The sequence below is a fragment of the Lentzea xinjiangensis genome, assembly GCF_900110955.1.
Lineage (GTDB): Bacteria > Actinomycetota > Actinomycetes > Mycobacteriales > Pseudonocardiaceae > Lentzea > Lentzea xinjiangensis.
On sequence record NZ_FOFR01000002.1, the window covers coordinates 452627 to 508238 of the forward strand.

A 55612-nucleotide genomic window follows, 5' to 3' on the forward strand; every position below is an offset into this window, starting at 1 on the left:
TGCTGCCCTACCTCACCGACCGCCTCGGCAGCACGCAGCGGCTGGTCGAGCAGTTCCTCGTGGGGCAGATCGAGGCCGGGCACCTCGACGGGTCCATCCGGTTCGGCGACGCCAAGACGCAGGCGCGCGTGGTGCTGCTGAGCACGCAGTCGATGGTCCTCTCCACGAGGCCCGCCACTTCCGGGCTCGACTTCGGCTCGTTGCTCGACGAGCTCGCCAAGCAGCTGGACGGAGCGCTCAAGCCGTGAACACCTCCCTGAACGCCGGCAGGCGCCAGCACGACCTCGAAGCAGCGCAACGGGAAGTCGCCGACGTGCTCGTCGTCGGCGGCGGGGTCACCGGCACGGGCGTCGCGCTCGACGCCGCGTCGCGCGGCCTCAGGACCGTGCTGCTGGAGGCGCACGACCTGGCGTTCGGGACGTCGCGGTGGTCCAGCAAGCTCGTCCACGGCGGCCTGCGCTACCTCGCCAAGGGCGACGTGAAGCTCGCGCACGAGAGCGCGGTCGAGCGCGGCGTCCTGATGACCAGGACGGCGCCGCACCTCACCCGCACGCTGCCGATGCTCTTCCCCCTGCACGCCGGCGCGAACCACTTCGTGATGGCCGGGCTCAAGGCGGGCAACGCCCTGCGCATCGCCGCCGGCACGTCCGCCCACGTGCTGCCGCGGCCGCGCCGGGTGCCAGGGCACGAGGCGCTGGCGCTGGTGCCCGGCCTGGACCCCGTGAACCTCACCGGCGGGCTGCTCAGCTACGACGGCCAGCTCGTCGACGACGCCCGGCTGGTCGTGGCGCTCGCCCGCACCGCGGCCGGGTTCGGCGCCCGCGTCATCACGCGCGCGAAAGTCGTGGCACTGCAAGGTGATGGCGCCGAGGCGCGGGACACCCTCACCGGCACCGCGTTCACCATCAGGGCCAGGGCGGTGATCAACGCGACGGGCGTGTGGGCCGGCACCCTGGCGCCGGTCGCGCTCACGCCGTCCCGCGGCTCGCACCTGGTCGTGGACGCGGGAGCCGTCGGTCTCACCTCGACGGCGCTGACGATCCCGGTTCCCGGCGAGCGCAACCGCTACGCGTTCCTGCTGCCCCAGGCGGGCGGCCGCGCGTACCTCGGGCTCACCGACGAGCCGGTCGACGAGATCCCGGACGTGCCCGCCGTTCCGGAGTCCGATGTGGACTTCCTGCTGGCGACCGCGTCCGGCGTCCTGCGGCGGAACCTCACCAGGGACGACGTGATCGGCAGCTACGCGGGCCTGCGCCCACTGCTGCGGGCCGAGGGCACGACGGCCGACCTGTCCCGCCACCACGCCGTGCTGAAGGCGCCCAACGGCGTCATCACGATCGTCGGCGGCAAGCTCACGACGTACCGAAAGATGGCGGCGGACGCGGTCAACGCGACGAACTTGACGCAACTCCCCTGCCGCACCAAGGACATCCGCCTGGTCGACGACCGGCCCGCACCGACGACGCCCATCGCGCCGGGGGTGACGGAAGCCGACGTCGTCCACGCGATCAGGCACGAGGGCGCGCTGGACGCCGACGACGTGCTCGACCGGCGCACCCGCATCGGCCTGGTGCCGCGGGACCGGGAGAAGGCCGCCCCGGAGATCGCGAAGCTCCTGGCCGCGGTGTGAGAAACGGGGCGCCCCGTGAGGGACGCCCCGTTCTCGGCGCAAGAACACCGGTGCAAGGACTCCAGCGCGGGAACTCCAGTGCGGGAACCCCGGTGCAGGAACCTCAGCGCGGGAACCCCGGTGCAGGAACCTCAGCGCGGGAACCTCAGCGCAGGAACCTCAGCGAGGGGTCACTCGCCGATGACCGGCTTCGCGGCCTTGGGCGGGTCGACGAGGGCCTCGCCCTCGATCCGCACCTTCCGCTTGTGCTCGCCGCCGCCCTGCTGGCCGCCCGCGGCGGGGGCCATCGGCATGCCGCCCATCATCCCGCCGGCCATGCCGCCACCCGGACCGCGCGGCGCACCACCGGCGGGAGCGGCGGCAGCGGCGCCGGCCGCGGCGCCGGGGTTCATGACACCGGCCGCGCCACCGAACTGCGTCGCCGCGGTGCCACCGGCACCACCGCCACCGGCAGGACCACCGAGGCCGGCTGGCATGCCGCCGCCACCGCCACCGCCCATGCCCTTCGGGATGCCACCCCCGGCACCACCACCGCCAGCGCCACCGCCACCGCCGGCGCCGCCACCCGCGGACGCGGCGGACGCGCTGTGCTCGGGGGTCGTCGCCGGGCGGTACCAGTCGGTGTTCGTCGTGGGCGTCGGAGTGGTGCCGATCGTCGGCGGCTTGGTCACGCTGCCGCCGGCCGCCGTCGTCGTGTCCGGCTCCCAGTGGCCGGGCACCCAGCGACCGGGACCCGTTCCGGTGCCGGAACCCGAGCCGGAGCCGACGCCGGGCGGGGTGCGGATCGGGCTGACCTGGCCGCCGGAGCCCGAACCGGCGCCGCCACCGGGCGGACGGCCGCCGTGGCTCACGCCGGGCGGCGGGTAGATGGGCCGGACCGGGGCTCCCGCGCCCCCGCCGGGTCCCTGGCCGGGGGAGCCCTGCCAGCCGCCCGCGTCGCCGCCCTGCCAGCCGGGCCGGACGTTGCCCAGGCCGTCGCCCGCGGTGTTGCGGCCGGAGCCGCTGCCGCTGACCCCGCTCGTGAACGTGCCGCCCGCGCCGGCCGCGGCCCGGTCCTGCTCGGCGCGGCTCAGGCCGTCGAAGCCGCCCGCGGTCGGCCGGCTGATGCCGCCGCCACCACCGGCGCCCCCGTGCGCCATCGAGGAGATCGCGTCGATGACCTGCTCCGCGACCTTGGCGATCTGCGAGACCTGCTTGATCAGGTTCATCAGCTTCTGCACGGAGCCGACGAGCTTCTGCAGGAAGTCGGCCAGCTTCTTCGCGTAGTTCACCGCGGTGGTCACGATGTCCGCGATCGCACCGGCGATGGCCGCGCCGAAGGTGAGGAACGAGGCCGCCAGCCACTGGATGATCTTCATGACCATGTCGGAGACGGCCTGGCTGATCATGTCCATGATCATCTTGCGGACCGTGCCGACGAGCTGGCCCGCGCCCTCGACCGCTCCGGCGATGCCCTCGACCGACCTGGCGAGCGTCTCGAGGCCGCCCGCGTGCTTCTTGGCCGCGGCGCGGTAGCCGTCGGCCGCCCTGCCCTGCCACTCGCGGGTCTGCGTGACGCAGATCTTCTGGTACTCGGTCGCGATGCCGTGCACCTGCTTGCCCGCGGACCGGAAGGACTCGGCCATCCTGGAGATGGACTCGGGGCTGCCGAGCAGGACGTCGAACGGCTCGCGCAGGAAGTCGACGTGCTGGATGGCCCAGCTGAACCCGGCGGAGAGGAAGCCGCTCAGCGGGTTCGCGGCCATGCCGACGATGCCCATGGCCGTGTTCGCGATGCCGAGGCCCGCGTTGACCCAGTCACCGCGCTCGATGGCGGAGTAGGTGGTGGAGATGCTGGTGATCAGCTGCTGGGGGTCGGTGCCCTTGGCCTGCGACGCGGGGGCGTTCATCCACGGCCTCCCTGGAAGCCGAACATGGTGTCGAGGTCGACCTGCTCGTACTGCTCGATGGTCTCCTTGAGCCCGTAGGCCATGTCCATCAGCGAGTTGGCGGCCTTGCCGAGCCCGTCCTGCGACAGGCCCGCCTGCTGGAGGACGTTCTGGGCCAGGAAACCGAGGAAGACGCCGAACGCCTCCGTGGTGAGCGCGCCCGGATCGCACGTCTCGGTGGCCTTGCGCATCCGTTCCATGAGCCGGTCCACGTTCGCGGCGTGGGATCTCAGCTCGTCGAGATCGATGTTGAAGTGCTGCTGCATCGCCTACCCCCTCCTGCACTCAGGCCATGACGTCGGGCGGGTTGGTGAAGTACTCGTCGTCGGGCCGCGTGTCCTTGCGCTCCAACTCCGACTTCGGTTCTTCCTCGTCGGTTCCGTCGCCCGCGTACCCGTTCGGCATCTGCGCCTTGACGAACTCGAGCGCGAGGCTGTCGCCGACGAAGTCGGTCATGATCTGCACGACCCGGCCGGAGGCGTCCCGCTGCGCCTTGGCCGAGGCCGCCAGCACGGCGGAGGCGATCTCGCTGGGGTCCATGCCGCGGGCCTCCGGCTTGATCTGGAGGCCGGTCAGCACACCCGTCGCGTTGACCGTCACCGTGATCAGGCCGTCCGGGGAGCTGGCGCTCCCGCCCACCCCGCCGAGCTGGTCGCGGGCCTGCTCAGCCTGCTGCTTGGCCTGCTCGATCCTGGCCCCGTACTGCGCGAGCCACTGATCCGGGTTGATGGGCTGCACGGTCACCCCCGTTGAGTGAATTGGTCGTTCGTTCGATTCGCCGTAGACGCCCGTATCGTTTCACCCGTTCCCTGCTCATCGATACTTTGAGCCCGATTACGGCCATCCGGACCAACGAAGGGGTGCACCGTGCCTGAACGAGTGCTGGAGATCGACGGGATCTCCAAGCGCTACGGGGAGGTCGTCGCCCTGCGGGACATGTCGTTCGACGTGCGCGCGGGCGAGCTCTTCGGGTTCGTCGGCAGCAACGGCGCCGGGAAGACCACGACGATGCGCATCGCGCTGGGCGTGCTCGCGGCCGACTCCGGCGAGGTGCGGTGGAACGGCAGAACCGTCGACCTCGACACGCGCCGCCGGATCGGCTACATGCCGGAGGAACGCGGGCTCTACCCGCGGATGAGGGTGCTCGACCAGCTCGTGTACCTGGCCGAGCTGCACGGCATGGGCACCAACGAGGCCCACAAGAGCGCGGAGAACTGGATCGCGCGCCTCGGTCTGCGGGACCGCCGCACGGAGGAGGTGCAGCGCCTGAGCCTCGGCAACCAGCAGCGCGTCCAGCTCGCCGCCGCGCTGGTGCACGAGCCGGACGTGCTGGTGCTCGACGAGCCGTTCTCCGGCCTCGACCCGGTCGCCGTCGACGTGATGAGCCAGGTGCTGCGCGAGAAGGCGTCGGCCGGGGTGCCCGTGGTGTTCTCGAGCCACCAGCTCGACCTGGTGGAACGGCTGTGCGACCGGGTCGGCATCGTGAGCGCCGGCTCGATGGTCGCGAGCGGCACGGTGGACGAGCTGAGGTCCGGCGGGCAGTCCCGGCTCGTCGTCGAGTCGCCGGCGACCGGCTGGGCTGCCACCCTCCGCGGGGTGCGGGTGGTCGAGCAGGACGGGACGCGCTGCGTGCTGGAGCTCGCCGACGGCACCGACGACCAGGCGGTGCTGCACGCCGCGCTCGCCGCGGGGCCCGTGCACGAGTTCTCCCGCCAGCGGCCGTCGCTCACCGAGCTCTTCCGCAACGTCGTCACCACCGAGGGCAGGAGCACATGACACCGGCCCGAGCCGTCTCCCTGGTGGCCAAGCGCGAGTTCGTGGCGAAGGTGCGCACCAGGTCGTTCCTCATCGGCACCGCGGTGATCATCGCGGTGCTCGCCGGGTACGTGGTGCTGCAGTCGCTGCTGTTCGACGACCAGCAGCGCAGCGTCGTGGGCCTGAGCGGGCAGGCGACGCAGCTCGCCCAACCGCTGAAGGACAAGGCGGGGTCGTTCGGCATCGAGGTCGAGACGCGGGACGTCACGACGATGACCGACGCCGAGCAGCAGGTCCGCGACGGTTCGCTGGACGCGCTGGTCACCGGTGCGCCCCCGGCGCTGAAGATGATCGTCAAGGGCTCCGGCGACCAGGTGCTGACGACGGCGCTGAACGACGTGCTGCGCCAGCAGGTGCTCGTCGCGCAGCTCGCCGAGGCGGGCATCACCCCGCAGCAGGTCGCGCAGAACCTGGCGAACGTCAGCGTCGCCGTCACCGCATTGGAACCGGTCGACCCGCAACAGGGCCAGCGCCTCGCGATCGGGCTGGTCGTGGCCGCGCTGCTGTACTACTCGCTGCTGGTCTACGGCACGATGGTCGCGCAGGGCGTGGTCGAGGAGAAGTCCAGCAGGGTCGTGGAGATCCTGCTCGCGACCGTGCGGCCGTGGCAGTTGTTGCTGGGCAAGGTGATCGGGCTCGGCGCGGTGGGTCTGCTGCAACTGCTGGTGATCTCCACCATCGGGCTCGCGCTCTCGTCGGCGTTCGACGTGGTCGACGTGGGAGCGCTGGGCGGCACGGCGCTGCTGACCGGCGTGCTCTGGTACCTGCTCGGCTTCTTCCTGTACGCCACGGTGTTCGCGGCCGCCGCGTCGCTCGTGTCGCGGCAGGAGGAGCTCCAGTCGGTGCTGACGCCGATCAGCATGACGATCATCATCGCGTTCGTCGCCGGCATCAACCTGATGATCGGCAGCCCCTCCGGCCCCACCGTCACGGTGCTGTCGCTGCTGCCGCCGTTCGCGCCGATCCTCATGCCGGGGCGGATGGCGATGGGCGTCGCACCGGCGTGGCAGGTGCTGCTGTCGGTCGTGCTCGCGCTGGCGGCCATCGCGGCGATCACCTGGCTCGGCGGGAAGGTCTACGCGAACGCCGTGCTGAGGACCGGCGCCCGCGTCAAGCTCCGCGAGGCCCTCAGGCTTTGACGGCCTGGTAGCGGTCGAGCGCGACGAGGCGCTCGACCGCGTGGTCGACGATCGGCGGGATGTCCGGGGAGTCCGGCGCGTACCTGCGCACGTACGCGCCGTCCGGGTCGAACTTCCTGGCCTGCGTCACCGGGTTGAAGACGCGGAAGAACGGCGCCGCGTCCGTGCCGCAGCCCGCGACCCACTGCCAGTTGTGCTGGTTCGACGCGAGGTCGCCGTCGATCAGGTGCTCCATGAAGTGCCGCGCACCCCACCACCACGGCAGGTGCAGGTCCTTGACCAGGAAGCTGGCCGTGATCATGCGCACCCGGTTGTGCATGAAGCCCTCCCGCAGGAGCTGGCGCATGCCGGCGTCGACGATCGGGAAGCCGGTGCGCCCCTGCTTCCAGGCCTCGAACAGCTCTTGGTCCTCGTCGTGCCTCATCCGGTCGAACTTGCGGTCGTAGTTCTGGCGCGCGGTCTCCGGCCTGTGCCACAACACGTCCGCGTAGAACTCGCGCCACGCGAGCTCGCTGCGGTACATGCCGTCGCAGTCCTGGAGCAGGGTTCGCGGGTGCAGCACGCCCCACCTGAGGAACGCCGACATCCTGCTGGTCGCGTCGAGGTCCGGCCGGTCGCGGGTCCTGTCGTAGTCCCCGAGCCGTTCGTCGCGGAACTTCTCCCACAACGCGAGCGCGTCCGGCAGCTTCTCCCGCACGGCCGGGATCTCCACACCGCCGTCCGGCTCGATCCAGTCCAGAGTGGACGCGTCGGTGCCGGCGGGCTCGCGCCAGCCGTGGTTCAGCCAGGCGTTGCGGAACGGCGTGAAGACCTTGAACGGCGTGCCGTCCTGTTTGAACACCCGGCCGGGCGCCACGGCGTAGGGCGAGCCGGAGCGGACGAGTTCGATGTCCCCCAACGCTTCTTCGACCGCCTCGTCCCTGCGGCGCCCGTACGGCGCGTAGTCCGCGGAGATGTGGACGCTGTGCGCCCCGATCCCCGCCGCGACGCGCGGAACGACCTCCACCGGGTCGCCGTGCACCACCATCAGGCGACCGCCCAGTTCGTCGTTCAACGCGTGCAGGCAGCGGTGCAGGAAATCGATTCGCGGCTGCCCGGAAGGTTTCAGCAACCTGTCGTCCAGAACGAACAACGCGAGTGCGCGGGGCGACCTTTCTGCGGCCGCGAGAATGGCCGGATGATCGGATGTCCGCAAATCGCGGCGGAACCAGACGAGCGACGGTTCGGAACTCACCGGTCGACGCTAAAGCGAACGGGGCGCACCCGCACAACGGGCGGCGAGCGCCGGTAACCCGATCGCGCGGGCGAACTCGATCGGGTCGTCGGGCGGCACGAGCCAGGCCCCGGTCACGTCCACCGAGCGCACCCCGGCGGGAACGACCGCTCCGTGCGAGCCGCGTACGGCAAAAGGCGCGCCGCCCGAGGCGACGCGCCTTCACCTTGCCGAAAACCTAGCCCGTGATCAGCGGTTCTCCATCGCGACGAAGTCGCGCTCGGTCGGACCGGTGTAGATCTGCCGCGGGCGGCCGATCTTGGTGGCCGGGTCGTTGATCATCTCGCGCCAGTGCGCGATCCAGCCGGGGAGCCGGCCGAGCGCGAACAGCACGGTGAAGAACTTGGTCGGGAAGCCCATCGCCCGGTAGATCAGACCCGTGTAGAAGTCCACGTTCGGGTACAGCTTGCGGGAGATGAAGTACTCGTCGCTCAGGGCGGCCTCTTCGAGCTGCTTCGCGATGTCGAGCAGCTGGTCGTCGGCGCCGAGCTTGCCGAGGATCTCGTCGGCGGTCTTCTTGATGATCGCGGCGCGCGGGTCGTAGTTCTTGTAGACCCGGTGGCCGAAGCCCATCAGGCGGACGCCGTCCTCCTTGTTCTTGACCTTGTTCACGAACGACTTCACGTCGCCGCCGTCGGCCTTGATCTTCTCGAGCATCTCCAGCACCGCGCTGTTCGCACCGCCGTGCAGCGGGCCGAACAGGGCGTTGATGCCCGCGGAGATGGACGCGAAGAGGTTCGCCTCGGACGAGCCGACCAGGCGCACGGTCGACGTGGAGCAGTTCTGCTCGTGGTCGGCGTGCAGGATGAACAGCAGGTCGAGCGCGCGGACCAGGTCCGGGTCGAGGTCGTAGGCCTCTGCCGGGAAGCCGAAGGTCATCCGCAGGAAGTTCTCCACCAGGCCCAGCGAGTTGTCCGGGTAGAGGAACGGCTGGCCGACCGACTTCTTGTACGCGTAGGCCGCGATGGTCGGCAGCTTGGCGAGCAGGCGGATGGTGGAGATCTCCACCTGGTTCGCGTCGAAGGGCGACAGCGAGTCCTGGTAGAAGGTCGACAGGGCCGACACCGCGGAGGACAGCACCGGCATCGGGTGCGCGTCGCGCGGGAAGCCGTCGAAGAAGCGCTTGAGGTCCTCGTGCAGCAGGGTGTGCCTGCTGATCTTCTGCGAGAAGTCCTCGAGCTGGGCGGCGGTCGGCAGCTCGCCGTAGATCAGGAGGTAGCTGACCTCGATGAAGTTCGAACGCGCGGCCAACTGCTCGATCGGGTACCCGCGGTAACGCAGAATTCCGGCGTCACCGTCGATGTAGGTGATCTCGGAGGAGCAGGAGGCCGTGTTGACGAAGCCGGTGTCCAGGGTTACCAGACCGGTGGTCGACAGCAGCTTGCCGAGATCGATGCCGGACGCGCCTTCGGACGCCCGCACCACCTTCATCTCGAGCTCTCCGCCCTCGTGGCGCAGCGCGACGGTCTGTGGGTCGTTCGGCGCAGTCGTCGCGTCGGGCATTCAAGTCCCTCTCAACGCTCGGACGGGGTGGCGGCAGACCGCACTCGGCCTGCCGTCGTCTCGGACCACCCCGTTGGGATCTGAGTCAACAAGTTCACCCACGCTAGTCGGCGGAAGGCCCGCCTCGCAGCAGCGGTGTGAACCGATTCTGAGAGATGGGACCGGCATCACATCCGTAATGCCAGTTTCTAGCGCGGCTCCACCACGGTAGTCCGATCCCGCGCTTTATCCACCCAGCGCGGTGGTGAGTTCGCTCGCAAAGGGGGGCTCGGCGCCCGCGCGTGAACATGTGATCGCGGCGGCCGTTCCGGCGTACGTCAATGCGGCGGTCCATTCATCGGGTGAGAGCGCACGCACCTTCTCGACGCTGAGCGCGTCGTGCTCGCGCAGCCACGCGAGCAGGGCGCCTTGCACCGTGTCGCCCGCCCCGATCGTGTCGACCACGTCCACCTCCACGGGCGGCACGTCGACCTGGTCCGTGGCGGTGATCACCGACAGCCCGTCACCGCCCTTGGTGAGCACCACGGCGGCCGGTCCCTGTGAAATCCACGTCCTTGCGATCTCGATCACGTCGCCGTCCTCGGCGAGCCAGCGGACGTCCTCGACGGAGGCCTTCAGCAGCCCGACGTCCGGCAGCCACGACCGGAACCGCTCGCGGTAGGCGCCCGGATCGTCGATCAGCACCGCCCGGATGTTGGGGTCGAGCGCCGTCAGCAAGCGCTTGCTCTCGCGCCGCAGCACCTTCTCGTAGACCGAGGCGCCGGGTTCGAGGACGAGCGACAGCGTGCCGAACGAGACCGCCTCGACCTCCTCCGGCAGCGGCCCGGGGTCCTCCACGAGCCGGTCGGCGGTGCCCTCGACGTAGAACGCGTAGCGCGCGCTCCCGTCCTCGGCGAGCCCGACGACCGCGAGCGTGGTGTTCTCCGGTCCTCGCTGGACCAGGTCCGTCGCCACGTTCGACGCGTGCAGCCGTTTGACGAGCTGCTCGCCGAAGTGGTCGGTCGACACCCTCGACAGGAAGGCCGCGGGCACGTCCAGGCGCCCGAGCGCCACGGCCACGTTGTACGGCCCACCGCCCAGCTTCGGCGCGAGCGGCGTCAGCTCGGCCTTGCCCATCGGCACCATGTCGACCAGTGCCTCGCCAGCAACCACGATCACCGCATCTACTCCTTCGGAGAAGCACCCGTCCTCTGGAGGCCATCCAACAGCAGTTCGCCCAGTGCGGTGAACGCCTCGGCGTCCGAAACACCTGCCCGCTTCGTGAGCAGTCCGGTCTGGATGCCCTCGATCAGCAGTCCCGCCATCTCGGCGAAGAGCTTCGCGTGCACCTCGCGGAAGACGTGGAGCTCGACGCCGTCCTGGATGAACGCCTTGATGCGCTCGGCGGCGGCACGGGCGTTGCGCTCGTAGGTGGCGCGGGTGGGCGGGAACGCGGAGACGTCGGCGATGAACGCCGCCGAGGCCTTGGTGAGCTCCTCCGCCGCGCCCGCGAGGTAGCTGCCGATGCGCTCGCGCACGTCACCGAGGCCCGCGATGCGCTTCTCGATGCGCTCCGCGGCCCCCTTGAAGTACCGGCCGACCACCCGCACGGCGAGCTGCTCCTTGCTGCCGGCGAGCGCGTAGAGCGTCGACTTCGAGCAGTGCAGCCGCGCCGCGACGTCGTCCAGGGTGAGGTGACCGAACCCCTCCGCGAGGAAGAGGGCCTCCAACCGGGTGAGCAGCTCGGCCTGCCGTTGAGTGAGAGCCCGCGCCATGTGACGACCCTGCCACATACACTGGCTGCTGTACTCGTAGACGTCCTACAGTACAGCCACCAGTACACACCGGAGGTCGACGATGCCCGCCGAGCGGCTGCTCCCCACGCAAGAGGCCGAGGACCTGATCGCGCTGGTCAAGGAGATCGCGCGGGACGAGCTGAAGCCCCACGCGGCGGACGCGGAGGAGAACGAGAAGTTCCCCCGCGAGGCGTTCCGCCTGCTGGGCCGCTCCGGTCTGCTGGGCCTGCCGTACCCCGAGGAGTTCGGTGGCGGCGAGCAGCCCTACGAGGTGTACCTCCAGGCGCTCGAGGAGGTCGCCTCCGCGTGGATGACGGTCGCGGTCGGCCTGTCGGTGCACGTGATGTCCTGCTACGGCCTCGCCACCTTCGGCACCCGCGAGCAGCAGGACCGCTGGCTGCCGGAGATGCTCGAGGGCGAGCTGCTGGGCGGCTACGCGCTGTCCGAGGTCCAGGCGGGCTCCGACCCGGCCGCCATGTCGACCCGCGCCGTCCGCAAGGGCGGCGAGTACGTCGTGACCGGCACCAAGGCGTGGATCACCCACGCCGGCGCCGCCGACTTCTACACCCTGATGGCCCGCACGTCCCCCGACGCGGGACGCGGCATCTCCTGCTTCCTCGCGCCGGGTGAGGCCCAGGGCCTCTCCGCCGCCACCCCCGAGCGCAAGATGGGCCTCACCGGCTCCACCACCGCGCAGCTCCAGTTCGACGACGTCCGCATCGGCACCGACCGCCTGATCGGCAAGGAGGGCGACGGGCTCAAGATCGCACTGTCCGCTTTGGACTCCGGCCGGTTGGGCATCGCCGCCTGCGCCGTGGGCCTGGCCCAGGCGGCCCTGGACGAAGCCGTGTCGTACGCGAAGACCCGCACCCAGTTCGGCCGCCCGATCATCGAGTTCCAGGGCCTCGAGTTCCTGCTCGCCGACATGGCCGCCGCCGTCGAGTCGGCCCGCGCCACCTACGTGCAGGCGGCCCGCCGCCGCGACCGCGGCCTCCCGTTCCGGCAGCAGGCGTCGATCGCCAAGCTCGTCGCCACCGACGCGGCGATGAAGGTGACGACCGACGCCGTGCAGGTCCTCGGCGGCGCGGGCTACACCCGCGACTTCCCGGTCGAGCGCTACATGCGCGAGGCGAAGGTCCTGCAGATCTTCGAGGGCACCAACCAGATCCAGCGCCTCGTGATCGGCAGGGGGCTGCGCTAGCGCCTCTCGCGGTAGAACGGGTCGGCCACGACCCCTTCGCCCCTGCTCTCGTCGAACCGGTAGACCTCACGCCCCTGCACGTACACGTGCAGGGCCCGGCTCATCACGTCCAACGGGTCGCCGGACCAGATGACGACGTCGCCGTCCAGCCCGGGCTTGAGCGCCCCCACCCGGTCGTCCAGGCCCATGATCCTGGCCGGGTTGACCGTGAGCGACCGGATCGCCACGTCGGGGTCGAGCCCCTCCTTGACCGCCAGCGTGGCCTGGTGCACCAGGAAGTGGATCGGCACGACCGGGTGGTCGGTGGTGATCGCCAGCTCCACCCCCGCCCGCGCCAGGATCCCGGGGTTGCGCAGCCCGCGGTTGCGTACCTCCACTTTGGACCGCGAGGTGAACAGCGGCCCGATGATCACCGGGATCCGCTTCTCCGCGATGAGGTCCGCGATCAGGTGCCCTTCGGTGCCGTGGTTGAGGATCAGCCGGTAGCCGAACTCCTCCGACAGCCTGATGGCCGTGGCGATGTCGTCCGCCCGGTGGGCGTGCTGGCACCACGGCAGCTCCCCGCCGAGGACCTTCGCCAGGACCTCCTGGGTGTTGTCGCGGTCGAAGGGCTTCCCGTCCTTCTCCGCCTCGGCCTTGCGGGCCACGTAGTCCTGCGCCCTGGTCAGCTCGTCCCGGATGACCGCGGCGACCCCCTGCCGGGTGGAGGGCAGCTTGCCCTTCTCCCCGTAGACCCGCTTGGGGTTCTCGCCGAGGGCGCTCTTGACGCTGACCGGCTCCTTGACGAGCATCTCGTCGACCGTGCGGCCCCAGCACTTCACGGCCACGGTCTGCCCGCCGATGGGGTTGCCCGACCCCGGCTTGATCACCGCGGTGGTGACCCCGCCGCTCAGCGCGTCGGCGAACCCGAGGTCGGCGGGGTTGATGGCGTCCAGCGCCCGCATCCGCGCCCCGACCGGATCGGTCATCTCGTTGGTGTCCTGCCCGGCCCACCCCTCGGCCTCCTCGTGGACACCGATGTGCGCGTGCGCCTCGACGAAGCCGGGCAGCACCCAGGCGCCGTCGGCGTCGACGACCTCGACCCCGTCGGGGATGTCGACGTCGGCGCCGACAGCGACGATCTTCCCGTCCTGGACGAGGACGGTGCCGCCGTCGACGGGCTCCCCGTCGACGGGGACGACGTAACCGCCGGTGATAGCGATGTTCATGGTTAGCAACGCTAACGGTTGTGACCGCGACCGGCCACCCCCGCCGGTCCGGGCGGAGGCCCTATGAACCCGGCGCCACCAGCGGCCGGATCCCCCACCGGGCTCCCCAGGACTCGCCGGGAGCGATCCGGATCAGGTCGGTCCCGGAGTTCAGGGCGTCCGGCGGGCAGGTCATCGGCTCGACGGCCACGACCCGGCCCCGCCCCGGGTAGGAGTCAGGCGTGAAGACCTGCACCCACCGGAACGCGGGATCGGCCCACACCTCGACCCCGGTACCGTCCCCGGCGACCAGCGAGTGGTGCACCAGGCCGTCCGCGGCGGGCTCACAGCCCCCGAACGGGGTGTCCAGCCGGACGCCGTCGAGCAGCCGCCCCGACCGGAAGTCGAACTCGGTCCCGTCGACGGGGACGGCCGGCCCGGACGGGACCATCCGCTCGACGTCCAGCGGCAGCACCGTGGTGGCGGCCAAGGTCAGCGTGCACGAGTCGGTCGAGGCACGACCGGCGCGCGGGTAGGGGTGCGTCCCCACCCCGAACGGCGTGGCGACGTCGCCGACGTTGTTGACCCCGTGCGTGACCGTGAGCCCGTGGTCGTCCAGGGCGTAGGACACGGTGACCCGCAAAGCGGCTGGCCACCCGGCCTGGGGCTCGATCAACGTCTGCAGGGACACCAGGGACCCGGTGTGCTCCACGACGGACCAGGGGCGGCGGCGCACCAGCCCGTGGATGGCGTTCCCCCGCGCCGGCTCGGTGACCTCCAGCCGCTGGCGGACCCCGTCGAGCACCCAGGACGCCCCTGCCGTCCGGTTGGGCCACGGCACCAGCACCGCACCGGCGCTCATCGGGGGTTTCTCGTCGGGACCGAACGTCTCCACGTACGGAACGCCGTCCACCTCGAATGACCGCAGGCCCGCCCCCACGGTCGTGATCACGGCGGTGGCACCCTCGTACGAGATCCCCAACATGAGGCTGAAGCCTACGGGGCCGACGGGAGGATTCGTCCATGAAGGTTCACCACCTCAACTGCGCGACGATGCGGCCGCCGCTGGTCGCGGGCGGCATCGTGGCGCACTGCCTGCTGATCGAGACCGACCGCGGTCTCGTCCTGGTCGACACCGGGTTCGGCACGCACGAGGTGAGCGACCCGGAGGCGACGATCGACGGGCTGAGCCGCCGGCTGCTCAAGCCCGTGCTCGACATCGAGGAGACGGCGGTCCACCAGGTGCGCAAGCGCGGGTACACCGCCGACGACGTGCGGCACGTCCTGCTCACCCACCTCGACATGGACCACGCGGGCGGGCTGCGGGACTTCCCGAAGGCCACCGTCCACGTGCTCGACACCGAGCTGGCGGCCGCCACCAACCCGAAGGGCGTCAAGGAGCGGGCGCGGTACCCCAAGGCCCAGCGCGAGGGCGTCACCTTCCGGACCCACACCGCGCAGGGCGAGGCGTGGTTCGGGTTCGAGGCCGTCAGGGACGTTCCGGGGCTGCCCGACGACATCCTGATGGTGCCGCTCATCGGCCACACCCGCGGTCACACGGGCATCGCGGTCAAGGGGGACGACGGCTGGCTGCTGCACGCCGGCGACGCCTACTTCTACCGCGGCGAGGTCGAGACGCCGCCCAGCACCATCCTCGCCCTCCGGATCACCGCCAGGCAGACCGAGACGATCCGCGAGCAGCGGCTGTCCAACGTCCAGCGGCTCAGGGAGCTCAAGGAGCGGGGCGAGGCCGAGGTCTTCTGCGCCCACGACCCGGTCGAGCTGGCCAGGCTGGCATGACCTTCATCCGGCAGGTCCGGCTCGACGAAGCCGCGGACACGCACCGGTACCCGTTCACGCTCCCGGTCGTGCGGCACCTGGCCGAGCACCCGCTCGACCTCACCGCACCCGTCACGTTCCTCGTCGGTGACAACGGTGCGGGCAAGTCCACCCTGGTCGAGGCGATCGCGGTGGCCGCCGGGTTCAACGCCGAGGGCGGCACCCAGTCCTTCCGGTTCGCGACGAGGGCGACCGAGTCGTCGCTGGGCGACCACCTCACCCTGAGCTGGGGCACCAGGAAACCCCGCACGGGGTTCTTCCTGCGCGCCGAGTCGTTCTACAACGTCGCCACCGAGATCGACCGCATCGGCGGGGGCATCCACGCCTCGTACGGCGGGAAGTCGTTGCACGAGCGGTCACACGGCGAAAGCTTCATCGACCTGATGACCCACCGGTTCGGCGGCCGAGGGCTCTACGTCCTCGACGAGCCGGAGGCCGCGTTGTCGGTCAAGGGATGCCTCACAGTCCTCAGGCGCATGCACGACCTCGTGCTCGAAGGTTCCCAGTTCATCATCGCCACGCACTCGCCGATCCTGCTCGCCGCGCCCGGCGCGACGATCCTGGAGATCACCGACACGATCGACGAAGTCTCCTACGACACAGCGGAACCGGTCGCGCTCACCCGCAACTTCCTGGACGGGCCCGACCGGTTCCTCAAGCACCTGCTGGACTGAGAACCCCTACTTCGCCAGCTTCTCCGGGTTGATCTCCACCCTGCCGTGCAGCACGCGGTTGATCAGCCACAGCACCAGGCCGGCGAGCAGCAGCCAGCCGGCGATCACGTAGTCGCCCCACGGCCGGCCGGACAGCACCGGCATCGCGAGGTACGCGCACGTGATCGCGCCGAGCACCGGGGCCCACGTCGGCGCGCGGAAGTGCCGGTGCTCGGCCTTCTCCCGGCGCAGCACGAGGCACGCGACGTTGACGATGGTGAAGACGATCAGCAGCAGCAACGAGGTGGTGCCGCCGAGCCTGCCGATGTCCGCGGTGGACACCAGGATCACCGCGACGCCGGTCGTGAAGACGATCGAGATCCACGGCGTGCGGCGGAACGGGTGCACGGTGCCGAAGAACTTCGGGATGATCTTCTCGTTCGCCATGCCGTACAGCAGGCGCGAGGCCATCAGCATGTTGATCAGCGCCGAGTTGATGACGGCCAGCAGGCCGATCAGCGCGAACACCCACAGCGGGAAGCCCGGCGCGCCCACCGTGACGACCCTCAGCAACGCGCCGCTGCCCGCCTTCGCGAGCTCGTCGGACGGGATCAGCAACGACGACGTGATGCCGACCAGCACGTAGATCAACGCCGCGATGGCCATGCCGACCAGCATCGCGCGCGGGAAGATCCGGACCGGGTCGCGGCACTCCTCCGCCATGTTCACCGAGTCCTCGAAGCCGACCATCGCGAAGAACGCGAGCGCCGTCGCCGAGGTGACCGCGAGCAGCACGCTGGAGCCGGACGGCACGTTGATCTCGGTCAGCCGCGCCGGTTCGCCGTCGCCGACCGCGACGGCGTACGCGCCGATCGCGATGATGATGACCAGACCGGACAGCTCGATGAAGGTCAGCACGACGTTGGCCTTGACCGACTCCGAGACGCCGCGGAAGTTGATGACCGCCAGCGCCGCGATGAAGACGATCGCGATGCCCGTGATGACGAGCGACTCCGGGCGCAGCGAGACGTCGAAGAACTCCACCAGCAACTGCCGCAGGTACGTGCGGCCGAAGGCGAGCGCCGCCGAGGACGCCGACGTGATGCCCGAGCACATGACCGCGAAGGCGACCATGAACGTCAGGAAGTGGATCTTGAACGCTCTGTTGGTGTAGAGCGCCGCGCCGGCCGCCCTCGGGTACTTGCCGACGAGTTCCAGGTAGCTGAACGCCGTCAGGAACGCCACCACGAACGCGAGCAGGAAGGGCAGCCACAGCGCGCCGCCGATCTTGCCGGCCACGTTGCCGGTGAGCGCGTAGATGCCGGTACCGAGGATGTCGCCGACGACGAAGAACAACAGGAGCTTCGGGCCGATGGCCCGTTTCAGTTCCGGTTGCTCCGTTTGTGGAGTCGCTTCAGCCATGCCCGGAGATTCTGCACGTTTCGCCTGCGCACCAGCGAGAACGGATCCCGACCTCACCCATATGGTGTAGCCATGAAACGCACGGTAACGTCGCTGGTCGCCGCTGTCGCGCTGACCGCCTGCACGTCCTCCCCGCCGGTGGACCGACCGGCGCAGCACTCCGACGTGAAGAGCCTCGTCGCCGCGGTCACCAAGGCGGTCGGCGAGAAGGCGAGCTACCGCTTCACCGTCGAGCCGCCCACCACGGGCGGCGTCACGGCCCCCGCGAACGGCGTGGTGCGGCTGGGCGCCGTCCCCGCCATCGACGCGACCACCACGCGTCCCGTGCAGTCCGGTGGGAAGGACGAGCAGCTCCGGTTCGTCTCGACCACGAGGGACACCGCGTTCGTGGAGGTGCCGCCGGTGTTCGGCCTGCCGGCCGACAAGCCGTGGGTGCGGCTGGACCGCAAGGACACCGACGACTTCACCAGCACCATGCTGGGCTTCCACGACGTGATCTACCAGCAGGCCGTGTTCACGACCTACCACCTGCCGGTGATCGAGGCGGGCGGCGAGCTCAGGCTGACCGCGCAGACCGGTGACCGGACGCGGTACTCGATCGCCGTCGACTACCGGAAGGCCTACGAGACCCTCACCGACGAGACCCTGCGCGAGGAGCTCCGGCTCGCGCTCGACCGGGGCGTCACGAACTCGGCGGGCGAGGTCGAGCTGAACGGCGGCGGGCTGCCGATCCGGATCAAGTTCTCGACCCAGTTCCAGAACGCGCTGGTCGTCGACGAGGCGCGCTTCTCCGACTGGGGCACCGACGTGCGGATCGCCGAGCCGGCCGCGAACGAGGTCAGCTCGCGGAAGTGACGCGGTAGCGCCAGATCGCGGGCAGCAGCACCACCATGACCGCGGTCGCCACGACCACCAGCACCCCACCGGCCGTCACCGCCGCGGCCGTGCCGAACGCCGCGCCACCCGTGCCGTGCAGCAGGTCCGCGATGCGCGGCCCGCCCGCCACCACGACGATGAAGACGCCCTGCATCCGCCCGCGCATCTCGTCCGTCGCGGCCGACTGCAGGATCGCGCCGCGGAACGCCATCGACACCATGTCCGCCGCGCCCGCGAGCGCCAGGAACGCCGCCGCCACCCACAGCGAGCCGGCGAGGCCGAACCCCATGATCGCGAGGCCCCAGCCCACCACGGCCAGCGTCACCGCGACCCCGTGCCTGCTGACGTTCGCGATCCACCCGGACGTGAGCCCGCACAGCACCGCGCCGACCGGGATGGCCGCGAACAGCACGCCCAGCGCGAACCCGCCGCCGGGCGGGTCGCCGAACGTGTGCTGGGCCATCTCCGGGAACAGCGCCCGCGGCATGCCGAACACCATGGCGATGATGTCGAGCAACATGCTCGCCAGCAGCACCTTCTGCGCCCACAGGTAGACGAAGCCGTCGAGCACGTCCCGCAGGCCCGCGCGCCGCACCACGCCGTCCAGCGGGGGCATCGGCGGCAGCTTCCACACCGCGTAGACGGTGACGACCAGCGCGACCGCGTCCACCAGGTACAGCGTCGACAGCCCGATGACCGGCATCAACGCGCCGGCGAGCAACGGCCCGAGCACCGCGCCGAACTGCATGACCGTCGAGCCGAGCGCACCGGCCGACGCCAGCAGCTCCGCCGGCACGAGCCGGGCGATCGACGCCGACCGCGCGGGCGCGTTGGCCGCGAAGAACACCTGCTGGAGGCCGAGCAGCGCGATCACCAGCCACACCGAGCCGACGTCCAGCGCCGCCTGCACCCACAGCAGCACCGACGAGACCGCGATGCCGGTGTTCGTGACGAGCAGCAGCTTGCGCCGGTCGACGGTGTCGGCGATGGCACCGCCCCACAGCCCGAAGACGAGCAGCGGGACCAGCGCGACACCGGCGGCGATGCCGACCCACGCCGACGAGCCGGTGAGGTCGTAGACCTGCTTGGGCACGGCGACGGCGGTGAGCTGGGAGCCCACCGCCGTGACGATCGTGGACAGCCACAACCGGCGATAAGCGACGATCTTCAACGGCCGAGTGTCGATCACGAACGTCGAGCGCGCGCTTCTCCCCGTGGTTGCCACTTCGTTAGCCTATGACAACTAACGGGCGCCTCACGTGACTTGTCGCCAAGACCACTCGTCAGACGCGGACCGGGTAGACCGGCTCCGGCACCTTCGGGCTGATCCGGCCCTCGACGAAGATCCCGTGCCAGATCATGAAGCACAGCACCGACCAGAGCTGCCGGCTGCGGTCGAACTGCTCCGACTTGTGCTCGGCGAGCAGGTCGAGCACCGCGTTCTTGTCGAGCAGGTGCCCGGTCTGCGAGTCGGCGATGACCCCGCGCGCCCAGTCGTACATCTCCGCGCGCAGCCAGTGCCGGATCGGCACCGGGAAGCCCAGCTTGGGCCGGTTCAGCACGTGCGGCGGGATGATCTTCGCCAGCGCCTTGCGCAGCGCGTACTTGGTCGTGCCCTCGGTGAGCTTCTGGTCGAGCGGCACCTCGGCGGCGATCTTGAACACCTCGGGGTCGAGGAACGGCACCCGCAGCTCGATCGAGTTGGCCATGGTCACCTTGTCGGCCTTGACGAGGATGTCGCCGCGCAGCCACGTGAACAGGTCGATGTGCTGCATCCGCGCGACCGGGTCCCAGCCCTCGGACTCGCGGTACCAGGGAGCGGTCACGTCGCGGAAGCCGACGCCCTCGACGTAACCGGGGAACACCGCCCGCACCTGCGCGTCGCTGAAGTTGCGCGCGTTGCCGTAGTAGCGCTCCTCCAGCTTCAACGAGCCCCGGCGCAGCAGGTCCTTGCCCCGCACGCCCTCCGGGATGCTCTTCGACACCGCGCCCATCAGCTTGCGCACGCTGCCGGGCACCTTCTCGAACGGCGACAACGACAACGGCTCGTGGTAGATCACGTACCCGCCGAACAGCTCGTCGGCGCCCTCACCGGACAGCACCGCCTTGACGTACTTGCGCGCCTCTTTGGCGATGAAGTACAGCGGCACCAGCGCCGGGTCGGCCACCGGGTCGTCGAGGTACCAGAGGATCAGCGGCAGCTCTTCCATCATCTCGTCCGGCGACACCGTCCGCACGACGTGCCGCACCCCGATGGCGGCCGCGGTCTCCGCCGCGACGTCGACCTCCGAGTACCCCTGCCGGTCGAACCCGCTGGTGAAGGCGATGAGGTTGGGGTTGTGCTGCTTGGCCAGCGTGGCGGTGGCCGTCGAGTCGATGCCGCCGGACAGGAACGCCCCCACCGTGACGTCCGGGTCCGAGATCATGTGCTTGGCCACCGAGTCGCGCATGACGTCGGCGATGCGCTCGTGCAGCGCCTCGGCCTCGTGCTGACCGTTGACCGGCCGAGGCGAGAACACCGGCTTGAAGTACCGGTTGAACAGCACCTGCCCACCCGGCGAGACCTTGAACGACGTCCCGGACTCCACCCGCCGGATCGCCTTGTGCAACGACTCGGGCTCCGGCACGTACTGCAGCACCAGGTAGTGCTGCAACGCCGTCCGGTCGAGCTCCTGGCTGATCCCCAGCACCCCGGTGAGCTGCAACAGGCTCTTCTTCTCCGAGGAGAACGCCACCCCACCGGGCCCGGAAGCCCAGTAGAGGGGCTTGATCCCGAACGGGTCACGTGCCCCGAAGACCACCCGCTCCTGCGCGTCCCAGATCATGAACGCGAACATGCCCCGAAGCCGCTTGACCCAGTCCGCCCCGAGGTAGTGGTACCCGGCGACGATGGCCTCACCATCGCCCTGGGTCCGGAACTGGGCACCGAACTGCACGGCCAGCTCGGCCCGCAGCTCCTTGTAGTTGTAGATCTCGCCGTTGAAGTTCAGCGTGTACCGGGTGGGGTTCTCCGGCGGCCCCCAGACCAGCGGCTGGTGCGAGTGGTCGAGGTCGATGAACCCGAGCCGGTTGAACCCGTAGACGACCTCGGCATCGGCCCACGTGTCCTGCTCGTCAGGACCGCGGTGCCGCTGGCAGCGCAGCGCGTTGGCCACAGACCCACGCGCGCTGGCCGCCGCGGCTTCGGTGGAACAGATGAGTCCGAGCACTCCGCACACGTGAAATCGCACCTCGTAGTCGCTGTAGCTGAAATCCCAGTATGCCCGTGAGAACCCCGGACACTTCCACAGCCCGAGGGACGCGCGAGCCAGGAGCGGGGTTGCACCCTCGAACCCGGATGAACCGGCGAGCCCCGCGAAGGCGGAGCGGAGCCTCAGCGATGCGGCAGGCGTGCCGTCAACCCGCGTGCGGCACTGGTGCCCCTGGGATCAGCTTGCCGGGGCTCTGGGGGGAGAGCACGCAACCGCAGGACACAGAGCGACCCGGCCACGGCAAAAGGGCGCCTCCCCGCCCACAGGAAGACGCCCCACCGCGAAAGCCAAACCCCCACCGGGGCGCGAATCGCCCCCTACGGGGCAACCCGCTCCAACTGCCACCCGTCCCGCCCAAGCCGGAACCGCAGCCGGTCGTGCATCCGATCGCGCCGCCCCTGCCAGAACTCGACCTCCTCGGGCCGGATCCGCCACCCGCCCCAGTGCGGCGGCACGGGGATCTTCTCGGTGTCGGCGAACTGCCGTTCGATCTTGTGCAGGGCGGAGTCCAAAGTGGATCGCCCGGTCACCACCCTGGACTGGGGCGAGGCCCAGGCGCCGATCTGCGACCCGCGGGGACGCGAGTTCCAGTACTCGGCCGTCTCCACCGGACCGACCTTCTCCACGGTCCCGCGCACGTGCGCCTGCCGCTGCATCGCGAACCACGGGAACGTGGCCGAGGCGTACCGCGTGGCCATCAGGTCGTGCGACTTGTTCGACGTGTAGTTGGTGAAGAACACCAGACCGCGCTCGTCGAGCCCCTTCGCCAGCACCGTGCGCGAGGACGGACGCCCCTGGGTGTCGGTCGTCGCGAGCACCATCGCGTTGGGCTCGGGAAGGCCCGCGCCGCCCGCCTGGTCGAGCCACAGCTGGAGCTGTTCGTGCCAGGTGGCGGCAAGCTCCGACTCGCTCAGCGAGCCCTGCTCGTATGACACGCGCATCGCCGGTAGCGCGATGTTCGTGGTTTCCGTCATCGGCGAACCTCCAACCAACGGCAGAACTCGTGGTCCCTGGACCCGCGACCATACGCACGGCGAACGGATCCCGAAACCGCCTGCGTGGTGATGACCACCACCTGAACGGTGACTGTCCGTAGAAAGAACAGATCTGGATCGAATACGTGATCGAGTCAGATGGCGTCGAGCACATTTGTGACGGTGACCACGTCATCACCCATTGCGGTGGCAAGGGTTCCGCCCGCCGCCAAGGGGACGACGCTCCACCACTCACCGCCGTCCCTGGCGCGCGGCACGTCGTCCAGGAGCAGCTCGGTGCCGACGACGCGCTTGCCCGCGAGCCCCGCGGGCGACGCGTCGGCGGCGGTCCCGCCGACCACGAGCTGCTGGTGCAACAACGGCTTGCCGCAACGGGTTGCGCGCATCGTCGTGGCCAGCGTGCCGGGCGCCTCGCCGGTGCGGCCGAGCACGAGGACCTCCCGAGTTCGCAACTGCGCGTGACCGTCCAATTCGGCCTCCACCACGGAAGTGTGATGCGCGCGGCCCGTCACCACGGTCGGCTCCGGCAGGTACCGGACGGAGCCCTCCACCGTGAACCGGACGAGTGACGACGAGGGCGCTCCGGTCGGGCCGGGCAGCATCAACGTCGCCGCCACGCCGCGGAGGTCGAGGGCCGCTCCCGGCCCCACCTCCACGGTCAGCTCCAGCGCGTCTCCCCCGAGCGGGGCCGTCACCGAGCTCACGAGGTGCACCAGCGCCACCGGGCCGGCGCGCCGGTGCGGCACCAGGGTCAGCGGTGACTGGGAGCGCAGGACCCGCACGACGCTGTTGCCGTGCGGGTCCAGCGAGACCACCAACCGCGCGGAGGCCTTCACAGCTGCGCCAGCACCCACTTCGCGACCTCTGGCGCGTCCGGCGTCTCGACCAGCGACTGGGCGATCACCGGCAGCTCCCCGCGCATCCGGTGCGCGTCCGAGACCATCACGTCCAGGTCCGCGCCGACGAACGGCGCCAGGTCGATCTTGTTGATCACCAGCAGGTCGGCGGTCGTGACGCCGGGACCTCCCTTGCGCGGGACCTTGTCGCCGCCGGCCACGTCGACGACGAAGATCTGCCGGTCGACCAGGCCGCGCGAGAACACGGCGGTCAGGTTGTCCCCGCCGCTTTCGATGATGACGAGGTCCAAAGAGGAGAACCGGTGCTCCAGGCGTTCGACGGCGTCCAGGTTGGCCGTGATGTCGTCGCGGATCGCGGTGTGCGGGCAGCACCCCGTCTGCACGGCCTCGATGCGCGCCGGGTCCAGCACGCCCGCGCGGCGCAGGAAGTCGGCGTCCTCGGTCGTGTAGATGTCATTGGTGACGACCGCCAGCGACAGCCGCTCCCCCAGCGCACGGCAGAGCGCGGCCGTCAGGGCGGTCTTGCCGCTGCCGACGGGGCCGCCGATGCCGATGCGCGGCGCCTTGCCGTGGTGGTGCCCGTGCGGGTCGGGCCCGTGGTCAGCTCCCAAAGAGACGCACCCCTTCACGTCGAACATGTGCCTCGGCCAAGAGGTCCAAGGCCGGTGAACCGAGAGCGGGCAGCTCCTCGCACGCCCGCGCGGCGACTTCCTCGACCTCGAGGCGGGCCACGATCGCGTTGACCCCGAACGGGTCGAGCCCCAGCAACCGCACCGCCGCCGACGCCGGCCCGCTCACCGCGAGGTAGGCGCAGGTCAGCGCGGCCTCGTACGGCTCACCGACCAGCACGCCGATCACCAGCGGCTGGTGCGGGGCAGCGGGCAGCGCGGCCAGCCGCGCGGACGGCCAGGCCCGCCGCGCCGCCCGCAGCATCCCGCGTCCCTGCGCCCGCGAGGCCTCCCGCTGGGCGGGCGACGGGGTGCGGGCGTCCAGCTCCGCGTCCAGCACGGCGAGGTCCTCGCCCCGCGCCGCCGCGGCCGCGAACCCGGCCGCCAGCAGTCCGGCGGTGAGCAACCGGCCGTGCAGGAACGAGCGCAGCGACGGCTCGTCCACGACCAGCCCGCGCGCGGCGGCCTCCTCCAGGCCGCCGGAGTGCACGTGGCCGCCGCCGGGGAAGCGGGAGTCGGCGAGGATCAGCGCGGTCAGCATCAGAACAGGAAGTACCGCTGGGCCATCGGCAGCTCGGCGACGGGGGAAGGCTCCACCAGGGCACCGTCGACGTGCACGGCGAAGCTGTCCGGATCGACCCGCACATCCGGCATCGCGTCGTTGAGCACCATGTCCGCCTTGGTGACCGAGCGGGTGTTCGACACCGGCAGCACGCGCCGCGCGTACCGGTCCCCGATCCCCGCCTCGACGGCCTCGGGCGCGACGAAGAAGACCGAGGAGGCGGCCCCGGCCGTCGCCCCGAACATCGGCCGCGCCCACACCGGCTGCGGTGTCGGGATCGACGCGTTGGCGTCACCCATCGCGCCCCAGGCGATGAACCCGCCCTTGAGCACCACCGAGGGCCGGACGCCGAAGAACTTGGGCTCCCACAGCACCAGGTCCGCGAGCTTGCCCACCTCGACCGAGCCGACCTCGGACGCGATCCCGTGCGCGATGGCCGGGTTGATCGTGTACTTCGCGACGTAGCGGCGGGCCCGCAGGTTCGCGTCCACCGACCGGCGCGACGACATCACGTGCGCGGTCTGCCAGGTCCGGACGACCACCTCGCCGACGCGGCCCATCGCCTGCGAGTCCGACGAGATCATCGAGATCGCGCCCAGGTCGTGCAGCAGGTCCTCGGCCGCGATCGTGGTCGGCCGGATGCGCGACTCGGCGAACGCCAGGTCCTCCGGCACGGACGGGTTGAGGTGGTGGCACACCATCAGCATGTCGAGGTGCTCTTCGAGGGTGTTGACGGTGTACGGGCGGGTCGGGTTCGTCGACGACGGCAGCACGTTCGGCAGCGAGACCACCCGGATGATGTCGGGCGCGTGCCCGCCGCCCGCCCCCTCCGAGTGGTAGGCGTTGATCGACCGGCCGCCGATCGCGTCCACAGTGGACTCCAGGAAACCGGCCTCGTTCAACGTGTCCGTGTGGATCGCGACCTGCACACCCGACTCGTCGGCCACCCGCAGGCACGCGTCGATCGCGGCGGGCGTGGTGCCCCAGTCCTCGTGCAGCTTGAACCCGCCGGCGCCGCCGGCGAGCTGCTCGCGCAGGCCCTCCGCCGAGACGGTGTTCCCCTTGCCCAGCAACAGGACGTTGACCGGCATGTGGTCCATCGACGTCAGCATCCGGTCGAGGTACCAGGCTCCCGGCGTGACCGTGGTGGCCTTCGTGCCCTCCGCCGGGCCGGTGCCGCCGCCGATCAGCGTGGTGAGCCCGGACGCCAGCGCCTCGTCGACGATCTGCGGGCAGATGAAGTGCACGTGGCAGTCGATGCCGCCCGCCGTGAGGATCTTCCCGTTGCCGGACAGGATCTCCGTCGACGGGCCGATCACCAGGTCCGGGTGGACGCCGTCCATCGTGTCCGGGTTGCCCGCCTTGCCGATCGCGACGATCCGGCCGTCGCGCACGCCGACGTCGGCCTTCACGACTCCCCAGTGGTCGAGGACCACCGCGCCGGTGATCACCAGGTCGGGAGCGCCCTCCGCCCGCGTCGCGACGCCCTGGCCCATCGATTCGCGGACGACCTTGCCGCCGCCGAAGATCACCTCGTCGCCGGAGCCGGCGCCGCGCGAGCGGTCCTCGGTGACCTCGATGAACAGGTCGGTGTCGGCGAGCCGGATCCGGTCGCCGACGGTGGGCCCCAGCAGCTCGGCGTAGCGCTCGCGGTCGATCATCGCTGCAACCCCCGGACGATCCTCAGCCCTGCCAGCGGAACCAGTGCGACCTCGCGCTCGACGCCCGGCTCGAACCGCACGGCCGTGCCCGCCGGGATGTCCAGCCGGTAGCCGAAGGCGGCCTCCCGGTCGAAGGACAGTCCCCGGTTGACCGAGGCGAAGTGGAAGTGCGACCCGACCTGGACGGGCCGGTCGGCGGCGTTCATGACGACCATCGTGACCCGAGGCCGGCCCGGGTTGAGCTCGACGGGTCCGGAACCGACGACCACCTCCCCCGGCGCCGGGCCGGCGGAGGGCGCGATCGGGTGGTGCACCGTGACGAGCTTCGTGCCGTCCGGGAAGGTCGCCTCCACCTGCACCGAGTCGATCATCTCCGGCACCCCGCTCATGACCTGCTCCGGCGCGAGCACCGTGCGGCCGCTCTCCATGAGCTCGCTGACCGTCCTGCCGTCCCGCGCGCCCTCCAGCACGTGGTCGGTGATCAACGCGACGGCCTCGGGGTAGTTGAGGAGCACCCCGCGTTCGAGCCGGCGGCGCGCCACGTCGGCGGCGACGTGCACGAGGAGCTTGTCGCGTTCATGCGGCGTCAGATGCACCGAGCCGTTCTAGCACGCGAAAGCGCGCTATCCCGGTGCGGAAACACGGCCGAAACACGACCGCGTGTCCATCGACCGGTTGACAGCCGGAGTCGGCGGTGCGGTCGTCCCGCCGGGCACCCCCGGGAACGCAGGATTCCTCCATGAACGCGATACGGGTGCGGGGCCTGAAGAAGGCCTACAAGGGCCACCAGGCGGTGGCGGGGGTGGACTTCGACGTCGCCCGCGGGGAGGTGTTCGCGGTCCTCGGGCCGAACGGCGCGGGCAAGACGACGACCGTGGAGGTCCTGGAGGCGTACCGCGACCGCGACGCGGGCGAGGTCAGCGTGCTCGGTACCGACCCCGCGCGGGCGGACCGGGTGTGGCGGTCGCGCCTGGGGATCGTGCCGCAGAGCGCGACCGACGCCGCGAACCTCACGGTCACCGAGGCCGTGCGGCACTACGCCGGGTACTACGCCGACCCGCGCGACCCGGACGAGGTGATCGACCTCGTCGGGCTGGCGGAGAAGGCGAAGTCCCGCGCCGGCACGTTGTCCGGGGGCCAGCGCAGGCGCCTGGACGTGGCGCTCGGCATCATCGGCCGCCCGGAGCTCGTGTTCCTGGACGAGCCGACCACGGGCTTCGACCCGGAGGCCCGCCGGCGGTTCTGGGACCTGGTCAGGTCCCTGGCCGCCGAAGGCACCACGATCCTGCTGACCACGCACTACCTGGACGAGGCCGAGGCGCTCGCCGACCGCGTGGCGGTCCTGGCCGGCGGCCGGGTCGTCGCCGAGGGCGCGCCGCGGACGCTGGGCGGCCGCGCGCACGCCGACGCCACCGTGCGCTGGCTGGGCGAGGGCGGCTACCGGGAGATCCGCACGCCCGAACCCACCAAGGTCATCGCCGAGCTGTCCCGGCACGGCGAGCTCGCCGAACTCGTCGTCACCCGCCCGTCGCTGGAAGACGTCTACCTGGAGCTGATCGCATGACCACGGCCGCCGCGCTGCCGGGAACCCTGTCGCTCGGTCTCTCGAGGGGTGCGACCGAGCTGCGGGAGTTCTTCCGGCAGAAGGAGAACCTGATCTTCACGGTGTCGCTGCCCGCGGTCCTGATGCTGCTGCTGGGCACCGTCTACGTCCGGGAGCCCGCCGCCGCGCAGATGTTCGCGGCCGGCATGATCGGCGCCGGCATCATCTCGACGTCGTTCGTCGGCCTCGGCATGAGCGTGGTGGCCGACCGCGAGGACGGGACGCTCAAGCGCCTGCGCGGCACGCCGATGCCGTTCACGTCCTACTTCATCGGCAAGATCGTCCTGGTCTTCGTGTCGAGCCTGTTCGAGGCCGTGCTGCTGATGGCCGTGGCCGTGCTGCGGTTCGACGTGGAGCTGCCGTCGGGCGCGGGCCGGTGGCTGACGTTCGCGTGGGTCTTCACGCTCGGCGTGGTCTCGTGCTCGCTGATCGGCGTCGCGCTGAGCTCCATCGCGAAGTCCACCCGCAACGCCGCGGGCGTGCTGAACCTGCCGTACATCGTGCTCCAGTTCCTCAGCGGCGTGTTCATCATGCAGTCGGTCCTGCCCGAGTCGCTGCGCACGGTGGGCTCGTTCTTCCCGCTGAAGTGGGTCTGCCAGGGTTTCCGCTCGGTGTTCGCACCGGACGACGGCTACGCGGTCATGGAGGCGGCGGGATCATGGGAGCTCGGCAGGATCGCGCTGGTGCTCGGGGCGTGGACGATCGCGGGCCTGCTGCTCGTCGGCCGGACCTTCAGGTGGACCAGCACCAGTCGCTGATCACCTGGTACGTGCTCTTCGCGGTCAGCCAGGCCACCGCGGTCGTGCTCGTCCTGGTCGACCGCAACACCCTCGCCGACCGCCTGGCGGCGGCGGGGCTGCTGTGCCTCAACGGCCTGTGGTTCCTGGGCTACGGCAGGAAGGTGGTCAAGCGCGGCGTCGCCGACTGGCGCGGCCTCGTCCACGCCGCCGGCTCGCTCGCCACGTTCGCGCCGGCGGTCTGGTTCAGCGGCAACGCCACCTTCGCGCTGTTCGGCCTGGTCCCGCAGCTCTACATGGCGCTGCCGGTCGCGTGGGCGTTCGTGCCGATGGCGCTGTTCGTGTTCACCCCGCAGATCCTGACCTGGGCCGCGGGCGCCGTGCCCGCGCTGCCGTGGCCCGGCGCGCTGCTGATCATCGGTTTCTCCCAGGCGTTCGGCTGGGCGATCAGCCGGATCGCGCAGCAGAACGAGCAGCGCGGCGAACTGCTGCACCGCATCGAGGCGCTGACCATCGAGGCCGAGCGGGCGCGGTGGTCGGCGGAGATCCACGACACCCTGGCGCAGGGCTTCACGTCGATCATCACGCTGTTGCAGGCCGCACAGCCCGACGTGGACCTGGCGCTGCGGACCGCGCGGGAGAACCTCCGCGAGGCACGTGCCCTGGTCGCCGCCACCGCACCGTCGCCTTTGGACGGTTCGTCGCTGGAGGACGCCCTGCGGCGCTTGGCCTCCGGCGCTTCGCCGCCGTCGTCGTTCCGGGTGATCGGCGATCCGGTCCCGCTGGAGACCTCGGTCGAGGTGGTGCTGCTGCGGGCCGCCCAGGAAGCCCTGACCAACGCGGCACGGCACTCGGGTGCGTCCCGGGTGGACGTGGTGCTGCGGTTCGGCCCCGACGGCGTCTCGCTGGAGGTGCGTGACGACGGCCGCGGGTTCGGCGACGCGCCGGAGGGCTTCGGGCTGCGGGGCATGCGCGCCCGGCTGGAACAGGTGGGTGGGACGCTGTCGCTGTCCTCGGACCAGGGGGCGTCCGTGCTGGTGGAGGTGCCGCTGTGATCAGGATCCTGCTGGTGGACGACCACCCCGTGGTGCGGCAGGGCCTGCGCGGCATGCTCGTGGCCGGCGACCTGGAGGTCGTCGGCGACGCCGGCTCCGGCCGGGAGGCGGTCGAGCAGGCGGCCTCGCTGCGGCCCGACGTCGTGCTGATGGACCTGCGGATGCCGGAGATGGACGGCGTGGCCGCCACCGCGAAGATCGCCGGCACCGGCCCGCGCGTGCTCGTCCTCACGACCTACGAGACCGACTCGGACATCCTCCGCGCGGTCGAGGCGGGCGCGTCCGGGTACCTGCTCAAGGACTCGACGACCGAGGACCTGGTCGCGGCGATCCGCGCGGCGGCCCGCGGCGAGACGGTGCTCGCGCCGTCGATGGTCGCGAAGGTCGTCGGCCAGGTGCGCACGCCTCCGCTGTCCGCGCGCGAGGCCGAGGTGCTGCGGCTGGTCGCGACAGGCCTGTCGAACGGGGAGATCGGCCGGGCGCTCTTCATCTCCGAGGCGACCGTGAAGACCCATCTGCTGAGGGTGTTCAACAAGCTCGGCGTGTCCGATCGGACGGCGGCCGTCACCACCGCGATGCAGCGGGGCATGTTGCGGTGACACCCTGACACGGCGGGCTGGTGCATCCCGGTGAACCAGGCAGCCGTTCGAGTGCCGCCGCCCGGCGAACCGCGGATCGACGCGACAATCTGCTCAGCCGGCTCTCACGGGCAGTCGCCGCCACTGCTCGCACCATCAGTCGGGGGGACGGATGCTGCGAGAGATGGTCCTCTTCCTGGAGGAGTTCCTCCGGGGTCATGGCCCTCCCGCGGTGGCGAGAGCCGCTGTCGGGCTCATGTCGTTCGCGGTGGTGCTCGGCGCGGTCCTCGGCAGCACGGCGATCAAGGCAGGGGCGCTCGTCACCGCGGTCCTCGTGATCGTCACCGCCGGGATCGCGCTGCTCGCCCGCCTCGGCGCGCAACGGCGGGAGCTGGAAGCGCACAAGGGCCTGGTGGCGCACTACTGCAAGCTCCTGGACCAGACGTGGCCCTCGTACCAGGTCGTCGACTGGGACAAGACCGCCGTGATCGGGGAGCGCGGTGACGCGCACGTCCAGGTCAAGATCAGGCTCAGGGCGACACACCGCGACTTCTGGTTCGTCCGGCTGAGGTTCGGCTGCGGATGGCCCCAGCCGTCGCACTACCGCAGCCGCGTGCGGATGACCGTGCGGAACCTGCTCGTCGACGGCTCACCGGGGACCACCCTGCGCACGACGGTCTCGTGGCTGAGGGACGGGGCCATGACGGCGATCGTCCACTTCCACACGCCTCCGGCGGTGAACTCCGAGGTGTCCTTCGTCGTCGACCTGACATGGCCGAGGATGTGCGCGCCACTGCTGGAGGGCAGCCCGGACGAGTTCGCGCTCCTGTTCTGGCAACCGGTCCACCGCGCGACCTACCGGGTGCTGCTCCCGAAGGGCACCGAGGCCTACGTCGAACCCATCGGGAAGACGGAGGCGTTCAACCGGTTCCGGGTGCGCAGGAAGACAGACGGCGAGGGCAGGGAGGCGGTCGTCTTCCGGCTGACCGAGCTGCCGATCCGCCACCGCGCCGGTGTGCGCCTGCAGCTGAAGGGCAGGCGCCGGCCGTCACCGGTGCCGTGAGCTCCGGTCATTCGTCCTCGTCGCTGGTTCCACCGTTACCGCCAAGGACCGCGCGCAACCTCGACACCACTACCCTCCGCACCATCGTCCGCGATGAGGTCGCGGACGGTAACAGAGATCAACTGCGCCGAGCCGGGACGACACGCGCACGGCCGGCGAAGTCCCCCTGCTCAAGTGACCCACGACACCCGGCCGACACCTCTCGGCTACCGTCCTGCAACACTGTGAACTCCGGCAACGGCGCCGGTCAGGTCCCTGAAGCTCGTCAATCGCCCCGGAGGCGTGACCCCATGACCCAGACCGCCGATCCGACCTCGTTGGTGCTTCCCGCCGAGCTCAAGCCGTCCGACGGCCGCTTCGGTTGTGGACCCTCCAAGGTGCGTCCCGAGGCCGTCGCGGCCCTCACGTCCGAGGGTGCCGAACTGCTCGGCACCTCGCACCGGCAGAAGCCCGTCAAGAACCTCGTCGGCCGCGTCCGCTCCGGGCTGCGGGAGCTGTTCGGGCTGCCCGACGGCTACGAGGTCGTGCTCGGCAACGGTGGTACGACGGCGTTCTGGGACGCGGCCAGCTTCGGGCTCGTGCGGGAGACCGCGCAGCACTTCACCAACGGCGAGTTCTCCTCGAAGTTCGCCAAGGTCACGCAGACCGCGCCGTTCCTGAAGGACTCGCTCGTCACCAAGGCCGAGCCCGGCACCGCGCCGGAGCTCTTCTACGCCGAGGGCGCCGACCTCGTCGGCTGGGCGCAGAACGAGACCTCCACCGGTGTGGCGATGCCCGTCCTCCGGCCGGAGGGCTCCGGTGACGCGCTCATCGCGATCGACGCGACGTCGGGCGCCGGCGGCCTGCCGGTCAAGGCCGAGGACTTCGACGTCTACTACTTCGCACCGCAGAAGTCGTTCGCCTCGGACGGCGGCCTGTGGCTCGCGCTGATGTCCCCCAAGGCCCTGGAGCGCGTCGAGGAGCTCAAGGACCGCTGGGTGCCGGAGTTCCTGTCGCTGCCCACGGCGCTGGACAACTCCACGAAGGACCAGACCTACAACACGCCGTCGGTCGCCACGCTCTTCCTGCTGGCGCACCAGATCGACTGGATCAACGGCAACGGTGGCCTCGACTGGGCCGTCGCGCGCACCAAGGACTCGAGCGACCGCCTGTACGGCTGGGCCGAGAAGACCTCGTACACCACGCCGTACGTCGAGAAGGCCGCCGACCGCTCGCAGGTCGTCGGCACGATCAACTTCAGCGACGACGTGGACGCCGCGACCGTGGCGAAGGTGTTGCGCGCCAACGGCATCGTCGACGTCGAGCCGTACCGCAAGCTCGGCAAGAACCAGCTCCGCGTCGCGATGTTCCCGGCCATCGAGCCGGACGACGTCACGATCCTCACCCAGGCCGTCGACTGGGTCGTCGGCCGGCTCTGACGAGCGGAACGCGGGGGCCCTGCGTTTCCTTCAGGGAAACGCAGGGCCCCCGCGTTCCCTTCAGGCGAGTGCTTCCGTGGGCGACTGACGAGCCGCCCGCACCGCCGGGTACACGCCGGCGATGGCGCCGATGAGGACCGCCGAGCCCACTCCCCCGAGCAGGGCCGGCCACGGCAGTGCCGCCGGCCACCGCTGGCTGATCGAATATCCGGCCGTGACCGCGATTCCCACGATCACGCCGACCAGCCCGCCGAGGCCGGACAGCAGCACCGACTCGGTGAGGAACTGCCACCTGATCTGCCGCCGGGTCGCCCCGAGCGCCCGTCGCAGACCGATCTCCCTGCGCCGTTCCAGCACCGAGATCACCATCGTGTTCGCCACGCCGACGCCCCCCACCAACAACGCGACCCCGCCCAGACCGAGGAACAGCGCGTTGTAGGAGCTCTCCGCCAACTGCTGGGCCTCCAGCGCCTCCGACGGCTTGGAGACCTTGACCTCGTTGGCCTTCTCCGGGTTCAGCGTCGGGCCGAGCAGCCTGCGGACGTTCTCGACCTGGTCGGGCGACGTGCGCACGTAGACCGTGTTCGCGTTGCCCTCGAACCCGAACGCCTCCTTCGCCGCCTCCCACCCGATGAGCGCGGACCTGTCGATCTCCGGTGACAGCGGCAGCGGGCCGAGGATGCCGACCACGGTGAACCACTGGCCGTCGAGCCACAGCTGCACACCGGGCTCGTCCACACCCAGGCGTGCTGCCGCGGTGCCGCCGAGCACCACCGACTTCTCGCCCGGCGACAGCCACCTGCCGGCGCGGACCTCGGCGTTCAGCACCTTCAGCAGGTCCTGCTCCGCCGCCTGCACCTGCAGGCCGAGCGTGTCGCTCGACGGCACGAGGTCGTTCTTGCGGACGCTCGCGGAGAGCTTGCCGGTGGCGCTGGCCGCCGACACCGCGCCGATCCGCTTGGCCATCGGCACCGCAGTCTCCGGCAGTTTCGCGTCCTGGCCGGAGAAGTCCTGGCCGGGCGCCGCGGTCAACAGGTTGGTGCCGAGCCTGGACATCTTGTCCTGCAACGCCGCGGCGCTGGACGCGGGGATGCCGACGACCGCGACCACGGCGGCGATGCCGATGGCGATGCCCAGAGCGGAGAGGACGGCGCGGATCGGGCGGGTCCGCATGCCGAAGAACCCGAGCCGCAGCAGGTCGATCACAACGCCTCCCGAACAGAAGCCCGCGTCCATCTGGTCATACCGATCCCGGTGGACTGCTCTTCGTGCGAACGGCCTGCAAATGCCGTGCTTACCCGACTTCTGAGCAAGCCGCGGTCCTTTCCCGCACTTTCGGCTGCATGCGTCTCGTGTGGAACAAGACGTTGAGCGAACGAACTCGGCGTTACCACTCGGAAGGCGCACGAACTTCGTGCCGGGAAACGGACGCCACGCTGACCACGTGGAGGCGTAGCGACGATCTCGGTTTCCTGTCGGAAGTGTCCTGTGTGCCGTTGCAACAAACGCTGCGTCACCAACACACGGCGTTCCAGAACTTCTTTTCCAGGCAGTCCCGCTACCCGAGGTCCAAGTCCCGAGCCGGCAAACAGAGCGCGCACTACACGCGATCGGCGTTCCGGATGCGAGGTGGTTCGCTGATCCTGGCCAGGACGAGCACACCGCTGGAGTTCACCTGGTCCTTCAACGGCGTGGATGCCAGCGAGTTGAACCCGACGATGGTCATTGTCTCCCGAGAACCCGACGGTCGTTGGTGCGTGACGTTCGCTGTGGACGTGCGCGACCCTGCTGCTCTCCGGCCCGCGAACCACGTGATCGGTGTCGGCCTCGGGCTGACGAGCTTCCTGGTGACGAGCGACGGAACGCGGGTGTCCAACCCGCGTCTTCTGCACCGCAAGGCCCGAAACCTGGCCCGCCACCAGCGCAGGCTGGCGCGCTGTCGACGCGGCAGCAACAACAGGCTCAAGGCGAAGGCCGAGGTCGCCCGTGCTCATCGCAAGGTCCGCAACGCTCGGAACGACTTCCTGCACCGCACCAGTACCGCGCTCGTGCGGTCGGCTGACGTGGTCGTGATCGAGGACCTCAACGTCAAGGGCACGGTGCGCAACCGACGCCTCGCCCGCGCCTTTTCCGACGCCGGCTGGGGCGAGTTCCGGCGACAACCGGAGTACAAGTGCGAACGAGCAGGCCGTCGCCTGGTCGTGATCGACCGCTGGTACCCCTCCAGCAAGACCTGCTCCACCTGCGGGCACCTGCTCGCCGAGCTGAAGCTCTCCGCCCGGCATTGGCCGTGCCCGGCTTGCCGCACCCGGCACGGCCGGGACATCAACGCGGCGAAGAACATCCGTGCGGCTGGTCAAGCCGTAGCCCGAGGTGACTCGGGCGATGCCTGCGGAGCCGATGTCAGACGGCAAGGGTCGCTCCTTCCGCTGTCGGCCGTGGAACAGGACGCTCGCATCGGGGAACTCGGTTCGTGAGCGAAGTCAAACGATCACCCCGTCGCGGACCTCGACGCGGCGAGGCGCCCACGCCGCGATGTCCCTGTCGTGCGTGATCAGCACGATCGTGGTGCCGTCGGAGTTGAGCTTCTCCAGCAGTTCCAGCACTCCGGCGCCGTTGCGGGTGTCGAGGTTGCCGGTCGGTTCGTCCGCCAGGAGGATGCCGGGGGTGTTCACCACGGCCCGCGCGATCGCGACCCGCTGGCGTTCACCACCGGACAGCTCGTGCGGTTTGTGCAGCGCGCGGTGGACCAGTCCGACCCGGTCCAGGGCGGACATCGCCATCGACCGCCGCTTCGAGCGCGGCACGCCGGCGTAGACGAGCCCGGAGGCCACGTTCTCGATCGCCGACAACCCTTCGGTGAGGAAGAACTGCTGGAACACGAACCCGATCGTGCGCGCCCGCAGGGCCGACAGGGCGTTGTCCGACAGGGTGGAGACGTCGTGGCCGTCGATCTCGACCTTGCCGCTCGTCGGCTTGTCGAGCGTGCCCATCAGGTGCAGCAGCGTCGACTTCCCCGAGCCGGACGGTCCCACGATCGCGAGCATCTCCCCGCTCCCGACGGTCAGGGAGACGTCGCGCAACGCCTGCACACCACCGGGGTACGTCCGGCTCGCGTGGTCGACGGTGATCACTCCGTGGTCACCACCTTCATGCCCTCGCGCAGGCCATCGCCCCGCACCTCGACCCGGCCCTTGGCGAAGATGCCGACCTCGACCGGGACGGTCTTGCCGTCCTCGGTGACCACGCCGTAGCCGCCCTCGTTCAACGCGAGCAGCGCGCCGATCGGCACCGCGAGCACGTTCTGCTTCTTCGCCACGGTGAACAGCGCCGTGACGTTGGCCGAGTCGAGGCCTTCCGCGGCCTTGGCGTCGTCGACGGAGATGGTCAGGACGATCTTTGACTTCTGCCCCTGGCCCTGGTCGCCGGCGATGCGGCTGATGCCGGTGATGGTGCCGGTGGTGGCCTTGCCGCCGGTGATCGACAGCTCGACCTTCTCGCCCTGCTTGGCGAGGCGCTGCTTGGACTGCTCCAGCTCGACGGTCACGGCGCGTTCGGTGCCGGTGACCTTCATCAGGTCCCCGCCCGCGGGTGAGCCGAGCTGGCCGGACAACGACGCCACGCGGATCGCTCCCGGCTGGACGACCACGTCACCGGAGCCGAGCTTGCCGGTCTGCTCCAGGCCGTTGGCCTTCTGCCACTTCTTCAGCGCGGTGGCGGTGTAGTAGGTGAACTTGTCGTCGGGGCCGCCGAAGTCCTTGTACCCCAGTGCGGAGAGGTTCTCCTCCAGCACCTTGACGTCGGGACCGTTCGACATGCCCTGCTCGAGGTCGCGGTAGAGCGGCATCGTGCCGTAGAACAGCGGCACCGGTTCGGCGTCCGACCAGAACACCGGTTTGCCCTGGTCGATGACGGCGCCCTGGTTCGGCAGCGCGGTGATGGTGCCGCCCTTGCGGCTCGACAGCGCTCGTTCCGCGCCGAAGCCGAGCTGGCCGCTCAACGACTGCTGGTCCGCGAGGTTCGTCTTCTCGACCGGCGCCGTCTTCGCCGGGTCGTTCCGCAGCGGGGTGGCGTTGGCCTGGTTGGACGCGACTCTCGTGAGCACCACGACCGAACCGGTGCCGAGCACCACCGCCGCGACGAGCGCGGCGATGAGGACCTTCCTGTTCACCCGGCGCTTCATCCGACCGGCCTCGCCGCGACCATGCCGCCCTCGCCGAGACCGCAGTCCTTCATGTCCTGCTTGACCTTGTCGTCGTCCAGGTTCGGCAGGGTCCTGGGCTCGCCCGCGCCACCATCGAAATCCGGGTCCGGCCAGTCGTGGCCCTTGTCGCGCATGCACTTCGCCTGCTTGCGCGCCTCGTCCTGCTCCTCGGGCGACGGCGGCTTGAACTCGCCTCCGTTGGGCAGGTGCTTCTTGCAGGCCTCGTGGGCGGACTTCATCTTCTCCTCGTCCAGAGGAGCGCTGTCGCCTTTGACGCCGGGCATGGCCTCGATCATCACGCCGCCGTTGTCGGCTTGCTTCGGGTCGGGCATGTCGATGCCGTTGTCCCGCATGCACTGGGCGAACTTGACCATGTCCGCGCTGTTGTCCTTCTTGGCGCCGGCCTGCTGGTCCGGCTCACTGCCGCAAGCGGTGAGCGCCAACAGCAGGCCCAGCAACACTGCGATGGTGGATTTCATGGGGACAGGTCTACGGAGGGCGTCATTCGGCGGCGTTAAGCGAAAGGCCTTATCCGGCGCTTATGCCCGTTGAGTGGAAAATGCGGTCATGCGTGTGCTGGTGGTCGAGGACGAGCAGCTGCTCGCGGACACCATCGCCGAGGGACTGCGGAGGTTCTCGATGGCGGTGGACGTCTGCTACGACGGCGAGGCGGCGTTGGAACGGGTGGGGGTGCACGCGTACGACGTCGTCGTGCTGGACCGCGACCTGCCGCTGGTGCACGGTGACGACGTCTGCAAGGCGGTGCACGCGTCCGGGGGCGAGGCGCGCGTGCTGATGCTGACGGCGGCGGCCGAGGTGGACGACCGGGTGGCCGGCCTCGGGCTCGGCGCCGACGACTACCTGACCAAGCCGTTCGCGTTCGCCGAGCTGGTGGCGCGCGTGCAGGCGCTGGGCCGCCGGGCCCGTCCCGCGTTGCCGCCGGTGCTCGAACGGGCGGGGGTCACCCTGGACCTGCCCCGGCACCAGGCGACCCGGGACGGGAGGTTCCTGCCCCTCTCGCCCAAGGAGTTCGCGGTGCTGGAGGTGCTGATGAAGGCGGAGGGCACCGTCGTGAGCGCGGAGGAGCTGCTGGAGAAGGCCTGGGACGAGCACGCCGACCCGTTCACCAACGCCGTGCGGGTGGCGGTGATGACGCTGCGCCGCAAGCTGGGGGCCCCGCAGGTCATCGAGACCGTGCCCGGTGCCGGCTACCGGTTCGGCTCGTGAAGCTGCGGACCAGGCTGACGGCCTGGTACGCCGGGGTGTTCCTGATCGCGGGCGTCGCGCTGATCGGGCTCAACTACTGGCTGCTCGCCGAGTGGACGCCGCTGGCGGGCGGGGTGGCGACGCGGGCGATCCCGGCGCAGACGCCGGAGGTGGCCTCGCGCTTCTCGACGCTCGAAGCGGCGCAGCTTCCCGCCGACACCCTCGTGTTCACCGCCGACCAGGTCAAAGCGGACGCGATGAACACGGTGCTGTGGCAGTCGGTCATCGCGCTGCTGGTGGCCGCGGTGATCGCCGTCTGGCTGGGGTGGGTGGTGGCCGGGCGGGTGCTGGCGCCGTTGCACTCGATCACGACGACCGCGCACCGGCTGGAGGCGGAGCGGCTGGACCAGCGGATCGAGCTGGACGGGCCGCCGGACGAGCTCAAGGAGCTCGCCGACACCTTCGACGGGATGCTCGACCGGCTCGCGTCGTCGTTCGACAGCCAGAAGCGGTTCGTCGCGAACGCCTCGCACGAGCTGCGCACGCCGCTGGCCGTGCAGCGGACGTTGATCGAGGTGGCGCTGGCGGCACCGGACGCGTCCGACGAGGTCCGCCGGCTCGGGGCGCACCTGCTCGACACGAACGAGCGGAGCGAGAAGCTCATCGACGGGCTGCTGGTGCTCGCGCGCAGCGACCGCGGCCTGGCGACGCGGGAGCCGGTCTGGCTCGACGAGGTGGTCGAGGACGAAGCGGAGTCGTGCGCGGCTCTCGCCGACGAGAAAAAAGTCACGATTGAAGTCCGGACTCGCAGGTATCTGGTCGACGGCGATCCGGTCCTCCTTGCCCAGCTCGTCGGCAACCTGTTGCGCAACGCCGTCCTCTACAACGTGCCGGGCGGCTCCGTGACGGTGGAGCTTGATCAAGAACTCGTCGTCACCAACACCGGTCCCACCGTGCCTGCCCAGGCAGTACCCGGGTTGTTCGAGCCCTTCCGACGGCTCCGCGACCGCACGGGGACCGCCGGGTCCGGCCTCGGCCTGTCGATCGTCCAGTCCGTCGCGAGGGCTCACCAGGGCTCGGCGAAAGCTCGTCCGAACGGGGGAGGCGGCCTGGTGGTCCACGTGCGCGTTCCGGAAACCGGCGTGCGACAGGCCTCGTGAACTGGCAAGATCACGTAAAGATATCGGCGCGCCTCCCTCCCCAGGGCGGCTCGTTGTCCTAACGTTGTCTGCTGGCGAGGTGCGAATTCAGGGAGGCCACGATGCGAGCGCTGCGAGTCATCGGGCTCGACGAGGACGGCAAGTCCGTCATCCTCGAGGACCCCGAAAACCGCGGCGAGCGCTTCACGCTCCCCGCTGACGAGCGCCTTCGGGCGGCCCTGCGCGGTGACCTCGCGCGTCTCGGCCAGATGCAGATCGAGTCCGGCGAGGCCCAGATGCGGCCGCGCGAGATCCAGGCCCGCATCCGCGCCGGCGAGTCGATCGAGCAGGTCGCGGCCGCCGCGGGCATGCCGGTCAACCGCATCGAGCGCTTCGCCTACCCCGTCCTGCTGGAGCGCTCGCGCACGGCCGACCTGGCCCAGCGCGCGCACCCGGTCCGCGAGGACGGCCCCGACGTGCAGACGCTCGGCGAGGTCGTCGCGCACTCGTTCGGGCTGCGCGGCCACGACCTCTCCGACACCTCGTGGGACTCGTGGCGCGGTGACGACGGCCGCTGGATCGTGCAGCTGCACTGGAAGACCGGCCGCTCGGACAACCGGGCGCACTGGGCGTTCCACCCCGGCGCGCAGGGCGGCACGGTCACGGCGCTCGACGACGCCGCGGTCGACCTGATGGACCCGAACCCGAACCGGACGCTGCGCACGGTCCGGCCGGTGACGCAGCTCGCCAGGCAGGCCCTGGAAGCGCCACCGGTCCCGGTCCTGCCCGCCTCCGTGCCGCTGGAGGAGCCGGCACCGGTGCCGGTGCCCGCTCAGGCGACCGCTCCCGCACCGGCTCCCGTCGTGGCGGAGAGCCCGGTCCAGGAGAACCTGCCCGAGCCGGAGCCCGTCGTCGTCCCTCCCGCGCCACCGGCGCAGCAGGAGCAGGAGCCCGCGGCCGAGAAGCCGGTGCGCAAGGACCCTCCTCCGAAGCGGGGGAAGAAGAACCACCCCATCGTGCCGTCGTGGGAAGACGTTTTACTGGGCGTGCGGTCGAACCGCTGAGTGAGAAGCTGACGCCGTGGGACGTCGTGTCGCGCTGGCTGCCGGAGTGGGCGCACTCCTCGGGCTGGCCTGGTGGGGAATGTTCGCCCTCATCTCCTCCGGGGCGGTCTGCTCGTTCGAGGAGTGGGGCTGTCTCAGCACCTTCGTGACGGCCGTGCCGATCTTCGCCGTCGCGGCGGCGGTGCTGGGCGGGATCGCGCTGCGCTCCCGGGGCGAGTCGCGGGCGTGGCTGGTGGCCGTGCCCGCGACCCTCATGGCCGTGGTCGCGATGGTGTTCCTGCTCGGGTTCCCCTGGCTGGCGTTCGCGGTGTTCGCGGCGCTGTTCGCGTTGATCGCCGTGCTCACGGCCGCGCGGTGAAGATCTTGTGGAGGGTTGGCGCGGATCGGCCCGGTGCCCGGCTCGACCGGGTAGCCCTGGGAGCATGCCGGTGCGCGTTGTTGTCGGGATCGTCGCGGGAGCGGTGGCCGGCACGGGGTTCTACCTGACCACGGACCTGTTCACCCGGTACTGCCGCACGAGGCCGATCGGCTGGACGTGCCACCAGGCCGCCTCGGCGTTGCACTGGCCGAGCTTCTTGGCCTGGGCGGTGGTCGCGGGTCTCGCGATCTTCGAGGGTTTCCGGCTCGCGCGGCAGAGCCGCGGGTGGAGGGCGACCGCGCTCGGGACCGTCCTGTGGTCCGTCCTGAGCGTGCTGCTCCTCGCCGTCTTGGTCATCGCCGAGGTCGACGCCGCCCGATGGCCGGGGACGACCGGGTGGTGGGAGGTCGGGATGGTCGTCGTGCCCGCTGTGGCTGCCTACGCGATCGCCGCGCAGTGCGTGGGCAGGGCACGGGAACCCGGACGTTCGCCGGACGGCTCGTCATGATCGGTCGCACGGGACCGGGCCTCGCGGCGCTGACCGGCGCGGTCTGCGGCGCCGGGTGGTTCCTCTCCCTCGAACCGGCGGGAGACCTCCCCTGCACCGGCAGCGGCCTGGGGTGCGCTCTGCTCTCGCTGCTGGTCGTGGTCCCTGCGCTGGTGGTCGTCTGGGCGCTCGTGGGGTGGGGGCTGCTGCGGCTCGCGCGGTTCGCCCGGGCCGGGCTGACCGCCGTCGCCGGGACGGCCGGCGCGGTGGCGTTGCTGTTCATCAGCACGTTCGCGCTGAGGTTCGTGCGCGTCCAGCTTCCGGAGGACAGCGGGGTCGTCGTGCTGGCGCTGGCGGGTGCGGGCGGCTACGCCTTGGCCGCCGTGCTCGGCGCTGGTTACGGTGGACGGCGTGACGGAACAGAGCACCGCGGGCAAGACGGGTAAGGCGGGTCGCCGGCTGCTGTTCCGGGTCGTCCTCTCGATGGCCGTCGGAGCGGGGCTCGTGCTCGGCTGGACGTGGGCCTACGAGTCGGGCTTCCTCAAGTCGTGGCTCGACAGCACCTCGATGTCGACGTTCCTGCTGCTCGTGCTGATCGGCCTGCCGCTCGCGCTGGTGTCGTCGCTCGTGCTCGCCGGGCCGGTCCTCTGGGCCTTCGGGGTGCGGCCGGTGTGGCCGATCATCCTGCTCGGACCGGTCCTGCTCGGCCTCGGGCTCTACCTGAAGGTGCACGAGCCGATCCTCGGGTGGTTCGCGAACCGGCACCACGCCGAGGCGGTGCTCGCGGCCGTCGCCTACGGGCTTGTGGGGTTGGTCACGTTCAGGCGGTCGTAGGCACCGCGTCGAGCAGGTTCAGGTCCCAGCCCTCGCGCTCGCACCAGTCCTCGGCCTCCTCGCGGGAGAGGAACATCGCGTGCCGCGGCCGCGGGCCCGCCAGGCGGTCCCAGCCGTCCGGAGCCAGCACGTAGCTCGCCCCGTCGCGCGTGGCGATGAGCCGTCCGTGTGGAAACGCCATCGTCTGCTCGGTGCGCAGATACCGCGTCATGCCCGCCATCGTGCCCCTTGACCTCGACCTAAGTCGAGACAGCAGGCTCCGGCACGGAGAAAAAGCGGATGCTGACGGTCGGTCGTCTTCGTACTTTGGAGACGACCTGGAGGGGGCACGTCGCGTGAGCGATCAACGTAACTCGACGATCAGGACCTTGCGGAGGTTGTGGCCGTACGTGCGGCCGCACCGCGCTCGGATGGCTGTCGTGCTGTCGGCGACGATGCTCGCGATGCTGTGCGGTCTCGGCATCCCGCTGCTCACGCAGCGCATCGTCGACGGTCCGATCCAGCACAAGCAGACCGCGCTGCTGCCGTGGCTGGTCCTGGGCGTGCTGGTGCTCGGCATCAGCGAGGCCGTCCTGTTCTACATCCGGCGCAAGGTCGTCGCGCGCCCCGCGGCGGAGGTCGAGGCGCGGATGCGGCTCGACCTGTACCGGCACCTGCAGCGGCTGCCGGTCTCGTTCCACGACCGGTGGCAGTCGGGCCAGTTGCTCTCCCGCGCGACGAACGACCTCACGACGGTGCGGCGCTTCGTCGCGTTCGCGGTCGTGTTCCTGATCGTCAACACCCTGGTCGTCGTGATCGGGCTGGGCGTCATCGCGACGCTCTCGCCGTGGCTGCTGGTCGTGTCGCTGTGCGGCGCGCTCCCGTTGATCGTCATCTCGTTCTTCTTCGAGTCGAAGTTCAAGGTGATCGCGCGCCGGGCGCAGGACCAGTCGGGCGACCTGACGACGACGGTCGAGGAGTCGGTGCTCGGCATCCGGGTGCTCAAGGCGTTCGGGCGCGGGCCGGAGCTGTCCCGGCGGTTCCTCGCGCAGGCCCGCGAGCTGAGGCGGACCGAGCTGAACAAGATCTCGGTGCTGGCCGCGCTGTGGTCGGTGCTGATCGTGCTGCCGGAGCTGTCGATCGCGGGCATGCTCGGTGTCGGCGCGATCGGCATCGTGGACGGCACGATGACGGTCGGCACGCTGGTGGCGGCGGTCGCGGTGAGCGCGTACCTGCGCTGGCCGATCGACTCGATCGGCTGGCTGCTCGCCGAGACGAACCAGACCGCGTCGGCGCTGGAACGCTACTGGGAGGTCGTCGACTCCCCCGTGGCGATCACGAGCCCCGCATCGCCGGTGCCGCTGCCGGCGCCGCTGCGCGGGCACGTGCGCTTCGAGGACGTGCGGTTCGCGTTCGAGGACGGCCGCGAGGTGCTCTCGGGCATCGACCTCGACCTGCGGCCCGGCGAGACCCTGGCGCTGGTCGGCGCGACCGGCTCGGGCAAGACGACGCTCACGGCGCTCGTGCCGCGGCTCACCGACGTGACGAGCGGCCGGATCACGATCGACGGCGTCGACGTGCGGGACCTGTCGCTCGAGGACCTGCGCAGCGTGGTCGGCACGGCGTTCGAGGAGCCGGTGCTGTTCTCGGCGTCGGTCACCGAGAACGTGGCGCTGGGCGTGCCCGACGTCGACGAGGAACGGGTGCGCGAGGCGTTGCGGGTGGCCAAGGCCGAGGAGTTCGTGGACGCGCTGCCGTGGGGCCTCGCGACCCGCATCGGCGAGCAGGGCCTGTCGCTGTCCGGTGGCCAGCGGCAACGGCTGGCGCTGGCCCGCGCGGTCGTCGGCAAGCCGGCGGTGCTGGTGCTCGACGACCCGCTGTCGGCGCTCGACGTCCACACCGAGGCCGAGGTGGAGGCGGCGCTGCGGCGGGTGCTGCACGGCGTCACGGCGCTGGTCGTGGCGCACCGCCCGTCGACCGTGCAGCTCGCGGACCGGGTGGCGATGCTGGTCGACGGCAAGATCGCCGCGGTCGGCTCGCACCGGCACCTGCTGGAGACCAACGAGGAGTACCGGCGCCTGCTGTCCAGCGCGGACGCCGAGGACAAGGTGGAAGAGGAGGTGGCGTCGTGAGCGATACCCCGGTGGTCGAACCGGAGGAGCAGTGGCGCGGCGTCGCCGCCGAGGAGATCGACGAGCTCTCGCACGCGACGGGCCTGCGCCTGCAGGCCCGCTCGCGCAAGCTGCTGGGCTCGTTGCTGCGCCCGCACATCGGCCGCACGTCACTGGCGATCGCCGCGGTGGTCGGCGGCAACCTCGCGAACCTCGCGGGCCCGTTGCTGATCGCCGCCGCGATCGACAGGGGCATCCCCGCCGCGATCGGCGGCGGCGCGTCGATCCTCGTCTGGTGCGTGGTCGGCTACGCGGTCTGCGCGGTGCTGACGACGTTCCTGCGGTGGGCGTTCCTGCGGGTCTCCGGCCGCGTCGGCCAGGACCTGCTGCTGGACCTGCGCGGCCGGATCTTCCGGCACTCGCAGCGGCTGTCGGTCGGCTTCCACGAGTCCTACACGTCCGGCAAGGTCATCTCCCGGCTGACCAGCGACGTCGACGCGTTGCAGGACCTGCTCGAAGAGGGCCTCGACAGCCTGTTCAACGCGGCGCTGTCGGTGGCGGGGATCGCGATCATCCTGCTCTGGCTCGACGCCCCGCTGGCCATGGTCGTGGTGGCGGGCTTCCTGCCGCTGTACTTCATCTGGCGCTGGTTCCGCCGCCGCTCGATGGAGGCCTACCGGGGCACGCGCGGGGCGATCGCGAAGATCATCGTCCAGTTCGTCGAGTCGATGAACGGCGTCCGCGCGGTGCAGGCGTTCCGCCGCCAGCCCCGCAACGAGCAGATCATGAGCGGCTTCAACGGCCAGTTCCGCGACGCGAACACCGACGCCCTGGGCGTGATGGCCACGTTCGTCGCCACGATCAGGGTCATCGGCAACGTGTCGCTGGCCGTCGTGCTGGCCTGGGGCGCCTACCGGGTCGCGGGCGGCTCCCTGGAGCTGGGCGTGCTCGCGGCGTTCACGCTGTACCTGCGCCGCTTCTACGACCCGTTCGACGAGCTGGCGATGTTCGCGAACTCGTACTCCTCCGCCACGGCGGCCCTGGAGAAGATCTCCGGCCTCCTGCAGGAGGAGCCGTCGGTGCCCGAGCCGGAGTCGCCGGTGGCCCTGCCGCACGCACGCGGCGCCGTCCGGTTCGCCGGCGTGGAGTTCGAGTACCCCGGCACGTCCCGGCTGGTGCTGCCGAGGTTCTCCCTGGACGTGCCGGCGGGGCAGACCGTGGCCCTGGTCGGCGCGACCGGCGCGGGCAAGACCACTCTGGCCAAGCTGGTGGCGAGGTTCTACGACCCGTCGGCGGGCGAGGTGCAGCTCGACGGCGTCGACCTGCGCTCGGTGGCGGACGAGGACCTGCGCCGGGCGGTGGTGATGGTGACCCAGGAGAACTTCCTGTTCTCCGGCTCGGTGGCCGACAACATCGCCCTGGGCCGTCCCACCGCCACCAGGGCCGAGGTGGAGGCCGCGGCGGCCGAGGTGGGCGCGCACGAGTTCATCGCCGCCCTCCCCGAGGGCTACGACACGGACGTCCGCAAACGCGGTGGCCGCCTCTCCGCGGGCCAGCGCCAGATGGTCGCTTTCGCGCGTGCTTTTCTGGCAGATCCGGCGGTACTGGTCCTGGATGAGGCAACATCGTCACTGGACGTGCCCACCGAACGCGCAGTGCAGGCCGCGCTGGAAACGGTCCTGGCCGACCGCACGGCGTTCATCATCGCCCACCGCCTGTCCACGGTCCTGATCGCGGACCGCGTGCTGGTGCTGGACGGTGGCATTGTGGTGGAGGACGGCTCCCCCGAGGAGCTGATCGGTGAGCGGGGCCGCTTCGCGGCCCTGCACACGGCCTGGCGCGACTCGCTCGCCTAGGCCTGCGGTCGCGTTCGCGTCAATGGGGATCTGACGCGAACGCGACCCACGACTCCCGGCCGCCGCCCCGGTCCCGCCGGGGCGGTTCCGCCGTCCCGGGAGCCGGGCGCCGCCGTCGGCCTTCGGCGAGGCACCGGTGCCCTCCGCTCGAACCCACCACGAGCCGGCCCGCGACCCGAGGCGTTCTCCGCCCGCACCCCGGTCGGATAGGTTCTGCCGGAGGGGACGGAACACCAGGAGGAGGGGTTCGTGGAGTTGCGAGTCCGGGACGGCCGCGCCGTGCTCGCCGGGGAGGACGAGTCCGGCGAACGCGAGGTCGACCCGCACAGCCTGCCCCTCGGCGCCGATCTGGCCGAGGCCCTGCACGAGTGGGCGAAGGTGGCCGACGCGGTGGTGCGCACCGAGACACCGTCCGACGGCGTCGCCAGCGCGCTGATCACCCGCAGGGGCAAGCAGCTCGCCGGCAGGATCGCCGCCGTCATGAACACCCCCGTCCGCTACACCGACCCGGTCAGCGGCGAACTGGTGGACGTCGACGCGCCGGAGGCCCCCGCACCCGCCGAACTGCCCGCCGAGTTGTCCGCCGAGGCGGATCCCGAGCCCACCCCGTGGGGCACCGGGCTCACCGTCACCGTCATCACGGCCGCGATCGTCACGGTCACCGTCGTGTCGCTGTCGCTGGGCTTGGGCGAGACCAGCCGGTGGCTCGCGCTCGTCGCGAACGTGCTGGTGGTCGGCGGCCTGGCGCCGTCGGTGTGGCTCGGGCGCAACGTCCCGGTGTGGCGCTGGGTCGCCTACGGCGTGGTCACCGGTGTCCTGATCGCCTGGCTGGCGCTGATCCTGACCCTGCTCTGAGCACCGGCTAGAGCAACGCGTAGAACGCCACGGCCCCCGCGGTGGCGACGTTCAACGAGTCCACTCCCGACGACATCGGGATGCGCACCGCCACGTCGGCCGCGGCGATCGCCTCCTCGGTCAGCCCCGGCCCCTCCGAGCCGAGCAGCACCGCCACGCGGCGGCCGCGCAGACCGGCGTCGGCGAGGTGCGCGGCCGATGCGCGCGGTGTCAGAGCGGCAACGGTAAACCCCTTTTGCCGCAACAAGTTCAGCGCCGCGGGCCACTCGTCCGTGGTAGCGAACGGCACGCGCAGCACGTGGCCCATCGACACCCGCACACTGCGCCGGTACAGCGGATCGCTGCAGCCGGGGCCCAGCACGACGCCGTCCACGCCCAGGGCGGCGGCGTTGCGGAAGATCGAGCCCAGGTTCTCGTGGTCGCCGACGCCCTCCAGCACGGCCAGCCGCCGCGCACCGGAGGCCAGCGCGTCGAACGACACCGCGGGCGCGCGGTCGGCCGCCGCCAGTACACCCCGGTTCAAGTGGAACCCCACGACCGACGCCATAACCTCCGCAGATGTCACGTAAGCGGGAACGTCCAGGTCAGAGAGGTCCAGTGCCTCGATCCGCCGCCGCACCCCGAGCAGCCCGCGCACCGGGTACGGCGAAGCCAGCAGCCGTTCCACCACCACGACTCCCTCGGCGATGACGAGACCTCGTCCTCCCGGCCGGTCCGGCCTGCGGTCGGCCGTCGAGAGGTCCCGGAAGTCGTCCAGCCGGGGGTCACCCGGGTCGTTGATCTCGATCACCTTCGCCACGCCGGAAGTTTCGCATCCGGTCCGGGGTGGAACAGGCGAGGTAGTCCGGAAGGCGGAACCGTGCACGGCCGACCAGCGGATGATCGCTCGCAGTTACAACGACGTGACAGAGAGCACCGATTTGGGCGATGTCAACGACGTTTCGCCTGTGTCACGTTGGGCGTTCCGCCTGGCCCGCGCCCACCGGCGCCGAGCGAAGGGGTAGCGGCATGGGAAGCGAAGTGTCCAGCCGCACGTTCACCAGAGACGACCGCGAGCGCTACCGCCAGAAGATGCAGCGGAGTCTCGACGCACTGGCCACGATGCTGGCCGAGGACACGTTCTCCTTTCCCCGTCGGCAGATGGGACTCGAGATCGAGCTGAACCTCGTCGACGACGCGATGCGCCCGGCGATGGCGAACTCGGAGGTGCTCGAGAAGATCGACGACCCCTCGTACACGCTCGAGCTGGGCCAGCAGAACCTGGAGATCAACGTCCCGCCGCGCGAGCTGGCCGGCGGCGAGATGCTCGGCCTGGAGGAGGAGCTGCGGTCCTCTCTCGACAGCGCGGACTCGAAGGCCAACGACGTCGGCGCGAACCTCGCCATGATCGGTGTGCTGCCCACGTTGCGGGAGCGGCACTTCGACCGGAGGTGGCTTTCCGACAGCCCGCGGTACGCGCTGCTCAACGACACCATCTTCGCCGCCCGCGGCGAGGAGATGGTGCTGCACATGGAAGGCCCAGCGATGCCGGGCAAGGGGCCGGAGAAGCTCCTGAGCTACGCGGAGTCGATCCTGCCGGAGGCCGCGTGCACGTCGGTGCAGCTGCACCTGCAGGTCGAGCCGACGGACTTCGCCGCGCACTGGAACGCCGCGCAGTGCCTGGCGGGCGTCCAGGTCGCCATCGCCGCGAACTCGGCTTTCCTGCTGGGCAAGGCGCTCTGGCACGAGACGCGCATCCCGCTGTTCCAGCAGGCCACCGACACCCGCCCGGACGAGCTGAAGAACCAGGGCGTCCGGCCGCGCGTGTGGTTCGGCGAGCGGTGGATCACGTCGATCTTCGACCTGTTCGAGGAGAACGTGCGCTACTTCCCCAGCCTGCTGCCCGAAACCGACGACGAGGACCCGTTGGAGGTCCTCGAAAGCGGTGGCGCGCCTCGTCTTTCCGAGCTGCGCCTGCACAACGGCACGATCTGGCGCTGGAACCGCCCCGTCTACGACGTCGTGGACGGCGTGCCCCACCTGCGCGTGGAGAACCGCGTCCTGCCCGCCGGGCCGACGGTGCTCGACACCATGGCCAACGCCGCGTTCTTCTACGGCACGCAGCGCGCGCTCACCTCGCAGGAGCGTCCACTGTGGACGCAGATGTCGTTCCAGGCGGCCGAGGAGAACTTCTACACCGGTGCCCGGCACGGCATGCACGCCCAGTTGTACTGGCCGGGCATCGGCTGGATCCCGTCGGACGAGCTGGTGCTGCGCCGCCTGCTGCCGATGGCGCACGAGGGCCTGCGCGACTGCGGGGTCTCCGACGAGGCCCGCGAACGCTACCTCGGGGTGATCGAGCAGCGCTGCCTCGCACGCCGCACGGGGTCGTCGTGGCAGCGGGAAACCGTTGCGCTGCTGGAGGACCGCGGCCTGTCCAGGGACGCGGCCCTGTCCGGGATGCTCAAGCGGTACATGGAGCTGATGCACACCGGCGAGCCCGTCCACACCTGGCACGTCGGCTGACGCGGCTCACTCCCGCGTCGAGGCGAGGAACTCCTGGCACACCACCCTGGCCAGGTCGGCGTCGACGGCCGCGCCGGCCTGGCCCACGAACACCGTGACCGCGACCTCCGGCGTGTAGCCGGCCGTCCACGGGTGCGCGCCCGGCACGCAGGCGATCCCGCCGCAACCGGGCTTCTCCGCGAGCTGCCCGGTGACCCGGTCCGCCGCCTGCCGGTCGAACGCGGGCTGGGCGACCTCCACCACCTGGTACAGCGACGAACCGTCCGCACCGGTGACCGAGGTGACGAAGTGCGGGCGGTGCCGCACGCCCCCGGCGGCGAAGGCCGCGTACGCCGCCGTCACCTCCAGCGGGCTCATCCGCCCCCGCACCAGGTTCGGCGCACCCGCGTCGGCGAACGGGCGGACGATCTCCGGGGTCAGGTCCTCCTGCCCGTCACCGCCGGGGCCGGCGACCCGGCCGCGGCCCAGGTACACCCGCACGCCGCCGGAGTCCGGGTCGACCGCGGTCACCGCCGCGCCCGGATCACCCTGCCGCGCCGCGACGAGCCGCCCGACGACGGCGGCGGCCACCGTCTGCGCCTTCGCGTCGATCGTCGTCCTCACCACCCCGCCGGCGGCGCGGAGCCGGTCGAGCGGCAGGCCGTGCTCCTCGAGCTCCGCGACCACCCGGTGCACGAGGGCCGAGCTCGGGCCGCCCTCACCGGTGCTCCACATCGGGGAGCCGTCCGCGTACTGAAGGACGACCTGCCGCGGCGGTGCCGGCGCGGGCCGCGGAGGTTCGGGCCTCAGCAGCACCACCGCACCGACGAGCGCCACGACCAAGACCAACGCGCCGAAGTTCGGCAGAAACCGCCTCAAGACTCCCCCAGAGCGAACTCCCCCTGGGATCGACCCTAGCGGCGGCGTCCAGACTTGAGCGGGGCCACGTCCGCGCCGTCGTGGGAGATCCGGCACTCGTCCGGCGTGACGGCCTCGACCGCCAGCGTCAGCTCGCCCTTCACGCCCGTGTAGATCGACTCGCCGCGCGAGGCGAGCGAGGCGTGCACGCGGTTCGAGTCGGTGAAGTCGCGCTCGTCCTTCACGCGCTTCTTGCCGGTCTCCTCGGGCCGGGTGGCGCTGCGGAGGTTCACCTCCAGCCACGCCGCCACCTCCGCCGGTGACGTCAGCACCTCTTCAGGCGTGCGTTCGAGCCGGACCTGCCGAGGAGAGGCGTGATCGAGCGAAGTGTGTTCCACGTAGGCGTGCCAGTGGGTGTTGCGCATTGACCAGGTCTGTTCGACCGGCCAGTCCTCCTCGGTGGTCATGGCACATATCTTCCACCCTTTACGCGAGGAAACGTGAGGAGGTCACCGACGTTGATCTCGTGGTCCACCCGCACGGCCGAAGCGAGCCTCCGATCGTGCGTGACCAGCAACAACGTTCCTCCGTAATTCTCCAACGCCTGTTCCAGCTGTTCGATCGCGGGCAAATCCAAATGGTTCGTGGGTTCGTCGAGGACCAAACAAGTCGTGCCCCGCGCCTGCAACAGCGCCAGTCCCGCGCGAGTGCGTTCACCCGGTGAGAGCTCGCGCGCCGGGCGCAGGACGGCGTCCGCGCCGAGCCGGAACTTCGCGAGCAGCGTGCGCACCTCGACGTCGGGCAGCCCGGTCGCGTCCGCCACGATCCGCAACGCCGGCGCGTCGCTCGCGAACTCGGTCCTGAGCTGGTCGACCTCACCGACCACGACGCCGGGCCCGATCGAGCGGTCGCCCGCGGCCAGCGGGATCCGGCCGAGCAGCGCGCCGAGCAACGTCGACTTGCCGGAGCCGTTCGGCCCGGTGACGCGCCACCGCTCGCCCGCGCCGATCGCGAGGTCGACGGGGCCGAGCGTCACGTCGCCGCGGCTCACCACGGCCTGGCGCAGGGTGAACGCGACGGCGCTGCCGCGCCCTGCCGACGGCAGGGTGAGCCTCAGCCGCCACGCCTCGCGCGGTTCCTCGACCTCTTCGAGCCGGTCCAGCCGGCGGTCAACGACGGACGCCTTCGCCGTCAGGTTCTCGGCGGCCTGCGCACGTCCCGCGCGAACGTTCTTGTCCGGCTCCTCGCTGCGCGCCTTGGCGCTGTTGGCCCTCCGCACGCCCTGCCGCGACCACTCCCTGACCTGCCGGCCGCGCTGCACCAGCGAGTCGCGCTTGGCCGCGTACGCCTCGTACTCCTCCCGCGCACGGCGACCGGCGTTCGCCTTCTCCTCGACGTAGGCGTCCCAGCCGCCGCGGTAGACGGTGAGCCGGTGCGAGAACTCGTCGAGCTCGGCGATCGCGGTCGTCGTGCGCGCGAGGAACTCCCGGTCGTGGCTCACCAGCACGATCGCGCCCGGCCACCCGAGGACGTGGGACTCCAGCAGGTCGAGCCCGGCGGCGTCGAGGTCGTTCGTCGGCTCGTCGAGCAGCAGCACGTCCGCGCGCGTCAGCAGCACCGCCGCGAGCCTGAGCCGCGCCTGCTGGCCACCCGACAGCGCGCCGGGCTCGCGGCCGTCGAGCAGGTCGGCGCGCAGGCCGAGGCGCTCGCAGACGGCGTCCGCGCGTTCGTCGAAGTCACCGGCGCCGATCGCGGTCCAGTGGTCGAGCGCGTCCGGGTAGTCCTCCCCACCGCCCTCGCCCAGCGCCTCCGCCGCGCGTTGCAACCACCGCTCGGCGTCGGCCACGCCGGTGCGCCGGGCGAGGTGGTCGCGCAGGGACTCGCCCCGGCGGGGCTGCGTCTCCTGCGTCAGGTGCGCGACCGTCCCGGTGGCCGAGACGGAGCCGGTCTCCGGCCGCAGCTCCCCGGCGAGCAAGCGGAGCAACGTGGACTTGCCGACGCCGTTGGGCGCACTCAGGCCGACGCGGTCACCAGGCGAAACATCGAAATCAACCTCCGAGATCACGGTCCTGGGACCGAACGACAGCGAAAGGTTCCTGGCTGTCAGCACGGACACGCTTCGACGCTACGTCCCCGGGCAACTGGTTTACTCGACTCTGTTGCAAGTAAGTTGCAAATACCAATAGAGTGCAATTGGAGAAGCGTCATGGCCCAGTACGTGCTGCCGGATCTCGACTACGACTACGGCGACCTCGAGCCGGCGATCATCGGCGAGATCAACGAGCTGCACCACGGCAAGCACCACGCGGCCTACGTGAAGGGCGCGAACGACACGCTGGAACAGATCGAGGAGGCACGGGACAAGGAGGCCTTCGGCTCGATCGTCGGCCTGGAGACCACGCTGGCGTTCCACCTGGCGGGTCACGCGCTGCACCAGGTGTGGTGGAAGAACCTGTCCCCCGACGGCGGCGACAAGCCGGTCGGTGAGCTCGCGGCGGCCATCGACGAGCACTTCGGCTCGTTCGACAAGTTCCGCGGCCAGCTCAACGCGGCCGCGTCGTCGATCCAGGGCTCGGGCTGGGGCGTCCTCGCCTGGGAGCCGATCGGCCAGAAGCTGGTCACGCTGCAGCTCAAGGACCACCACTCGAACCTGTCGATCGCGACCACGCCGCTGCTCGCGTTCGACATCTGGGAGCACGCGTACTACCTGCAGTACCGCAACCTGAAGGCGGACTACATCTCGGCGCTGTGGAACGTCGTCAACTGGGAGGACGTGTCGGCCCGCTTCGAGGCCGCTCGCGCGGGCCACAACGGCCTGCGGCTCTGACTTCGGCCGGTGGGTGCTCCGACAGGCCTCCACCGCCGGACACGACGAGGCCCCCGCTCTGCCCGGAGCGGGGGCCTCGTCCGTTCCCGAACTGACTGCCGCTCCCACCACGAAGCGACGAGACTTAGGTTAGCCTAACTTCTTCTTCCTGGGAAGCCCTCCTGATCACACCCCTCGCGACCAGCTCGACGACGGTGGTGACGGCGGCGGCCTCGACGGCCAGCAACCCGAGGAGGACGACGATCTGCAGCGCTCCCGCCTGCCAGACGGGAGCCCCGCCCAGCAGCATGCCGACGAAAGCACCCGGAAGGGTGACCAGGCCGACGGTCCTGGTCTGGTCGAGCGGCGGCAGCAGCGCCTCGGCGGCGGGCTGGCGGACCAGGAACCTCGCCGCGGCGGGTTCGACGAAGCCCAGGGCGAGCGCCGCCTCGTACTCGCCGTGGCGTTCGTCGAGGGTGTCGAGGGCCCGGCGCGCCGACAGCGTGGTGGCGGTCATCGCGCCGCCGATCAGGATGCCGCCCACCGGGATCAGGGCGATGCCCTCGATCGGGAGCAGGCCGGTGGTGACCAGCAGGCCGAGCGCCGGCACGGTGCCGACCAGGATGGGCGCCGCGACCCAGGCGCCCCGCCGGCCGGTCCCGGTGCGCTTGGCGGAGGTCGCGACGGCGACGGTCGCCATCACGACGAGGAACACGCCGGTCAGGCTGAGGTGGGTCAGGACGAACGTGATCACCGCGGAGACGGCCGCGAGCTGCAGCACCGCCCTGGCGGCCGCCTTGACGAACGGCCTCGGGCTCGTCAGGCCGGTGGACCACGCGATGGCGCCGGCGGCCGCGGTGAAGATGACGCAGACGACCAGCAGCCGGACCCAGTCAGTGGCGATGATCATGCGTCGATCTCACCTGATCGCGCGGCGCGGTGCTCGACGAGCGGCGGGCTACACCTCGTCGAGGCCTTGCTGGGCGGTGCGTGATCCTCGCCTCGCGGCCCGGCGTTGCCAGTAGAACACTCCGTATCCGATGATCCCGAGCAGACCGCCGGACAGGGTCGTCCAGAGCAGGGTGCCGTTCGAGCGGTCGACGACGAGCACCACCAGGAAACCGAGGAACCACAGCGCGGTGCCCCCCAGCACCACCGGCACGGGATCTGCGAGCCCGTGCGGCAACGGCGGCGGGTGCGGGGCGGTGGAGTCGCGTTCGGACACATCGTTAGGAGACCAGATGCTGGACGGGTTCTTCAAGATCTCCGAGCGCGGGTCGACCGTGTCTCGGGAAGTGCGCGGCGGTGTCGTCACGTTCTTCACGATGGCCTACATCGTCGTGCTGAACCCGCTGATCATCGGCAGCTTCGCGCCGACGGGACCCGGCGCGCACCCGGACGTGCTCGGCAACATCCTGCCCGTCGGCCAGGTCGCGGCCGTGACGGCGCTCGTCGCGGGGGTCATGACGATCCTCTTCGGACTGATCGCCAACTACCCGTTCGCGCTCGCCACCGGACTCGGCATCAACTCGTTCGTCGCGGTGAGCGTCGCGGCCAAGGTCTCCTGGCCGGAGGCGATGGGTCTCGTCCTGGTCAACGGCCTCGTCGTGCTCCTGCTCGTGGTCACGGGTGTGCGGACCGCGGTGTTCAACGCCGTGCCGAACGAGCTCAAGGCCGCCATCGCGGTCGGCATCGGCCTGTTCATCACGTTCATCGGCCTGGTCGACGCCGGGTTCGTGCGCCGAGTGCCGGACGCCGCCGGCACCACGGTGCCGGTCGGGCTCGGCATCAACGGGTCGATCGCGAGCTGGCCGACGCTGGTCTTCGTGGTCGGGCTCGTGGTGACGGGCGTGCTGTTCGCCCGGCGGGTCAAGGGCGCGATCCTGATCGGCATCGTCTCGACGGCGATCTTCGCCATCGTCCTCGAAGCCATCGTCAAGGCCGGGCCGTCCGCCGGTGTCAACGCCAAGGGCTGGAACCTGGGCTACCCGGCCCTGCCCGACCAGGTCTTCGGCGTGCCGGACCTGTCGCTGCTCGGCGACGTGTCCTTCGGCGCCTGGACGCGACTCCCGGCGCTGGCCGCTGCGCTGATCGTCTTCACGCTGGTGCTCACCGACTTCTTCGACACCGTCGGCACGATGACCGGTCTCGGCAAGGAGGCCGGCCTGATCGACCAGGACGGCCAGCTTCCGAACGTCAGCAAGGCCCTGTTCGTCGACGGCCTCGGCGCGGTGGCCGGCGGTGCCGCGTCCAGCTCGTCGAACACCGTCTACATCGAGTCGGCGTCCGGCATCGCCGAGGGCGCGCGGACGGGTCTCGCCAACGTCGTGACGGGCCTGCTGTTCCTGCTGGCGATGTTCTTCACGCCGCTGTACGAGGTCGTGCCGATCGAGGCGGCCGCACCCGCGCTGGTGATCGTCGGCGCGCTGATGATGATGCAGATCCGCGAGATCGACTTCAGCGACTTCACCATCGCCCTGCCCGCGTTCCTCACGATCGTGGTCATGCCGTTCACCTACTCGATCGCGAACGGCATCGGCGCGGGCTTCGTGAGCTACGTGTTGCTCAAGGCCCTGACGGGCAGGGCCCGCGGCGTCCACCCGCTGATGTGGGTCGTGGCGGCCGCGTTCGTCGTGTACTTCGCGCTGGGTCCCATCCAGGCCCTGGTCGCCTGACCTTTCG

Annotated in this window: 57 protein-coding genes (1 of these 57 only partly in view); 28 read left to right on the plus strand and 29 right to left on the minus strand. The window is 70.6% G+C overall.

The annotated features are described in order from the left end of the window. Nucleotides 1-248, plus strand: partial view of a TetR/AcrR family transcriptional regulator gene (locus BMW88_RS07555; RefSeq protein ID WP_089949860.1) — the final stretch only. Its footprint begins 328 nt before the window's first position; the window shows 248 of its 576 coding nt (coding positions 329-576); the start codon falls outside the window, past its left edge; the stop codon is at nucleotides 246-248. Further along, nucleotides 245-1630: a glycerol-3-phosphate dehydrogenase/oxidase gene (locus BMW88_RS07560; RefSeq protein ID WP_089949861.1), complete on the plus strand. Its 1386-nt coding sequence runs from the start codon at nucleotides 245-247 to the stop codon at nucleotides 1628-1630. The genes BMW88_RS07555 and BMW88_RS07560 overlap by 4 nt, the downstream gene beginning before the upstream one ends. A 170-nt stretch (nucleotides 1631-1800) precedes the next feature. Here the strand turns inward: BMW88_RS07560 and BMW88_RS41700 are convergent, their stop codons facing one another. From BMW88_RS41700 to BMW88_RS07575, 3 genes are read right to left on the minus strand one after another with little or no spacing between them, the layout of a single operon-like run. Continuing rightward, complete coding sequence (locus BMW88_RS41700) at nucleotides 1801-3519, minus strand: WXG100 family type VII secretion target (protein WP_089949862.1); 1719 nt, start codon at nucleotides 3517-3519, stop codon at nucleotides 1801-1803. Further along, complete coding sequence (locus tag BMW88_RS07570) at nucleotides 3516-3824, minus strand: hypothetical protein (protein ID WP_089949863.1); 309 nt, start codon at nucleotides 3822-3824, stop codon at nucleotides 3516-3518. The genes BMW88_RS41700 and BMW88_RS07570 overlap by 4 nt, the downstream gene beginning before the upstream one ends. Nucleotides 3825-3843: 19 nt before the next feature. After that, a complete protein-coding gene (locus BMW88_RS07575; RefSeq protein ID WP_245777621.1) occupies nucleotides 3844-4302 on the minus strand; it encodes a YbaB/EbfC family nucleoid-associated protein in 459 nt (152 codons plus the stop codon). A 123-nt stretch (nucleotides 4303-4425) separates the two neighbouring features. On the opposite strand from BMW88_RS07575, the gene BMW88_RS07580 reads away from it, so the two are divergent. Beyond that, the gene (locus BMW88_RS07580; protein ID WP_089949864.1) at nucleotides 4426-5334 is read left to right on the plus strand and encodes an ABC transporter ATP-binding protein; all 909 of its coding nucleotides are present in this window, start codon (nucleotides 4426-4428) and stop codon (nucleotides 5332-5334) included. Next, nucleotides 5331-6512, plus strand: coding sequence for an ABC transporter permease (locus BMW88_RS07585; RefSeq protein ID WP_089949865.1), 1182 nt, complete (start codon nucleotides 5331-5333; stop codon nucleotides 6510-6512). The genes BMW88_RS07580 and BMW88_RS07585 overlap by 4 nt, the downstream gene beginning before the upstream one ends. Here the strand turns inward: BMW88_RS07585 and BMW88_RS07590 are convergent. The 4 genes from BMW88_RS07590 to BMW88_RS07605 form a co-directional block, all read right to left on the minus strand. Then, entirely contained in the window at nucleotides 6502-7746 is a 1245-nt protein-coding gene (locus BMW88_RS07590) for a cryptochrome/photolyase family protein (RefSeq protein ID WP_089949866.1), read from the minus strand. The two genes, BMW88_RS07585 and BMW88_RS07590, sit on opposite strands and share 11 nt — an antisense overlap. A 228-nt stretch (nucleotides 7747-7974) precedes the next feature. Further along, nucleotides 7975-9288 carry a citrate synthase gene (locus tag BMW88_RS07595; RefSeq protein ID WP_089949867.1) on the minus strand — a complete coding sequence of 438 codons (1314 nt, stop codon included), beginning with the start codon at nucleotides 9286-9288 and terminating at the stop codon, nucleotides 7975-7977. A gap of 225 nt (nucleotides 9289-9513) precedes the next feature. Then, complete coding sequence (locus BMW88_RS07600) at nucleotides 9514-10446, minus strand: carbohydrate kinase family protein (protein ID WP_089949868.1); 933 nt, start codon at nucleotides 10444-10446, stop codon at nucleotides 9514-9516. Between the two features lie 5 nt (nucleotides 10447-10451). Beyond that, on the minus strand, nucleotides 10452-11042 hold the full coding sequence (locus BMW88_RS07605; RefSeq protein ID WP_089949869.1) for a TetR/AcrR family transcriptional regulator: 591 nt from the start codon (nucleotides 11040-11042) through the stop codon (nucleotides 10452-10454). Between the two features lie 82 nt (nucleotides 11043-11124). Here BMW88_RS07605 and BMW88_RS07610 point away from each other — a divergent pair, with 82 nt between their 5' ends. Then, nucleotides 11125-12264 carry an acyl-CoA dehydrogenase family protein gene (locus BMW88_RS07610; protein ID WP_089949870.1) on the plus strand — a complete coding sequence of 380 codons (1140 nt, stop codon included), beginning with the start codon at nucleotides 11125-11127 and terminating at the stop codon, nucleotides 12262-12264. On the opposite strand, the gene BMW88_RS07615 is transcribed toward BMW88_RS07610, so the two are convergent. Together BMW88_RS07615 and BMW88_RS07620 are read right to left on the minus strand one after the other, a co-directional pair. Then, the gene (locus tag BMW88_RS07615) at nucleotides 12261-13472 is read right to left on the minus strand and encodes an amidohydrolase (protein WP_089949871.1); all 1212 of its coding nucleotides are present in this window, start codon (nucleotides 13470-13472) and stop codon (nucleotides 12261-12263) included. The genes BMW88_RS07610 and BMW88_RS07615 overlap by 4 nt on opposite strands. Before the next feature lie 61 nt (nucleotides 13473-13533). Beyond that, nucleotides 13534-14436, minus strand: a complete 903-nt coding sequence (locus tag BMW88_RS07620) for an aldose 1-epimerase family protein (protein WP_089949872.1) — start codon at nucleotides 14434-14436, stop codon at nucleotides 13534-13536. Nucleotides 14437-14474: 38 nt separating this feature from the next. On the opposite strand from BMW88_RS07620, the gene BMW88_RS07625 reads away from it, so the two are divergent. Together BMW88_RS07625 and BMW88_RS07630 are read left to right on the plus strand one after the other, a co-directional pair. Then, nucleotides 14475-15251 carry an MBL fold metallo-hydrolase gene (locus tag BMW88_RS07625; protein ID WP_089949873.1) on the plus strand — a complete coding sequence of 259 codons (777 nt, stop codon included), beginning with the start codon at nucleotides 14475-14477 and terminating at the stop codon, nucleotides 15249-15251. Beyond that, the gene (locus BMW88_RS07630; RefSeq protein WP_089949874.1) at nucleotides 15248-15964 is read left to right on the plus strand and encodes an AAA family ATPase; all 717 of its coding nucleotides are present in this window, start codon (nucleotides 15248-15250) and stop codon (nucleotides 15962-15964) included. Before BMW88_RS07625 ends, BMW88_RS07630 begins: the two co-directional genes overlap by 4 nt. Before the next feature lie 6 nt (nucleotides 15965-15970). On the opposite strand, the gene BMW88_RS07635 is transcribed toward BMW88_RS07630, so the two are convergent. Then, nucleotides 15971-17365, minus strand: a complete 1395-nt coding sequence (locus BMW88_RS07635) for an APC family permease (protein WP_089949875.1) — start codon at nucleotides 17363-17365, stop codon at nucleotides 15971-15973. Nucleotides 17366-17437: 72 nt separating this feature from the next. Here BMW88_RS07635 and BMW88_RS07640 point away from each other — a divergent pair, with 72 nt between their 5' ends. Continuing rightward, a complete protein-coding gene (locus BMW88_RS07640) occupies nucleotides 17438-18220 on the plus strand; it encodes a hypothetical protein (RefSeq protein ID WP_089949876.1) in 783 nt (260 codons plus the stop codon). Here the strand turns inward: BMW88_RS07640 and BMW88_RS07645 are convergent. From BMW88_RS07645 to BMW88_RS07680, 8 genes are all read right to left on the minus strand, one after another. Further along, nucleotides 18204-19412 (minus strand): MFS transporter, encoded by a 1209-nt coding sequence (locus BMW88_RS07645; protein ID WP_342714974.1) that lies wholly within the window; start codon nucleotides 19410-19412, stop codon nucleotides 18204-18206. The genes BMW88_RS07640 and BMW88_RS07645 overlap by 17 nt on opposite strands. 112 nt (nucleotides 19413-19524) lie before the next feature. After that, complete coding sequence (gene asnB / locus BMW88_RS07650; RefSeq protein ID WP_089949877.1) at nucleotides 19525-21459, minus strand: asparagine synthase (glutamine-hydrolyzing); 1935 nt, start codon at nucleotides 21457-21459, stop codon at nucleotides 19525-19527. A 350-nt stretch (nucleotides 21460-21809) separates the two neighbouring features. After that, nucleotides 21810-22466 (minus strand): pyridoxamine 5'-phosphate oxidase, encoded by a 657-nt coding sequence (gene pdxH / locus BMW88_RS07655; RefSeq protein WP_089949878.1) that lies wholly within the window; start codon nucleotides 22464-22466, stop codon nucleotides 21810-21812. Between the two features lie 155 nt (nucleotides 22467-22621). After that, nucleotides 22622-23341, minus strand: coding sequence for an urease accessory protein UreD (locus BMW88_RS07660; protein ID WP_342714975.1), 720 nt, complete (start codon nucleotides 23339-23341; stop codon nucleotides 22622-22624). Beyond that, nucleotides 23320-23982, minus strand: coding sequence for an urease accessory protein UreG (ureG, locus tag BMW88_RS07665; protein ID WP_177220987.1), 663 nt, complete (start codon nucleotides 23980-23982; stop codon nucleotides 23320-23322). Before ureG ends, BMW88_RS07660 begins: the two co-directional genes overlap by 22 nt. Next, nucleotides 23945-24556, minus strand: a complete 612-nt coding sequence (locus BMW88_RS07670) for an urease accessory protein UreF (protein WP_089950254.1) — start codon at nucleotides 24554-24556, stop codon at nucleotides 23945-23947. The genes ureG and BMW88_RS07670 overlap by 38 nt, the downstream gene beginning before the upstream one ends. Beyond that, the gene (locus BMW88_RS07675) at nucleotides 24553-26235 is read right to left on the minus strand and encodes an urease subunit alpha (protein ID WP_089949881.1); all 1683 of its coding nucleotides are present in this window, start codon (nucleotides 26233-26235) and stop codon (nucleotides 24553-24555) included. The genes BMW88_RS07670 and BMW88_RS07675 overlap by 4 nt, the downstream gene beginning before the upstream one ends. Continuing rightward, entirely contained in the window at nucleotides 26232-26831 is a 600-nt protein-coding gene (locus tag BMW88_RS07680; RefSeq protein ID WP_089949882.1) for an urease subunit gamma, read from the minus strand. Before BMW88_RS07680 ends, BMW88_RS07675 begins: the two co-directional genes overlap by 4 nt. A 143-nt stretch (nucleotides 26832-26974) precedes the next feature. On the opposite strand from BMW88_RS07680, the gene BMW88_RS07685 reads away from it, so the two are divergent. The 6 genes from BMW88_RS07685 (at nucleotide 26975) to serC (ending at nucleotide 32689) form a co-directional block, all read left to right on the plus strand. Continuing rightward, nucleotides 26975-27799: an ABC transporter ATP-binding protein gene (locus BMW88_RS07685; RefSeq protein ID WP_089949883.1), complete on the plus strand. Its 825-nt coding sequence runs from the start codon at nucleotides 26975-26977 to the stop codon at nucleotides 27797-27799. Continuing rightward, complete coding sequence (locus tag BMW88_RS07690) at nucleotides 27796-28596, plus strand: ABC transporter permease (protein WP_089949884.1); 801 nt, start codon at nucleotides 27796-27798, stop codon at nucleotides 28594-28596. The genes BMW88_RS07685 and BMW88_RS07690 overlap by 4 nt, the downstream gene beginning before the upstream one ends. Next, a complete protein-coding gene (locus tag BMW88_RS07695; RefSeq protein ID WP_177220988.1) occupies nucleotides 28575-29630 on the plus strand; it encodes a sensor histidine kinase in 1056 nt (351 codons plus the stop codon). The genes BMW88_RS07690 and BMW88_RS07695 overlap by 22 nt, the downstream gene beginning before the upstream one ends. Next, a complete protein-coding gene (locus BMW88_RS07700) occupies nucleotides 29627-30229 on the plus strand; it encodes a response regulator (protein WP_089949886.1) in 603 nt (200 codons plus the stop codon). The genes BMW88_RS07695 and BMW88_RS07700 overlap by 4 nt, the downstream gene beginning before the upstream one ends. 163 nt (nucleotides 30230-30392) lie before the next feature. Next, nucleotides 30393-31271, plus strand: coding sequence for a hypothetical protein (locus BMW88_RS07705; RefSeq protein ID WP_143116001.1), 879 nt, complete (start codon nucleotides 30393-30395; stop codon nucleotides 31269-31271). Nucleotides 31272-31561: 290 nt separating this feature from the next. Then, complete coding sequence (serC, locus tag BMW88_RS07710) at nucleotides 31562-32689, plus strand: phosphoserine transaminase (protein ID WP_089949888.1); 1128 nt, start codon at nucleotides 31562-31564, stop codon at nucleotides 32687-32689. A 60-nt stretch (nucleotides 32690-32749) separates the two neighbouring features. On the opposite strand, the gene BMW88_RS07715 is transcribed toward serC, so the two are convergent. Further along, entirely contained in the window at nucleotides 32750-33925 is a 1176-nt protein-coding gene (locus BMW88_RS07715; RefSeq protein WP_089949889.1) for an ABC transporter permease, read from the minus strand. A 32-nt stretch (nucleotides 33926-33957) separates the two neighbouring features. Here BMW88_RS07715 and BMW88_RS07720 point away from each other — a divergent pair, with 32 nt between their 5' ends. Further along, nucleotides 33958-35166, plus strand: a complete 1209-nt coding sequence (locus BMW88_RS07720) for an RNA-guided endonuclease InsQ/TnpB family protein (RefSeq protein WP_089949890.1) — start codon at nucleotides 33958-33960, stop codon at nucleotides 35164-35166. A 6-nt stretch (nucleotides 35167-35172) separates the two neighbouring features. Here the strand turns inward: BMW88_RS07720 and BMW88_RS07725 are convergent, their stop codons facing one another. The 3 genes from BMW88_RS07725 to BMW88_RS07735 are packed head-to-tail and all read right to left on the minus strand — an operon-like array spanning nucleotide 35173 to nucleotide 37372. Continuing rightward, complete coding sequence (locus BMW88_RS07725) at nucleotides 35173-35823, minus strand: ABC transporter ATP-binding protein (protein ID WP_089949891.1); 651 nt, start codon at nucleotides 35821-35823, stop codon at nucleotides 35173-35175. Then, a complete protein-coding gene (locus BMW88_RS07730; protein ID WP_245777622.1) occupies nucleotides 35820-36860 on the minus strand; it encodes a peptidoglycan-binding protein in 1041 nt (346 codons plus the stop codon). Before BMW88_RS07730 ends, BMW88_RS07725 begins: the two co-directional genes overlap by 4 nt. Before the next feature lie 8 nt (nucleotides 36861-36868). Continuing rightward, the gene (locus tag BMW88_RS07735; protein ID WP_143116002.1) at nucleotides 36869-37372 is read right to left on the minus strand and encodes a hypothetical protein; all 504 of its coding nucleotides are present in this window, start codon (nucleotides 37370-37372) and stop codon (nucleotides 36869-36871) included. A gap of 88 nt (nucleotides 37373-37460) precedes the next feature. Between BMW88_RS07735 and BMW88_RS07740 the strand changes: the two genes are divergently transcribed. From BMW88_RS07740 to BMW88_RS07770, 7 genes are all read left to right on the plus strand, one after another. Beyond that, nucleotides 37461-38120, plus strand: coding sequence for a response regulator transcription factor (locus BMW88_RS07740; protein WP_089949894.1), 660 nt, complete (start codon nucleotides 37461-37463; stop codon nucleotides 38118-38120). Continuing rightward, the gene (locus BMW88_RS07745) at nucleotides 38117-39259 is read left to right on the plus strand and encodes a sensor histidine kinase (protein ID WP_089949895.1); all 1143 of its coding nucleotides are present in this window, start codon (nucleotides 38117-38119) and stop codon (nucleotides 39257-39259) included. The genes BMW88_RS07740 and BMW88_RS07745 overlap by 4 nt, the downstream gene beginning before the upstream one ends. Nucleotides 39260-39360: 101 nt before the next feature. Next, nucleotides 39361-40302: a septation protein SepH gene (gene sepH / locus BMW88_RS07750; RefSeq protein WP_089949896.1), complete on the plus strand. Its 942-nt coding sequence runs from the start codon at nucleotides 39361-39363 to the stop codon at nucleotides 40300-40302. A gap of 16 nt (nucleotides 40303-40318) precedes the next feature. Beyond that, on the plus strand, nucleotides 40319-40660 hold the full coding sequence (locus BMW88_RS07755) for a hypothetical protein (protein ID WP_143116003.1): 342 nt from the start codon (nucleotides 40319-40321) through the stop codon (nucleotides 40658-40660). 70 nt (nucleotides 40661-40730) lie between these two features. Next, nucleotides 40731-41168 (plus strand): hypothetical protein, encoded by a 438-nt coding sequence (locus tag BMW88_RS07760; protein WP_143116004.1) that lies wholly within the window; start codon nucleotides 40731-40733, stop codon nucleotides 41166-41168. Beyond that, a complete protein-coding gene (locus tag BMW88_RS07765; protein ID WP_089949899.1) occupies nucleotides 41165-41593 on the plus strand; it encodes a hypothetical protein in 429 nt (142 codons plus the stop codon). Before BMW88_RS07760 ends, BMW88_RS07765 begins: the two co-directional genes overlap by 4 nt. Further along, entirely contained in the window at nucleotides 41559-41981 is a 423-nt protein-coding gene (locus tag BMW88_RS07770; protein WP_089949900.1) for a hypothetical protein, read from the plus strand. The genes BMW88_RS07765 and BMW88_RS07770 overlap by 35 nt, the downstream gene beginning before the upstream one ends. On the opposite strand, the gene BMW88_RS07775 is transcribed toward BMW88_RS07770, so the two are convergent. Then, nucleotides 41968-42192, minus strand: coding sequence for a hypothetical protein (locus BMW88_RS07775; protein ID WP_245777623.1), 225 nt, complete (start codon nucleotides 42190-42192; stop codon nucleotides 41968-41970). The genes BMW88_RS07770 and BMW88_RS07775 overlap by 14 nt on opposite strands. A gap of 199 nt (nucleotides 42193-42391) precedes the next feature. Here BMW88_RS07775 and BMW88_RS07780 point away from each other — a divergent pair, with 199 nt between their 5' ends. From BMW88_RS07780 to BMW88_RS07790, 3 genes are all read left to right on the plus strand, one after another. Further along, entirely contained in the window at nucleotides 42392-44092 is a 1701-nt protein-coding gene (locus tag BMW88_RS07780) for an ABC transporter ATP-binding protein (protein WP_245777624.1), read from the plus strand. Continuing rightward, nucleotides 44089-45927 (plus strand): ABC transporter ATP-binding protein, encoded by a 1839-nt coding sequence (locus BMW88_RS07785; protein ID WP_218148005.1) that lies wholly within the window; start codon nucleotides 44089-44091, stop codon nucleotides 45925-45927. Before BMW88_RS07780 ends, BMW88_RS07785 begins: the two co-directional genes overlap by 4 nt. A 249-nt stretch (nucleotides 45928-46176) precedes the next feature. Next, a complete protein-coding gene (locus BMW88_RS07790; protein ID WP_089949903.1) occupies nucleotides 46177-46782 on the plus strand; it encodes a DUF2537 domain-containing protein in 606 nt (201 codons plus the stop codon). A gap of 7 nt (nucleotides 46783-46789) precedes the next feature. Here BMW88_RS07790 and BMW88_RS07795 read toward each other — a convergent pair whose 3' ends face one another. Further along, nucleotides 46790-47581 carry a TrmH family RNA methyltransferase gene (locus BMW88_RS07795; protein ID WP_089949904.1) on the minus strand — a complete coding sequence of 264 codons (792 nt, stop codon included), beginning with the start codon at nucleotides 47579-47581 and terminating at the stop codon, nucleotides 46790-46792. 209 nt (nucleotides 47582-47790) lie between these two features. Between BMW88_RS07795 and BMW88_RS07800 the strand changes: the two genes are divergently transcribed. After that, nucleotides 47791-49287, plus strand: a complete 1497-nt coding sequence (locus tag BMW88_RS07800) for a glutamate-cysteine ligase family protein (protein WP_089949905.1) — start codon at nucleotides 47791-47793, stop codon at nucleotides 49285-49287. A 6-nt stretch (nucleotides 49288-49293) separates the two neighbouring features. Here BMW88_RS07800 and BMW88_RS07805 read toward each other — a convergent pair whose 3' ends face one another. Genes BMW88_RS07805 through BMW88_RS07815 form a run of 3 tightly spaced genes read right to left on the minus strand, consistent with a single transcriptional unit; the run spans nucleotide 49294 to nucleotide 52240 of the window. Continuing rightward, complete coding sequence (locus tag BMW88_RS07805) at nucleotides 49294-50145, minus strand: penicillin-binding transpeptidase domain-containing protein (protein ID WP_089949906.1); 852 nt, start codon at nucleotides 50143-50145, stop codon at nucleotides 49294-49296. Nucleotides 50146-50180: 35 nt separating this feature from the next. Then, complete coding sequence (locus tag BMW88_RS07810) at nucleotides 50181-50591, minus strand: hypothetical protein (protein WP_089949907.1); 411 nt, start codon at nucleotides 50589-50591, stop codon at nucleotides 50181-50183. Next, on the minus strand, nucleotides 50588-52240 hold the full coding sequence (locus BMW88_RS07815; RefSeq protein WP_089949908.1) for an ABC-F family ATP-binding cassette domain-containing protein: 1653 nt from the start codon (nucleotides 52238-52240) through the stop codon (nucleotides 50588-50590). Before BMW88_RS07815 ends, BMW88_RS07810 begins: the two co-directional genes overlap by 4 nt. A gap of 90 nt (nucleotides 52241-52330) precedes the next feature. Here BMW88_RS07815 and BMW88_RS07820 point away from each other — a divergent pair, with 90 nt between their 5' ends. Then, nucleotides 52331-52951: a superoxide dismutase gene (locus BMW88_RS07820; protein ID WP_089949909.1), complete on the plus strand. Its 621-nt coding sequence runs from the start codon at nucleotides 52331-52333 to the stop codon at nucleotides 52949-52951. A 124-nt stretch (nucleotides 52952-53075) separates the two neighbouring features. On the opposite strand, the gene BMW88_RS07825 is transcribed toward BMW88_RS07820, so the two are convergent. After that, a complete protein-coding gene (locus tag BMW88_RS07825; protein ID WP_089949910.1) occupies nucleotides 53076-53840 on the minus strand; it encodes an ABC transporter permease in 765 nt (254 codons plus the stop codon). A 48-nt stretch (nucleotides 53841-53888) separates the two neighbouring features. Further along, nucleotides 53889-54155, minus strand: coding sequence for a DUF2530 domain-containing protein (locus BMW88_RS07830; protein WP_177220989.1), 267 nt, complete (start codon nucleotides 54153-54155; stop codon nucleotides 53889-53891). Between the two features lie 16 nt (nucleotides 54156-54171). Between BMW88_RS07830 and BMW88_RS07835 the strand changes: the two genes are divergently transcribed. Then, the gene (locus BMW88_RS07835; RefSeq protein ID WP_089949911.1) at nucleotides 54172-55605 is read left to right on the plus strand and encodes an NCS2 family permease; all 1434 of its coding nucleotides are present in this window, start codon (nucleotides 54172-54174) and stop codon (nucleotides 55603-55605) included. Nucleotides 55606-55612 lie beyond the last annotated feature (7 nt).

Excerpts from the sequence above, each read along its gene's own strand:
- BMW88_RS41700 (WP_089949862.1), bottom strand. The coding sequence starts at position 3,519 with ATGAACGCCCCCGCGTCGCAGGCCAAGGGCACCGACCCCCAGCAGCTG.
- BMW88_RS07570 (WP_089949863.1), bottom strand. The coding sequence starts at position 3,824 with ATGCAGCAGCACTTCAACATCGATCTCGACGAGCTGAGATCCCACGCC.
- BMW88_RS07585 (WP_089949865.1), top strand. The coding sequence starts at position 5,331 with ATGACACCGGCCCGAGCCGTCTCCCTGGTGGCCAAGCGCGAGTTCGTG.
- BMW88_RS07595 (WP_089949867.1), bottom strand. The coding sequence starts at position 9,288 with ATGCCCGACGCGACGACTGCGCCGAACGACCCACAGACCGTCGCGCTG.
- BMW88_RS07605 (WP_089949869.1), bottom strand. The coding sequence starts at position 11,042 with ATGGCGCGGGCTCTCACTCAACGGCAGGCCGAGCTGCTCACCCGGTTG.
- BMW88_RS07610 (WP_089949870.1), top strand. The coding sequence starts at position 11,125 with ATGCCCGCCGAGCGGCTGCTCCCCACGCAAGAGGCCGAGGACCTGATC.
- BMW88_RS07615 (WP_089949871.1), bottom strand. The coding sequence starts at position 13,472 with ATGAACATCGCTATCACCGGCGGTTACGTCGTCCCCGTCGACGGGGAG.
- BMW88_RS07620 (WP_089949872.1), bottom strand. The coding sequence starts at position 14,436 with ATGTTGGGGATCTCGTACGAGGGTGCCACCGCCGTGATCACGACCGTG.
- BMW88_RS07625 (WP_089949873.1), top strand. The coding sequence starts at position 14,475 with ATGAAGGTTCACCACCTCAACTGCGCGACGATGCGGCCGCCGCTGGTC.
- BMW88_RS07630 (WP_089949874.1), top strand. The coding sequence starts at position 15,248 with ATGACCTTCATCCGGCAGGTCCGGCTCGACGAAGCCGCGGACACGCAC.
- BMW88_RS07635 (WP_089949875.1), bottom strand. The coding sequence starts at position 17,365 with ATGGCTGAAGCGACTCCACAAACGGAGCAACCGGAACTGAAACGGGCC.
- BMW88_RS07640 (WP_089949876.1), top strand. The coding sequence starts at position 17,438 with ATGAAACGCACGGTAACGTCGCTGGTCGCCGCTGTCGCGCTGACCGCC.
- pdxH (WP_089949878.1), bottom strand. The coding sequence starts at position 22,466 with ATGACGGAAACCACGAACATCGCGCTACCGGCGATGCGCGTGTCATAC.
- ureG (WP_177220987.1), bottom strand. The coding sequence starts at position 23,982 with ATGTTCGACGTGAAGGGGTGCGTCTCTTTGGGAGCTGACCACGGGCCC.
- BMW88_RS07675 (WP_089949881.1), bottom strand. The coding sequence starts at position 26,235 with ATGATCGACCGCGAGCGCTACGCCGAGCTGCTGGGGCCCACCGTCGGC.
- BMW88_RS07685 (WP_089949883.1), top strand. The coding sequence starts at position 26,975 with ATGAACGCGATACGGGTGCGGGGCCTGAAGAAGGCCTACAAGGGCCAC.
- BMW88_RS07690 (WP_089949884.1), top strand. The coding sequence starts at position 27,796 with ATGACCACGGCCGCCGCGCTGCCGGGAACCCTGTCGCTCGGTCTCTCG.
- BMW88_RS07705 (WP_143116001.1), top strand. The coding sequence starts at position 30,393 with ATGGTCCTCTTCCTGGAGGAGTTCCTCCGGGGTCATGGCCCTCCCGCG.
- serC (WP_089949888.1), top strand. The coding sequence starts at position 31,562 with ATGACCCAGACCGCCGATCCGACCTCGTTGGTGCTTCCCGCCGAGCTC.
- BMW88_RS07715 (WP_089949889.1), bottom strand. The coding sequence starts at position 33,925 with ATGGACGCGGGCTTCTGTTCGGGAGGCGTTGTGATCGACCTGCTGCGG.
- BMW88_RS07735 (WP_143116002.1), bottom strand. The coding sequence starts at position 37,372 with ATGAAATCCACCATCGCAGTGTTGCTGGGCCTGCTGTTGGCGCTCACC.
- BMW88_RS07740 (WP_089949894.1), top strand. The coding sequence starts at position 37,461 with ATGCGTGTGCTGGTGGTCGAGGACGAGCAGCTGCTCGCGGACACCATC.
- sepH (WP_089949896.1), top strand. The coding sequence starts at position 39,361 with ATGCGAGCGCTGCGAGTCATCGGGCTCGACGAGGACGGCAAGTCCGTC.
- BMW88_RS07765 (WP_089949899.1), top strand. The coding sequence starts at position 41,165 with ATGATCGGTCGCACGGGACCGGGCCTCGCGGCGCTGACCGGCGCGGTC.
- BMW88_RS07775 (WP_245777623.1), bottom strand. The coding sequence starts at position 42,192 with ATGACGCGGTATCTGCGCACCGAGCAGACGATGGCGTTTCCACACGGA.
- BMW88_RS07780 (WP_245777624.1), top strand. The coding sequence starts at position 42,392 with ATGGCTGTCGTGCTGTCGGCGACGATGCTCGCGATGCTGTGCGGTCTC.
- BMW88_RS07800 (WP_089949905.1), top strand. The coding sequence starts at position 47,791 with ATGGGAAGCGAAGTGTCCAGCCGCACGTTCACCAGAGACGACCGCGAG.
- BMW88_RS07810 (WP_089949907.1), bottom strand. The coding sequence starts at position 50,591 with ATGACCACCGAGGAGGACTGGCCGGTCGAACAGACCTGGTCAATGCGC.
- BMW88_RS07820 (WP_089949909.1), top strand. The coding sequence starts at position 52,331 with ATGGCCCAGTACGTGCTGCCGGATCTCGACTACGACTACGGCGACCTC.
- BMW88_RS07825 (WP_089949910.1), bottom strand. The coding sequence starts at position 53,840 with ATGATCATCGCCACTGACTGGGTCCGGCTGCTGGTCGTCTGCGTCATC.
- BMW88_RS07835 (WP_089949911.1), top strand. The coding sequence starts at position 54,172 with ATGCTGGACGGGTTCTTCAAGATCTCCGAGCGCGGGTCGACCGTGTCT.